We start from the raw sequence: 57,671 nt of genomic DNA on the forward strand, positions 1-57,671 counted from the left end.
GCTATAACCGGGATCTGGCCATTGCGCGTGTCGACAAGGGCGATGTCGATCTCGTGGCCTTTGGTCGGCCCTATATCGCAAATCCCGATCTTGCTGAACGGCTTCAGCGGAATGCGCCGCTGAATGAGCCGGATCAGACAACGTTCTATGGTGGTACGGAAAAAGGCTACACCGACTATCCGTTCCTGAACGAAACACAAGCCGCCTAGCGGCATCTGGCATCAGGCTGCCTGGTCCGTCGTCCCTATCCACACAAAGGCAGCCTGAAAGACGGCCGGTGCGGTTTCCTCTCCCGCACCGGCCGTTTTTGCAATATTGCAGTGCTGGCTTTATGTCGATCTGCGCAAGCTGGCAAACGGCGCCTGGAACATGGTGCGCTCGGGCGTCACCTTGGTGGTCCTGTCATGCATGATCGTGCGGTTGCGCCCCTGACGCTTGGCATCGTAGAGGCATTTGTCGGCTCCCTCCACGGCAAGATCAAAGGGGGTCGCAGCCGGGCAAATCACGACACCGGCGCTGATCGTGGCCTCCACCCGTTTGTCGGAGGCCGTTGCACTTTCAACCAAGAGCCTTTGCGAGATCCGGTGGGAGAGTGCACCGGCCGTGTCCTCGGTCGTGTTTGGCAGGAAGATCGCAAACTCCTCTCCGCCAATGCGTCCGGAAAGGCCGGTGGCTGGAACAGCCTCGCGGCAGATCAGGCCGAGCAGGCGCAAGATGGCGTCGCCCATGGCATGTCCGAATGTGTCATTGACCTTTTTGAAGTGATCAATGTCCAGCAGAACAACAGCATATTGTTTGATTTCGGCGCGTGGATTGGTGAGCGCTTTTTCGACCGCCTCATAAAAGGCTCTGCGGTTTGGCAGCCCGGTCAGCATGTCTTCCATAGCCTGTTCATGGAAGCGGTTCTGGATCCGCTCAATGCACATGGCCGCGATGGCCATCGTGCTGACCACGATCGTCATCAGGATCAGGACAAGGTAGACCGTCGTGACCGTCCCGCCGAATGCCTCCATGAAGTTGGTGTATCGGACAAACGCGTGGTGATTGATAAACAGAAGGAATGCGAACGCCTCAAAGGCGAAGGCGCCGGCCATGACCCGGGCGGTGACCAAGCGCTCTGAGTTGAAGCGGTAACACATCCAAATGACAAACAGCGCCGCGATCGCATGCGAGCCGTTCATGTAGAAAACCCGGTAGTGAACCCCCTCTTGAAAAAAGCTGGTTTGGCACAGGGCAGTCCACACAATGGACAGCCCGAGGGGAACCCAGAAAAACGTGCGTTTGTTGAAGAACACTGAAACGGCGATTGGTCTGAGCCAGACGCCCCACAAGATCAGAATGTTGGAAACAACGATGCTCAGTTCATTCGGAATGGTTCCACGCATGCCGGTGAGTAGAGTGCCTACTGCGATGAACAACATGCCGAATGCCCATAACAGACAGCTCCAGCCGATCTCTCGTGTCCGGTGACGCAGCGAAAACATGAAGAAAATGAGCACAAACGCCCCTGCAAAGGCGGCAATTGTAATGCTGGTATAAAGCGTGGGCGTGTCGAGCTGCATTGGCCGTACATCTTTGGAGGTCGCGAACGCGCGGACATTATCAATAACCGCGTAAACACTTCATTATGAAGCTCGTGCAAATTACCATTGTCTATTATCACCTAAAGAAAAAAACACCGCAACCTTTGGGTAGGGCAAATAAAAATACACCTCGATAATTAAATCGTACCGAAGCGTACGGCTTTTCGCCGAACCGGTCTTTTCATTTGTTCTGAAACCTGCCAAACGGATTTCTGAAACAACATGGTACGGAAAATCCCGTGCGGCGCGGACTGCTTTGTCAGTCCGGGACAAAACAACCGAGGGAGTTTGAAAAATGCCCCCCTATCGTTCCAGAACCTCCACCCATGGCCGCAACATGGCAGGTGCGCGCGGCCTTTGGCGCGCCACCGGCATGACCGACGACGATTTCGGCAAGCCGATCATCGCGATCTCCAACTCCTTCACCCAGTTCGTGCCCGGCCATGTCCACCTGAAGGATCTCGGCCAGCTTGTCGCTAGGGAAGTGGAAAAGGCGGGCGGTGTTGCCAAGGAGTTCAACACCATCGCGGTGGATGACGGCATCGCCATGGGTCATGACGGCATGCTCTATTCGCTGCCCTCGCGCGAGGTGATTTCGGACGCGGTCGAATACATGGTCAACGGCCACTGCGCCGATGCGCTGGTGTGCATTTCCAACTGCGACAAGATCACCCCGGGCATGCTGAACGCCGCCATGCGGCTGAACATTCCGGTCGTGTTCGTCTCCGGCGGGCCCATGGAAGCGGGCAAGGTCGTTCTGGAAAACGGCGTTGCCAAGTCCGTCGATCTGGTCGATGCGATGGTCGCGGCGGCTGACGATTCCATGTCTGACGCAGACGTTCTGGAAATGGAACAGAACGCCTGTCCGACCTGTGGCTCGTGCTCGGGCATGTTCACCGCCAACTCCATGAACTGCCTGACCGAGGCGCTGGGCCTGTCCCTACCGGGCAACGGCTCAACGCTGGCAACGCATAAAGACCGTGAGCGGCTCTTTATTGAGGCCGGGCATCTGATCGTGGATCTGGCCAAGCGCTATTATGAGCAGGGCGATGACAGTGTGCTGCCGCGCAACATCGCCAGTTTCAAGGCGTTTGAAAATGCCATGAGCCTCGACATTTCCATGGGCGGGTCGACCAACACGATCCTGCACCTTCTGGCCGCGTCCTATGAAGGCGAGATCGGCTTCACCATGGACGATATCGACCGGTTGTCGAAACAGGTCCCCGTGCTGTGCAAGGTCGCGCCGGCGGTTGAAAACATTCACATGGAAGACGTGCACCGGGCCGGCGGCATCATGGGCATTTTGGGTGAACTCGACCGGGCAGGGCTGCTCCATTCCGATATTCCGACGGTGCATGCGCCGACCATGAAGGATGCGCTGGCCCGCTGGGACATCGCCCAGACTTCCTCCGAAAGTGTGCACCAGTTCTACAAGGCGGCCCCCGGCGGCGTGCGCACCACCCAGGCCTTCTCCCAGGAGCGCCGCTGGGACGACCTCGACATCGACCGGGAAGCCGGGGTGATCCGCAACGCCGAGCATGCCTATTCCAAGGACGGCGGTCTGGCGGTGCTTTACGGCAACATTGCCGAAGATGGCTGCGTGGTGAAGACCGCGGGTGTCGACGACAGCATCCTGAAGTTCACGGGACCTGCCCGGATCTTCGAGAGCCAGGATTCGGCCGTGTCCGCGATCCTGACCAACAAGGTGAAAGCCGGCGATGTGGTGCTGATCCGCTACGAGGGACCGCGCGGCGGCCCGGGCATGCAGGAAATGCTCTATCCGACCAGCTACCTGAAGTCCAAGGGGCTCGGCAAGGACTGCGCGCTGATCACTGACGGGCGGTTTTCAGGCGGCACCTCTGGACTGTCCATCGGCCACATGTCGCCGGAGGCTGCAGAAGGCGGAGCAATCGCGCTGGTGGAGGAGGGCGACACGATCGTCATCGACATCCCAAACCGTATCCTGAAAGTGGATCTTTCCGACGACGAGCTGGCCAAGCGCCGTGCGGCGATGGAGGCCAAGGGCGCAGAAGCCTGGAAACCTTTGGAAAAGCGCACCCGCAAGGTCTCCAAGGCGCTCAAGGCCTATGCGCGCATGACCACCTCTGCCTCGAAAGGCGCGGTCCGCGAGCTGGACTGAGCTTTCGGTCGAATGACGTCAGTTTAAAGCGGGCCTTCGGGCCCGTTTTTCATTGCGAACTGTGCGCGGCCAGCCAGGCGCTTGGCGGAAGGCCTTTCAGCCGAAGGAATTCCCGGTTGAAATTGGACTTTGTGTTGAAGCCACTGGCGTAGATCGCGTGGGTCACCGGCGTGCCCGCCTGCATCAGTTCGCAGGCGTGCTCGATGCGGTGCCGGTTGATGTAGCGCGGAAGGTTTTCACCGGTCGCCCGGTTGATGCTGGCTGAAAGGGTCTTTTCCGGAACGCTAAGCTGGCGGGACAGCTTGCGCAGCGTCAGATCCGGATCGAGATAGATCTTTGATGTGCGCATGTGGTCTTTGATCCGGTGCATAAGATCCGGGTGTGCCGCAGTGTGCGAAGCGCGGGCTGCCGCCGCCGGGACCGGGTCTTGCGGCAGGGGGCGGCTGACGGTTTCGGACAAGCTTAGCAGACCGACCATCAGCAGGAAGGCAACCGAATAGAGCGAGACGAGCAGGGGGCCGATGCCTTGAGGGCCGTAGGTCACCGCAACGCTGATGATGAGATCGAAAGCAGCCGAGGCCATCATCGCGGCCGCCACGCAGCGCCACAAGAACAGCGCCCGCTCGCTGCCTTCCAGCCGGACGAGCGGCAAATTTTCAGCCCCGTTCCGGGCTTTGAAGAGGATCGCGGTGCCGTAGCCGGCAAACAGCAGCATCAACATGCCGTCCAGAAACAGCGGTGGAAGCCATAGGCAGGCGGCAACCGACGCCGGGGCCAGAAGATGAGCGGCGTCCGGGACCACGCGCAGGGGCCTCACAGAGGTTGCAAGGAACGTCAGATACGCAAAGACGGCAAGCATTGAGGCGGTGACCGGCTGCAACGGTCCAAAAATACGCAGACCATAGTGTTGGTTCAGGGCGATCACCGCGCTTTGGACGGCACACATCGCAACAAATGCGATGACCATCCTGGACGTTTCGCCCAGGACGGCGGCACGGATTGCAAGATAGGCAAGAACAGCGGCGGTAAAGACCGGAACGGGCAGGGCAATCATTCAAAAATCAATAGGCTCGGGGGCTTTGACGGCGGGAGGGTGAAACGGGCAAGAGCTTCGCAAGCTTGTCCGATATCGGGTTTGAGGACGTCCTGAAACCGGATTTAGGACGCGGCAGCCCGCAAGATCAAGCAGCTTGCGACCCGTGATCCATCCACGGGAGTTTCAAGACCATGATTTTTCAAGATGCCGTTCCGACCGCAGCCCTGCGGGCCGTCAAAGGGGCGTGCATAGCCCCGATACTCGCCTGCACTTTGGTCACGTCTGCCTTTGGGGCCGACTTGGCCGGCTATGACCGGTTCGACTTCAAGGCGGATCACCGGGCCGGGCTCGTTCAGGCATCGCTCTGGTATCCTGCCGGTACATCAACCTATGCGGCTCCGGTCGGTGACGGCCCTGTCTTTCAACCGGCCCGCGCCCTGATCGGTGCGGCTATTAAGCCGGGCCATTATCCGCTTGTCGTGCTGTCCCACGGCTCCGGCGGCAACATGGACGGACTGGGCTGGCTGTCCTCCGAGTTGGCCAAGGACGGTGCCATGGTGCTGGCGGTCAATCATCCAGGCAGCACCTCCGGCGACAGTTCGCCCCGCCGCTCTGCCCGGTTTGCGGAGCGGGTGTGGGATTTGTCAGCCGCTTTGGACCACGTTCTGGCAACTCCTGATTTTGTGCAGCATGTCGACCGGGACCGGATCTATGCGCTCGGGTTCTCGCTTGGTGGGACAACGGTTCTTCAAGGCATGGGGCTTGAGTTCCGGGCAAAACGCCTCGGTGATTACTGTGCTGAAAATGCCGAGGCCCCCGGTTGTGATTTTTACGGCAGCGGCGGCGTCGACTTTCGAAAGGCCGACTTTGACCTGACCGACGGCAACTACCGGGATACCCGGTACGCCGGAACCATTGCCGTCGATCCGGGGTTTCCCTTCGGCTTTACGGAGGAGAGCATCGCCTCGATGGACAAGCCGGCACTTTTGATCAATCTGGGCTCTCAGGAGACCATTTGGTGGGCCGTGAATGTCGGGGACAAGGGGGCGCGGCTTGCGGAGAAGCTGCCCAATGCCGAGTTCGTCGAGATCAGTCCCGCAACCCATTTTTCGTTTCTTGCCGAATGCAAGGAGGCCGGACCGCAGATCTTGCGCGCGGAGCAGGATGATCCGGTCTGTGACGAGCCGCAGGGTGTCGATCGTGTCGATGTGCATCGCCGGGCCGTTGATGCCGTCAGCCGTTTTTTGGCACAAGCAGCGCCATGATCAAGCTGTTGTGCAGCGTCTCTTGAACAGCATGTGGCGTCGTGAGCGCCACATGCCGGCATCTTCTGTGCCCCTGCATGCTGTTGGCCGAACCATTGAGCCAAGCTGCACCGGATACTTGCCTATCTTCCGCAGAGGAGTGGTTTCTCCATGGGCTTTTTCCGCCAGAATTATCTTCCTCTGTCCAATAAGACTGTAGCTGCTGATGCTGCGTGACTGCGGATGCGACGAGGTGCAAGGCTATCTCCTCGGACATCCCATGCCGATCGATGGGCTGTGCCGCAAGCTCAAGCCGGATATCCGGCAAATCCTCTCCGGCCAGGACGGGCTTGGCAGTGACGGGGCCTGGCCGCCAGCCGTTTCGGAAGCCTCATCAGCCTAGTATTTGAACCGGGCAAACCCGAAAAGGCTTGCCGATTGGCACCCGGGGACCACATAACCGGCTAAAAGATCACTGCAATTTCTCCAGTCCGGATTTTTTCATGGATTCGCTTACTCAGTTTGTCCTTGGCGCTGCGGTCTCGACAGCCTGCCTCGGTCCCAAAATCGGTGCCCGCAAGGCGGCTGTTCTCGGCGGCCTGCTTGGCACGCTGCCGGATCTCGATGTGTTCTTGCCGTTTGACGACCCGGTCGACTCGTTTGTCTACCACAGGGGCTGGACGCACTCGGTGTTCGTGCACGCACTGGCGGCGCCGGTGATAGGCGAGGGGCTGATGCGCCTTTTCAAAGGGCTTCGGGACCAGCGCTGGCTCACCTATGGCGCGGTTTATCTGGTGCTTGCGACCCACGCAATGATCGATGCCATGACGGTCTACGGCACGCGGATATTCTGGCCCTTTTATCCAGACCCGGTCGGTGTCGGATCTGTGTTCATCATTGACCCGCTCTACACGCTGCCGCTTCTTTGTGCGGTCATTTGGGCTTTGTGCACCAAGACGTTTTCCGCACGGCTCAAGAAAGTGCTCACCGTCGCCTTGGTGTTTTCCACGAGCTACATGGGCGCAAGCGTGCTGGTCCAGCGGTATGTAGAGGGCCAGGCGCGATCCTATTTTGCCGAGGCGGGATCTGACCCGGACAAGGTGTTCGCGATTGCGGCGCCGTTCAACATTCTGGTCTGGAAGGTTATAGGTCTTGAGGACGACAGCTACCGCAACTTTTACTATTCGCTTTTAGGGGGCAACGAGCCGCCGGAGATCTATGCGCACGCCCGCAATCCCGAACTTGTGACGTGTTTGCGCGAGACGCCGGCCTACCGGAAGCTGGATTGGTTCAGCCGCGGCTACAACCGTGTTGAGCTCATCGACGGCAAGATCGTTCTGTCGGATCTGCGTATGGGCCTGACGCCCGGCTATGCCTTCCGCTTCGTGATCGGCGAGACCGATGAATTCGGCATCAAACCGGTTCCGCCTCAGCGCGACCTGTCGTTGCGGCGGGCTGATCCGGAAGACCTTGCCTGGCTCGGCGACCGGTTGCTGGGCATCGCGTCGGTGCGCGCTGCAGAAGCACAAACCGGGAGCTCGGAGGGGCTAAGCGGCGGGCTCGCCTGTTCACTCAGCGCTCGGACGGCGCCTCAGTAGGGAATACCGGTCTTTCTGTAGAGGAAATGCAGCAACCAGGCCGGCCCGATCAAAAGAAACTGGATATCCTTAAAAAAGGACGGCTTTTTGCCCTCGATCTTGTGACCGATGAACTGGCCGATCCAGGCCAGCACGAACACGCCGAGCGCGGTTTGCCAAAGGGGCAATGGCAGACTGTAGGCGGCGTTTAGAGCCGAACAGATCACGCCGATCACCACCATGCCGAAGGCCAGCGGCACGGACAGGGTCAGGTAATAGACAGCCGCAAGCGCGATCACGATCGTTGACCAGTTGACATAAGGGTAGGCCTCGAAAGCGGCCGGTATTGGCACGCTCCACAGCAATGCCGTCACCGTCCAGACGATGACCGGCACACAGATCCAGTGAATGAATTTGTTGATCGCGTTTTGGTGGCTCTCGCCGTATTCATCGAGCAGCACATCGATCCTGCGTGCCCGTGCTCCGTGCGTTGTCTGCGTTGACATTGTTTCCTCCCATGACGTTAAGGGTAGGAAATCGAATATTGATCACATGTTCAAGTCAAAACAATCAGGAATTGCGCAAAATTGCTTGCGTCCGGTCTCTGCTATTGACCGCCAAGCGGCCGCATGTAAGGCGGCCGCTGTGGCTGGGGGTCAGTTCAAACGCGCTTTGATCTCGTCGCCGGTCATGGCAATGACGATCAGATCCGGCTTGATTTTCATGGCTCCGGCAGGCACGTCGATGGTTTTTGCGCCAAACCCCAACACCCCGCCAAATTCGGCGGTGATGCTGGACACCCGGCCGTTTTCATCGGTGTGAACTTCACGCACCTTGCCCACCGTCTCGCCATTCAGGGACACAACCGTTTGGCCTTCCAGCGCTTCGGCGGACACGGTTGCATTTGCCGCCGGATCGGATGCTCCAGGCAGTGTCGATGGAGATGCGTCCACCCCTTTGCGTTCCAAAGGCATCGTGCTGGTTTCGCTTGGAGCAGCCGGGGCAAGTGGATCGCCCTGTAACGGTGTGCTTTGGGCGTCGATCGGCTGGGTTTGGACAGCAACCGGTTGATCCGCCCCTGGGGCAGCCTCAGAGGCGCCGGCGATGGAAGTGACGCTCAAAGCGCCTGCAAGCGTTGCTGCAAACAGTGCGGATGACGATTTCAATGAAGCATTCATGGCTTGGTCTCCTTCAGTTTCAGCAGGTCCGGCAGACGGAACCCGCTTCGACACGCAGGAGAGGAGGATGGGAATGTGGCTCCGCAATGGTTGCTTTAGGGCATTTTCATCGCGCTTGCCACATTCACCAAAAGGGTCCGGAATGTCCGCAAGACTTGCAAATTCATGACGCTGTGTCGTCACAATCCGTGCAGGTTTGCGTCAGGCGTAATCGTTCGGCGTTGCTCCGAGAAACCAGCCGGCAGTTTCAAAAAGTGGAACGAACTCGGCCGGAACCCAAAGCCGGTCCTCCGGATTCGGGATCTGGAAATAGGTTTGCGGATGATACAGAACGCGGTCGTCGCCAGACAGATCGATCACCCAGCGACTCGGCGGCGTGTGGCGCGCCAGATAACGCAGCTCAAACGCTTCGAACAGCAACAGGCTGCCCGGGTTGAAGATACCCAGTTCGGCATCTCTCGCAGCTTTCACCACTTGGCGGGCGGTTCTCAGCTTCGGCGCGCGCGACAGAATCGATTGCGGCGATCCGGCGTCAAACGCTGCATCTACCGGTGAACCTTTGGCGCGGAACGGATCGACATTCGGGAAAATGAAATACGGGGAGGCAAGACCGGAGGCCAGCAGCTGTTCATTGTAACTCGGCTTGCGGTCCGCCGGAGCAACACCTGCCTGATCGAGATGCAGGTAACACAGCAAGCGGCCGTAAAAATCCAGCGCATCATAGGCGAAGGCCGTGAAGAACCGGAAGGCATCCCGGTCATCGCCCTGAGCGGTCAGATCCGACTGGATGAGATCCTCCAGCTTGTCTTCCGCTGCTTCGGCAAGCTCATGATGATTGACCGCGCCGTTGGGGCTGGCTTTGGTGTCGATATAGTCGCACAGCGCATTGCTAAACCCCAGCCGTCCACCGAATTTTTCAGCAAACGGTGTTGCCAGAAGCTCTTGGAAAATCGGGTCATCGGATTTTTTAAAGTCGCCGCTGACCGGGTCCATGAAACTAATTTCCGGTGTGTCGATCCCTAGAAACCGGACCGGAAAATTGGTGTTGGAAGCCACGTTGATCGTGTCGCCGTCATGCACCAGCTGCTTCACACTGCCCCGGGTTTCTCCGTAGAACCCGAGCTGGAAGGAGCCAGCCAAAAATCCGTTGCCGCCTGATGTTCGCCAAATTGTCTTCGCCATAGTGGCCTCCCGCGCTTCAAGTGTCGTCATAGACTGGCAGCAATAACGCGCGGGAATGTGACGCTAGGTGCAATTTTTGGCTGCATTGTCTGGGGATGATTAAATATGTGCAATTACACAAGCCAGATCCTGCAAGCGTTTACGGAACAGCGCTTGCGCGTGTTGAGGACAACCAGCATGGTGTTTGAAGCGCCATGAGCGGCGGGAAAGCAAGATCGAAGGAGAAAACAATGAAAAAGACATGGCTTTCGGTGCCGGTGACTGCCGCAATTCTCGGAGGGGTTTTTGCTCTTTTTTCTTCCTCCCTCGCGAAGGACCCCGATGATGTACCTTATATAGATGACCGCAGCACGCCGGAGGCGTTGATCCAGAGCTATTACAACGCCATCACACGCCGGTCCTATGCGCAGGCCTACAGCTATTTCCACCATCCGGACAAACCGTTTGCCGACTGGCAAAAAGGATACGAGGACACGCTGTCGGTTGAGGTGTTGACCGGGTCGACCGAGCCGGATCCGGGTGCCGGACAGATATACTGGGCACTGCCGGTGGCGATCCAGTCGACCACCAAGGACGGCAAGGTCACGGTTTATGCCGGGTGTTACACGATCCATCTGACCAACCCGGGCATGGACGTTGCTCCGCCCTTCCAGCCGATGCAGATCGAGAGCGGCTCCTTGAGCGTGTCGGACAAGGCCTTCGAGGACGCAGTGCCCAAAGCCTGCAGCCGGTAAACACTGCGGCTACAGGGTCTTTTTAAAGAAGACCGTCTCGGAAACCGGGGTGTCGTAATAAGCCGGGATTTCATAAAATCCATGGCGTTTGTAGAGCCCGATTGCCGGGCGCATGGCGGGCAGGGTGTCCAGCACCATGGCGCTGTAGCCGAGCGCCTGCCCTTCACCAATTACCGCCTCGACCAATGCACCGCCCAGGCCGTGGCCGCGCCCTTCCGGGGCAACGTAAAGCCGTTTCATCTCACACCAGCCCTCTTCGCCGAAGGGCCTGAGCGCGACACAGCCGCAGGGCGGGTTTTCACCGGCGCCGGCAAGAAACAGTTCGCCTGATGGCGGGGCGTATTTGCCGGGCAGACCGGCCAGCTCTTCCTCAAAACCTTGATAGGCAAGATCGATGTTGAGCCAGTCTGCATAGGCGCGGAACAAGCTCCGGATGGCCGACAGGTCTTGAGCGGAGCGGGCCTTGTATAGTGTGACGGTCTGGGCGGCAGGCATCGCGGCTCCGTATGCAACCGGGAAATTGGCAGATGGGCTGTTCCGGGGAGCCTACTTCAGGGCTTCCAACTGTTCCATCATCAATTGCCGGGTTTTCTCAAGCGCCTTCATGGGCCGCAGCATGACCTTGAACTCGGTAATCTGTCCGGCCTCGTTGAACCGCATCATGTCGACACCGTTGACGTAGATGCCATCCAGCTCGGTCTCGAACTCCAGCACGGCGTCTCGGCCTTGTTCGACAATCCGGCGGTAGGAGAATTTGCCCTCTTTCAGCAGCACCTTGTAGGCGCTGTAGAGATACATGAAGGTCAGTTGCTTGCCGGTTTGAGGTGCATGAATGACGGGACTGTAAAACACGCAATCCTCAGCAATCAGCTTGTTCAGGATCGTCCCGATATCCGCGCCGTGCAGCCCGCTGAGCCACAGCTGCAGTTCCTCCGAAAAGCCGGAATAGTCTTGCGTTTCCAACTGTGCGTCCATTTTGTCCTCCCTTGAAACAAAAAGCTGCAGAAGACTATCCTGCAGCTTTTGGTTCGTAAACGGTGTCCTAGGAGCATGCCCGACGGTTTGGTGAACGCATCAGGCGGTCTCCGGCACAACCTTTGCCGCCACAAGTTTGGTCACCACATTTTCGATGATCTTGTGGCCTGCCTCCTGATCCAGCGACATGATGGATTCTGGATGAAACTGGACAGCGGCAATCGCTTCCCTCTCATGTTCGATCGCCATGACCACGCCGTCTTCGGTCTGGGCCGTTACGCGGAAATCGGCCGGGAGGGTTTCACGCTTTGCGTAAAGCGAATGGTAGCGCCCGACAATGACCGGCGCTTCCAGCCCGTCAAACAACAGCGAATTGCCGGAAATCGACACGGGTGAGGGTTTGCCGTGAACCGGTACGTCCAATTGGCCCAGTTCTGCCCCAAAGCTCTCCGAAATGGCCTGAAGGCCGAGGCAAACGCCGAAGATCGGCAGGGCCCGGGCCCGCGCGCGGCCAATCGTGGCCGCACAATCAAAATCCTGCGGGTTGCCCGGGCCGGGAGACAGCACCACCAAATCCGGCGCGACATCGTGGAACACGTGGTCTGCAACGGGTGTGCGGTATGTCACAACCTCCGCACCGGTCTGGCGGAAATAGTTGGCCAGGGTGTGCACGAAGCTGTCTTCATGGTCGACCAGCAGGATCTTCAAGCCCTTGCCGGGCTTGTCGGCCCTGGCAGTGTCGGCGGCTTTCGTGGCAAGGCCAGCCTCGCGCACGGCGGCGCGCATGGCCTCGGCTTTCAGTTCTGTCTCCGCCTCTTCGTCTTCCGGGATGCTGTCATACAGCAGCGTTGCGCCAGCGCGGATCTGGGCAACACCGTCCTTGATGCGCACGGTGCGCAAGGTGAGGCCGGTGTTCATGTCGCCGTTGAACAAAACTGCGCCGATCGCACCGCCGTACCAGGCGCGGGGTGATTTTTCGTTCTGTTCAATGAATTCCATGGCCCAGCGTTTCGGCGCACCGGTCACCGTGACCGCCCAAGTGTGGGAGAGAAATGCGTCCAGCGCATCCATGTCTTCGCGCAAAACTCCTTCCACATGATCGACGGTGTGGATCAGACGGGAATACATCTCGATCTGCCGGCGCCCGATCACCTTGACCGACCCCGGCACGCAGACGCGGCTTTTGTCGTTGCGGTCGACATCCGAGCACATGGTCAGCTCTGCTTCGTCTTTTTCCGAATTCAGCAGCTTACGGATCTGCGCCTCGTCCTCGATCGCGTTCTTGCCGCGGCGGATCGTTCCGGAAATCGGGCAGGTTTCCACCCGCCGTCCGCCGGTCACGCGGACATACATTTCCGGAGACGCGCCGACGAGATATTCGGCATTTCCGAGATTGAAGAAAAAGGAATAGGGCGCCGGGTTAATCTGTTGCAGGCGGCGTGAAACGGCCGAGGGCGGATTGGCGCAGGTCTCGTAGAACATCTGGCCTGGAACCGTCTCGAAAAGGTCGCCGCGCCGGAAATAGTCCTTGGCCTTGTCAACCAGGCGGGCGTATTCGCCCGGTTCATGGTCACCGTGGCCCGGGTCTTCATTTGCCGGATGATAGGGTTTTTTCTCGCCCTCGCGCGGCATGTCGTTGGTGGTCTTGCCATCGACGACAAAGTCATATTCCAGCACATAGGCCCGCTTGCCGTGGTGGTCGACGATCAGGATCTCGTCGGGCAGAAACAGAACGATGTCGCGTTGGTCGGCGGGGCGCTCAAGTTTGAGATCAATCGGTTCGAACTGGAACGCGATGTCATAGCCGAACGCGCCATACAGCCCGAGATGCTCATCGTCGCAGGCAAACAGGTCCTTGAGCGCGCGGACGATGGAAAAGGTGGAGGGCTGGCGGGAGCGCTCTTCTTCCTGAAACGTGCGGTGCGGTTTGCGGACGGTGAGGGTGATCTGGTCGGCAGAGCCTGAGAATGTCTCGACGTCCTCGTGGTCTTTTAGGGCGCGCTTGACTGCAGGGATCAGCAATCTGCCGCGATCATTGAGGGCACGGATCTCGACCCGGCGGTCGGCGGCCTCCATCACCAGCGGTGGATTGACCAGCGCCATGTCCCAGCGGGTGTAGCGTCCCGGATATTCATAGGATGAGGACAGAACCGCCCCACGTTCGCTGTCCAGCCGGTCGATCCAGTCGGACGTTCCGGCTTCATAATCTGACGGGCGGGAGGTGCGCTGGATGGTGATCCCGCTGGTGGTCTGAAAGGTCTGGTCTGCCACTGCCGGCATGTGTCTGGTCCGTCTCGTTTTACCTGGCCGTTCGGCCCGTTGGGCGGCTTCTCAAACACCAAGGCCGCCTGCGGGTGTCCGCGGCGGCCTTTGGTTGTTCAGATCCTGAAACAGAACATCGAGGTTCGTGGCCGCCTTTTCAAGCGTCCCGCCACCGCTTTGCCGTTGTCATGATCGTGTTCATGAAAAAACGCATAGCCGGTTTAATGGGGCTGCGCAACACGGGATTGCAGCTTGCAGGTGGCATGGCGCTGCAAATTGGATTAAGCAGGCGCAGATTCGATCTGTCTTCGGTCTGTCATTGACCTGCGGCATGAATTGCCGGCAGGCAGGCCTCAAGGCATGCCGCAGGAGTTTTCCTTGGAACACTATGACCTTATCGTAATCGGCAGTGGCCCGGCAGGGCGGCGTGCTGCGATCCAGGCGGCAAAGTTCGGCCGCAGCGTTCTGGTGGTTGAAAAGGGACGCCGCGTCGGCGGCGTGTCGGTTCACACCGGCACGATCCCGTCAAAAACCCTGCGCGAAACGGTGCTGAACCTGACGGGCTGGCGCGAGCGCGGGTTCTATGGGCGGTCCTACCGTGTAAAACAGGACATTTGCGCCGAGGATCTCCGGGCCAGGCTGCACATCACCTTGAATCACGAAATCGAGGTTCTGGAAAACCAGTTCGCCCGCAACAAGGTCACCACCATGCGCGGCGAAGCGCGGTTCGTGGACACGCACAAGATCGAGGTGATCGGCGAAAGCGGCGAAATTCATCATTTCAGCGCCGGTCGATTTCTGATCGCCGTCGGCACCAAACCGTTCCGCCCGGACTACGTGCCGTTTGACGGCCGGTACATTCTGGACAGTGACGAAATTCTCGAAATCGCCGAGTTGCCCCGGGCCATCACCGTCATCGGCGCCGGTGTGATCGGGGTTGAATACGCCTCGATCTTTTCCGCACTCGATTGCCATGTCACGCTGGTGGAGCCACGCAACTCCATGCTTGATTTCATCGACAGCGAGCTGGTGGCGGATTTCACCCACCAGCTGCGGGACCGCGGCATTGCCTTGCGGTTCGGCTCCAAGGTCGAAAGGATCGAAAAGCACGGCCCTGGCCAATGCGAGGTGCTCCTGGAGGGCGGGCGCAGGGTGCGCTCCGATGTCATCCTGTTTGCTGCCGGACGCATGGGCTCGACCACGGCGCTCAATCTGGATGCCTGCAATCTGGAGACCGATCACCGCGGCCGTTTGAAAGTCGATCCGATGACCTTCCAGACCTCCGTGCCGCATATTTATGCGGCCGGCGATGTCATCGGCTTTCCAAGCCTTGCCTCCACTTCGATGGAGCAGGGGCGCATCGCCGCCTGTCAGGCGCTTGGGGAAACGGCCTATGATCCGCCCGAGTACTTTCCCTATGGCATTTACGCCGTGCCGGAGATTTCAACCGTTGGCATGACCGAAGAAGAGGTGAAGGACCGCGGCATTCCCTATGAATGCGGCGTGGCACGGTTCCGGGAGACGTCCCGCGGGCACATCATGGGACTGGAAACCGGTCTTCTGAAGATGATTTTTTCGCTGAAAACCCGTCGGCTGCTTGGATGTCATATTGTGGGAGAAGGGGCGACGGAGCTGGTGCATATCGGCCAGGCGGTTCTGAACCTCAAAGGAACGCTTGAATACTTCGTCGAGAACACTTTCAATTATCCAACTCTTGCCGAAGCCTACAAGATCGCAGCGCTCGACGCCTGGAACCGCATGCCGCCTTTGGAGCGGTAAGGGGTATGATCGGCGCATGTGTGCAAAGCCTTCAACTTGGCTGACCGTGGGAAATCTTGACCATTTGAACAAAAATATACTGGACCCTGCAAAGTTTGCGAATGGCGGAGTATCGGTGTCCTTGATACGCCTTTCGGGAAGACAAGCTGCAAGACAGGGTTCAGCTGCATATGAATTTTGGAATGCCAATAGGGGCGATGATCGCTGCTATGCTCACGATTGCCCCGTTTGGAGCGGAGGTTGAGGCCCGCGATTTGGTGTTCGCAGCCGATGAGTGGTGCCCGGTAAACTGCGAACCCGGCTCGGAAAATCCCGGCTATATGGTCGAAATCACCCGCGCTGTGTTTGAGCCGCTTGGATATACGGTCACCTATGAGACCATCAACTGGTCGCGCGCATTGCTCTACGCCCGTCAGGGCCGGTATGACGGTGTGTTTGCCGGAACACCGGACGAGGCACCCGGGTTCGTGTTTCCTGAAGAACCGCAGGGGCGGTACATCATTGGCCTGTTCGCGCGGGCCGGTGATCCCTGGACGTATGAGGGGGCGCAGTCACTTTCCGGCAAAGTCGTCGGCATGGTCCAGGATTACAGTTACGGTGCGGAAATCGAATCCCAGATCGAAGAGCATGCGATCAAATCATACTCCGGCGGCGACACGCCTGTCAGGCTCAATATCCGCAAGCTCATGGCCGGCAGAATTGATCTTGTCGTCGAAGACGTCAATTCGTTCCGGGCAACTGCGCAGCAGCTTGGTGTCGAACAGGACACGAAACTGGAAGAGACCTTCTTGGAGGATGATCTCTTTCTGGCGCTGTCTCCGGCAAAGGAAGATTCACGCGAACTGGCGGATCACCTGGATGCGGGCATCCGGAGACTGCGCGACAGTGGCGAACTGGACCGTATCATGCGCAAATACGGTCTGCGGGATTGGAACGCTGCAGTTCAGTAGCAGACAAGGAAAATCCCACGACCTCCGGCGCCGTTTTTTGATGCAGCCGCGTTCATGAAGTGCTCCGCGCCCGGTGTCAAACAAACGCGCGGCACTACCGAGCTGCTTGCCAGTCTTCTAGGCCGTATTTTGAAAGAATGGCGTGCAGCTCTCCAGTCTCGCGCAGGCGTTCAAGGCCGGTGTCCAGCGCGCGCGAGACGGGCAGAGTCCTTGCTGTGAGGCGAGAAGGCAATGAAGATATCCTCGCGCGAGAACACATGCGCAAGCCTGAAGTGGTCGGCAACTCCAAGACTGGCAGTGGCATGGCGGAAAATTCCGACGTCCTCGACCACAATGTCAAGCCGGCCCGCCTGAAGCTTGCGGATGTTGATGTTCAACGGGTGATCTCCGCCGGCATATGACGGGATGGCAAGGGTGGAGATCAGTCCTTGCAGATCTTCACCATAGGCATAGTCCAGAATAAGACCGATATGGCGGCCTTTGAGAGACTGTGGCCCATCAAACTGCCAGTTTGAATTGCGCCTGACAAACAGTCCAACCTGGGTTTCGCCCTGCGGGTTTTCCGGAAAAACGAAGTCTGGGGCATCTTCCCGAAGAGCACCTAAGACGGCGTCAAATTCACCGGTCCGGGCGTATAACAGCGCGCGGGCCCAATTGATTGTCTGATAGTTCACCGTATAGCCGAGTGGTTCGAAGATCCGCTGAGCAATTTCGACCATGTAACCGGGGCGCGACGACCCCGGTTCGCAGTTTGCCGGGCACCACCTGTCTGCCGCCAGCGGCAGCTGCCGTTCTTGCGACCAAACCTGAGCTGGGCTGCATACCGTCAGCATAACCAGCCAAAAAGGTAATGCGGTTCATGGGGGCATGCGTCGAGCGATGATCCGTGCACATAGGCCGCCATCCGGGTGATGGTTGCATCCGGATGGGTTTTTTGACAAGTCCCGGCTCTGCTCGTCAGAGCGACAGAATATCTACGAGCCCTGATCCCAGTCCTTGAGGCCGTATTTGCCGAGGATTTCGTTTAGCTTTCCGCTTGCGCGCAGCTCGGCCATGCCTGCGTCCAGTTGTGCTGCGAGTTCTTTTGAGTGGTCCTTCGCGGGCGACAGCGCGATGTAAATCGGGCCGCTGTCGTCAGTGTGCACAAGACGCACCTTGTCACCGGCACCAAGTTCGTTGGCGGCGTACATGAACACGCTGGCATCTTCTAAAACGACGTCGAGGCGGCCCGCCAGAAGCTTCTTGATATTGGTCGTCAGCGGATCAGCGCCGCCGGAATACTCAGGCTTTGCATGCGCATCAATGTTGGCCTGGATCTCGTCGCCATAGGCATAGTCTCTGATCAGGCCAATGGTCTTGCCGGACAGATCCTCCGGCTTTTAATAGGTCCAGTCGTCGTCAGCCCGCACGAAATAGGCGTTGCCGGACACGGGCTGTGCCAGTTCCGGGAACACGAAGTCTTCCGCGTCCCCTCGCGTTGCCCCGAAGACCGCATCGTATTTACCTTCACGTGTCTCAACCAGCGCGCGCGACCAGTTGACGGTCTCATAGGTCACAGTGTGGCCGAGCGGTTCGAAGACTTCGCGGGCGATCTCAACCATGACCCCCGGCCGGTCGCTGCCGGGTTCGCAGTTGAAGGGACACCACGGATCTGCCGCGATGACGATATCGGCGGCCTGGGATGGTGTGGCCGCTGCCATGAACCCCGCCATCACCGCAGCGCAGGCAACAGAATTCAGTTTGAACAATTGCATTGGTACGCTCCTGAATCTCGGTCCGGATAGGAGACGGGTGTTCCGTTACGGAAGAGTGAAGCGGTGCAGAAGGCCGGCGCCGGAAGCGGAGTTATGGACGCCAAAGCCCTTGAAACAGCGGATTAGCCTTAACGGTTTCTGTACAATTTGCGGGATTTTCGCCTTCTGGCGCAGCGGTGTCTCATGTTTCGCGCCATGCGGGTGGTTCCGGTAGGCGGGATTGAGCCGCTGCGGGCCTGTGACCCAATGACCTGGAAAACAAAACCAGAAACTGCTTTGAAAAAGAATTGGTCTCTGCCGGCCCGTCGTTTTTCGGGCCGGCAGGGCGAATACGGATTTTCCTGAATCCTGATCACTCCTCGAGACCGTCGAGCTGTTTGTTGATGGCTTGGGTGATCTTGTCGAAGGTGTCCTCCACACTGTCGGAAGCGGTAATTTTAACGCCCAACTTGTTCAAGAATGACTGCGGAATGCGTTTCAGGCATGCGGCGGCCTGCGGATTGTCGTCGTTCAGACAATCTGCTGGCGTTTCCCAGTCTAGGTCCGGCATCGCCTGATGCAGTGTTTCCTTGAGCGCTTTGGCGTGCAGGCTAGGGTCGTTCTTCAGCGAGCCCTGCATGCTGTTGAGAGCATCAAGCTTGCGCGCCATTTTCCTGTCTGCAAGCTCCGAATTTTTCAGAGGCTTGTTTGACCGGAGGGTGAAGTCGTCCAATGACCTATACCTGAGTTTTGTCATTGCGTTTTGAACGGTACGCCCGTTTTCGGTATCGGCGTATTTCATGTGGATCGTCCCGCACTGCCGCCGCGCGCCGTTGTTGACGTCATCTTGGACATGAACTGTGATCGATGTCGCCGGAACGCTTCCGTTGTTCAGGTTTGAGGCGACCGTCGTGCTGTTATGCGTGTCCGTCACAAATCGTGGGTTCTGCAAGTTCTGCACACGCTTGTCCTGGTTCACATTTCTAAGGTTGAAACGGGATCCGTGGCTGAGAGACGGATATTCACGGGTCGTTGGGATATGACCGGTCGCATCATAGATTGTGACGTTATCGGCTTTTAAATTAATACAATGATCGAGGCCGGAATACCTCCTTTCAATTGAATTTTTCAGGTAGTAAGGGATATTCTCGAAAGTCTTTCCCTGATTTTGACCAATAGTGTAGGCATTTTCGTCTCCGTGACCGGAATAGGTTGCGTAGGGGAGTTGCCGCAAACCCGATTTTAGGCGGTTGGACACGGTATTCATGTCTTGCGCAACGAGGCGCGCGCTTTCCTGATGAAGAGAGTAACGCAGCGTCCGCTTCGGATCGTTGTAGACTTCGTCCAAAAACCCATGCATTCGTGAAATCAGGTTTTCCTGTGCCCGATGAAGTTTTCCAAGATTGTGCTTTGGCATGTTCTTGGCCATGTTTGCGCACTTGTCATATTCGGCTTCGGCCAGCGACTGCAGAGAGTCGTTCAAACCACGGTCAAGGTTCCCCCGGTCATTTATGAGTTGCTTGAACTCGCCGAGCGTTGCCTTGATTTGCAAGTCATTCCAATCGCTCCGAAACTGTTTTTTCTTTTTATTTATCAGACTAATCTTGGATTCACTTACGGACTTCGCCTTCTGCGCGTTGTCGTTGTTTAGTTTCTGACGGGATTTGGAAGAAGCCTTTTTGTTTACATTTTGCTTGCGGTGTTTAAATACGTTCGAAGCCAGCTGGTCAAAAAGGCGCGTTTTTGTTTCTGCGCGATGCAGATTTTCTTCGGCTTTCCAAGACTCGATTTCGTTTCTTGCGTTGACCGAGAGGAACTTTAACAAAATTTCTTTTGCATTTTCAGAATTGGTGAAGTGTGTTTGGTCTTTCATGTTTGTTTTTATGGCGCAGTAATGCGAGACCATTGACTCAAAATGCCGGTGCCGCGGATCATTATTCTTTAGAGCAAACTTTTTCTCAACCAGCCGGAGTGCGAGCGATTTCGGATCTCCGTTCGTCTTCTTACACAAATCCACCGCTTTTTCGCAAAGCTGGTTTACCTGATCGACATCGTGCTGGTTGAGAGTCTGAATGCTATCAATCCGGCCACAAAGAACCTCGATTTTTTTAGCGTGATCAATATTTGACTGCACCTGTGCAAGGTATTTGTTGTAGCTTTTAAGCTGTAGGTCCTGATGTTTGTTTGCTTTATTTTGTGCTACTTTATTGAAGTCAAACTCAGAACTATCATTGGCTTTTTTGCATTTGGATAAAATTTGCTTTGAACTATTGCGTTCCCGGTAAAACTCTTGATAGTCATATGTTGAAATCAGTTGTCTTTGAGCGTCAAGAAGGCGCGCATCCAATTGTTCGACGTCTTTGGACAAATTATCGATGACATCCGCGTGCTTTTTTGCGCCGTTTTGAGAATTAATCAACTTGGCCTTTTCAAGGTGAATGGTTTTGCTTTCAAAGTCCTTGATGAGTCGGACGTCAACGTTCTGATGACTCATATCCTGACTGAATGCGCAGGCCTTGTCCAAAATGCGCTCAGTGTTGCTTGCATACTGTTCTGCAACAACCAATTGAAACTTTTGATTTGCGATTTCGTCGATAAGTTTAGTTCTCTGTTTTTCAATTGTTTTGATTTCTAATTTGAGCTTCGCTTTGTATTCATGCAGCGGCAAACCTTTGGAATCGAATAGGGGCGTTCGAGACGCGGCTGCGTTATTGTTGACGCTGTCCAGACGCGCCTGGAGGTCCAGGCTCATTTGATCCGGCGGGGGAGTGAAGCTCGTCAGACTTCTCTGTGGTTTAACAGGTTTTGGAGTTGTACTTTGATGTCCAAGAAGTCTTTTTTGTTTGGAAATATTTGAATTATTTGTTGGATATGAGCGAGCAAGAGATCTCTCTGTTTTACGCATTGCCGAAAATCTGCCGCCAAAACCCATTTTGCTTGTAAAAGACATGAATATTCCCATAATTGAATGTGATATTACTTATTCTAGTGCTATATTGGGTCTGCATCAATTTATATGAATATAAATGTGAGCGTATTTCTTGTTTTTTACTAAGAGAGGTGTGCGAGTATCCGATAATCCGGGAGGACTGCCAGACATGGCTGCCTGCCGGGAAGACAGCGAGAACACGCGGCTTGGTGTTCAGGGAAGACCCGAACAGGCGTCGGTCCCCGAAATGATAACAAAACAGGTCGAGGCGTACTGGTTTTCATCCTGGCGCGAAAGCATGGGGAACGTGGATCGTTTTCCAATCCTTGGCGGGCGGAGGAAGACACAGTTGATCAAACCCGACGGTCAGAGAGCTGCCTCTACTCCCTGCCGCGCGCTTGACCGGGCGAAATGCCCGCTCCGCACGCCGTTCCCAAGCGTGTTTTGCGGTGCCCGATGGTATAGGTTCCGTTGGGGGGGGCGAAGCTCTGGACCTTATAGGGATAGCGGCGGTCACCTTGAAAGGGCCGGGTTTACGGACGCTTCCAAGGTGAGTGCCATTTTTGCATCAAAACGCTCGCCGCCTTACCTATCCAGTCAAACGTCAAGCCCGTCGAGTTGTTTGTTGATGGCTTGGGTGATCTTGTCGAAGGTGTCCTCAACCGTGTCAGAGCCGCCGACCTTTACGCCCAACTTGTCGAAAAACTGTTTTGGAATTCGGCTGAGGCACTCTGCAGCCTGCGGGTTGTCGTTTTTCAAGGTGTTGGCCGGTTGATCCCAATTCAGCTCTGGCAAAGCACCTTGCAAGGTTTCCTTAAGCGCTTTGGCGTGCAGAGCAGCGTTTCCTTCCAAAGTGCCTTTCGTCCGGTCCAAGGCCGCAAATTTTCGATCAATACGTCGTACCGCGAGCTCGTCCTTGTTCAATTTATCAACCTGAGTGTTGTTCAGTTGATCGATTGACCGGTATCCGAGCGTCTTCATGTGACGTTTGACAGTGTGCCCGTTCTGGGTCTCCTGATATCTCATATGCACCGTTCCGCAAATGCCGCCCCGGGCCCTGTTGTCGGCGTCCTCGACGTGGACCGTGATGGATGTTGCCGGTACGGTTTCGTTCTTCACCCTGGACGAGACGGTCGTGCTGTTGTGTGTGTCCGTATAGAAGTGGACGTCGCGCAGATTGTTCATGGGTGCGTCATTGTCGGCGCGCAAGTTGAATCGCGCGCCATGGCTCAATTCGGGGTATAGATGTTGTGGAGGGATATTGTCCCGCGCGTCGTAGATTGTTACCTGTCTTTTCGGTTGTATTTCATGCCGGTTGCCGGAGTACTTGGCTTCGATCTCGGTTTTCAGGTAGGCAGGCGCATCGTAGGTTTTTCCCTGGGTCTGTCCGATTGTATACGCGCGTTCGTTGCCGTGACCGGTATCCGTGGCATAGGGGAGATGCCGGAAGCCCGCGTTCAAGCGGTTTGAGACGTTGTTCATGTCCTGCTTGACCAAACGGCTGCACTCTTGATGCAGCGCGTAGCGCTTGGTTCGTTTCGGGTTGCTGTAGATTTGATCCAGGCACTCCGTCATGCGGGTGATCAGGTACCTTTGAGTTTTTGCCCGCGAGACGGGATTACGCGGTAAATTATTGGCAATGTTTTTGCACTTTTGCAGTTCGGCTTCTGCAAGTGCTTGAACAGATTCGTTCAGCAGGTGGTCCAGATCCCCCTTGGACTTTACCAGGGACTCAAGTTCCCTGAATACGGACGCGAGTTGTTTGTCGTTCCAGGTCCTCTGGAACTCCGTCTTCGACGGCTTTTTGTCGGTTTCGTTGTTGTTCGCGGCGATCCGGGACTTTGTAGATTTGGACGGAGTCTCGTTTTTTTGGATCTCTGACTGCTTGAAATCGTCCTCTGTAATGTCAACAGGGACAGTGTTGTCCGCGCGGTGTTTGAAGTGGCTTTCGTCAAGTTGCTCGAAGATTGCGGCTTCATCATTTGCTGCAGCAAGCCGCTGTTCCGCTTTCCAAATCTCGAGATCTGATTGCGCGTATTTCTGGCCAAGAAGGAGTACAACGTTTTCCTGGCATAATTTCGTGTTTTGCTGGCTTGTCGTGTCTTTGATCAGGGCTTGTGCGGCCATGAAGTCGTCAACCATTCCGTTGACGATGTTCCGTGCAGCCGGATTGTCCTCCAAGTGCAGTTCCTTAACGGCAAGATTGGCGGCAAGCAGGCTTGGTTCCCGGACATGCGTGCTCAGGTTCGAGACGAAATGACAATTGGCCCGAACGACCTCCATATAGGTTTGGGCTGGGTTGGGGTCCATGTGGTCGTCAACCATATCGTTGACGATGTTCCGCGCCGCCGGGTTGTTCTCCAGGTGCAGGTCCTTGACCGCGAGGTTTGCGGCAAGCAGGTTCGGCCGCCCGACCGGCGTGCCCAAATGCGTGACGAAATGACAATTGGCCCGCACGACTTCGAAGTCGTTTTGGGAAAACTGCCGATCCAGACCGAGCTGGTTCAACCGGTCAATGGAGCGCTGGATTCGGTGTTCCCGCGCAATCGGACCCAACCGTTCGGCTGACTGCTGAAGGCGTTGTTCCAGTTCGGCGGTCTTGCGAACGTTTTTGAGGTGGAAGTTGTGCCATGCGACAGCATTTTTTTGCTGTTTGTTCGCCTGTTTTTCACTTTCGAAGTCCCCCTTTGATTCTGCCTTCAGGAGGCCATGCTTGCATTGAAGCACGTGTTTTTGACTTGCTTTTCTCGCATCCCGAAATTCGTTGAGGCTGTAAGTTGAAACCAGCTGTTGTGTCTTGGAGACGATTTGTTCGTTTAAGCGTTCCACTTCTCTGTTCAGGCTCTCAACGTTATGAGCGTGGGTCGCGACTTTTTTGGACCAATCGTGCTTTTGGTTCTCTTGCGTGTGCACCGCTTTTTTATCGAAGTCCTCGACAAGCGCCGGACTGATATTCTGGTTCTTCAGATCCTGGCTGAGGCCACGTGATGCCTCAAGGGTACGGTCAATGTTGCTGACCACCTGCTGAGCCTTGAAGAGCTCGAACTTGTGGTTCTCCAGTATCCTTGTGCATTTTTTTCTCTGATCCTTGAGATTTCGGATGTCCTGCTGCAGCCCGTATTTGAACTTGTCGAGATCGGCGATGTTCTCGGGGTTGAAGACCTGTTTGGGCGCTAGGACACTATTCTGGCCGGGTGCTTGATGAAGGACCAGAGGCCGGTTCGCATTGTTGCTAAACGGGTCGAGCGGCAGATTTGAATCGAGGATGGCCTGCAGCGGATCATGCGGCTGAGATGGCATTGGAGACGTCGAAGGCGCATTGGTTCGCACATAGTTCAAATGAGAACGCGAACCGTGGCCGAATTTTTGGTGTGCCGCCAATTTTGATTTCTTCCCGGGAAAGGACGCTTTGGCGTTTTCCTCAAATTTTTCGATAGTAATTTGTTTTTTCTGAGAAATCAGGTTTGTTTTCGTAAATGACATAGTGAAATCCGCGTTTTGTGAAAGTAATTCCTCCAAAATTTTGTATTTTGAACAGCATTTAATCAATTTATATCTATATAATCAGAGCGCAGCGCCTTTTGTTGGAAGCTGTGGCCCCAACAAAGAACGCTGGTAATCGAAAGCGCGAGTTTGATACTCTGGAATATTTCTGGAAATAGAAATTTTTCTACGGACTGCACGGATACAGCTTACGGTGTCGCGATTCAACTAACACGCATATGTGGGCCAAGCCTGGGACACCCAGATTAAGCTGACATGGTATCGGAATTGCAAAATACTGCCGGTGGCCGCGTAACGCGGATGAATTCCTCAAAACAGGCAAAAGTGAGCGACGGCCTCACTCACCGGGTTCCTTCACCGAGCGGATCAATTTGCCGAGCAGGTCCGACAACTGGAGCTGTTCTTCCTTGGTCAATCCGCTCACCGCCTCGTGCTGCGTTTTTATGTAGTCCGGCAGCATCCCCTTGATGAGATCAAGCGCTTTCGGTGTCAGGCACACCATCAGAGCCCGCCGGTCTTCAGGATGCGCGCAGCGCTCAATCAGTTTGTACTTTTCAAGCTTGTCGAGGCGGGCCGTCATGCCGCCCGAACTGGTCATGGTCGAGCGGTACAGCTCGGTCGGTGTCAGCTTGTAAGGGGCACCGGACCGCACCAGCGTCGCCAGGACATCGAACTCTCCCGGTTTGAGACCAAGAGCAGCAAACGCCGGGGCCAGAAACTTGGTCAAGATCAGCGGTCCTGCTTCGCCCAGACGGCCAAGCATCACCATCGGATCAAGGTCCAGCGGCTCAAGGCCCAGATTTGGAAACTCGCGCTCCCACTGGGCCTTGGCGCGGGCGGCGCGGTCTTCGAACAGGAGGGCAGGGCTGTCGGTGAAAGGATTGCTCATGTTTAAAGGTCCGGTTCGGTCCCTGGCGGGCGGCGTCTCCTCGCGCATCATCAGAGAAAACGGTTGATTGTCAATGCTTTAAGAAATTCGACGCAAAGTATCTTGATAATAAGATACTTTGCGTCGATATATATGCTCACGGCGCCGGGGCTGTGCCTGCCCGGAGTGTTGATTTTCAATCAGGAAGAGAGCCATGTCCGCACAACAATTTTCGCCGACCGCCGCGCCGGCGCCAAGCCTTTCAGCCATCAATCCGCCAGATGCCCCGCGCGGGGTGCTCACCCTTCTGGCAAGCGTTGGAACCATGCTGGCGGTCTCCGCAATACTGGCCAAAGCAGCCCCCGGTGCGGGTTGGCAGCCGGTGCCGTTTTTAATGTGGTCGCTTCTCGGCGCTGCACTGCTTCAATTCGCTCTGATGGGTGTCAAGCGGTCGCGCAGTTCAAAGGTTCAGCCGGATCAGCCGCAGCGTGCAGCGGGCACCATGCCGGGCATCTGGGACGGCAAGCTACTGATGTATCTCGTGATTTCGGGGGGCTTGTTTGCCGCGCCCAATGCCATTGCCTTCACCGCGGCCCAGCATGTCGGTGCCGGCTTTATTGCGTTGTGCTTTGCCTTTCCGCTGGTTCTGACCTACGGGTTGTCGCTGGCGTTCGGATTGGAACGGCTGGATCAGCGCAGGGCTTTGGGCGTAACGCTTGGGCTCCTGGGTGGTGTGATCCTGGCTTTGGGGGGCAGAACCATGGGAGCCGCTGCCGGATTTTGGGCGATCGCCGCTCTGTCAGTCCCTATCGTTATAGCGGCCGCCAACATCTACCGGAGCCTGAGATGGCCAAAGGGAGCCAATCCGCTGCTGTTGAGCGCAGGGATGATGGCAACCGGTTTCGTCATGCTTTTTGGATTTTCATTTGCCGCAGGCAGCGCTCTTGCGCCCGAGACATGGTCACGCGCGGCGTTTATGGTGCTGTTGGCGCAGACCCTGGTCTTTGCCGTGCAGTATGTTCTTTATTTTGAGCTGCAAAAGCGGGCGGGGCCGGTTTATCTCAGCCAGATCGGGTCCGTCGGCGCCGGGACCGGGCTTGTTCTAGCCTTCCTGGTGTTTGGAGAGGTGCCAACACTGCCGCAACTGGCCTCTGTTGCGCTCGTCGGAGTGGGCATTGTGTTTGTCAGCCGGAAGCGGCACGTCTCATGAAACACCGGGTTTCAGCAAAGCCAGCAATTGCCGGGGGGCGTGGCGGAGGCCGTTTCGCCGCCCGCTGAAATCCAGCTGGCAATGCCTTTTTCGACATTCGCGATGTTCGTGAACCCGGCATTCCCAGCAAGGTATTCCGACAGCACAGCACTGCGGTTGCCGGTCTGGCAGATGATCACGAGCTCGTCGGACGGGCCGGAGACGATCTTTTGAAGCTCAGATCCGAAGTCCGGATTGACGTTGCCTTCACTGTCGAAAAACGTCACCAGATGGCTTCCGGGGATCACCCCGGTCGCCTGCCACTCATCGGGTCTGCGAATGTCGATCACCGGCGTGCCCTCGGCCATCTTCGCTTTCAGCTCTTCAGTACCGATATCGCCGAATTTCTTGCCTTGGACGTCCAGCAGTTCGATCTCGAATTTCAAGGTCGCATTCGGCGGTATCACGCCGCCGGCACCACGCGCGCCGTAGCCGAGTTCCGGCGGGATGATAAGCTCGCGCTTGCCGCCGACCTGCATGCCTTCAACGCCCTGTTCCCACCCCGGAATGACCCGGCGCTCGCCAAGCGTGAAGGAAAACGGGGTGCCACGATCAAGCGACGAATCGAACTTTGTGCCGTCCATCAGCCAGCCAGTGTAATGGACAGTCACGGTTTCCCCGACATCGGCGGTCTCGCCGCTGCCTTTTTCAAGGTCCTTGATCTGCAACTCCTGCGCAAGAGCAGGCAAGACGAACAACATGGCCGCGGCAAAGGCGGCGAACCGGCGCAACATGAGCATCTCCTTCACATTCGTTTCCCGCGGAACAGGCCCGTCAATGACGGCGAAGTCAAGGCAAAGGGATGTGAGCGGATAGTGAAGTGCTATCGTGGCCGGCCGGACCCGCGGCCAGCTCAGTCCGCGTCCTTCAAGCTTCTCGCGGTCATGTCCAAAAGTGTCTGCAGGTCGGCGACTTCGCACAAATTTGCGGACTTGAAGGCCTTGAACCACTCGCTGGCATACTCGGTGTGTTCGGTTTCCGGATACCAGGGGCCACCGTCTGTGTAATGAATGGCCTGCGGCTGTTCGACGCCGGTCGTGTAGCCGGCCAGATAGTTCCAGCTTGCCGGGACTTCGCCGATCAGATCGTCATTGTCGAGCCATTTGAACTGGTGCAGCTGCAGACCGGTTGCCGAATTGACATATTCGGGCGTCAGAGCCTGGCATTTTGCGTTGTTGAACAACATCACGCTGGACCAGTTCTTTTTCTCGTAGCGGGTCTGTTTTTCGCCGAGAAACTTTGTGTCGGAGGTCGGGTTGTGGTCATGCTTGACGCACATCACCGCATACCTGTCGTCGCGCAGTGCCCAGAGTTTTGCGATGTCGTCGAGAAAGACGATGTCATTGTCCATGAAAATGGACCAGCCGGTAAAACCGGACAGGTAAGGCGTCAGGAAACGTGAAAACGAGAATTCCGTTGACTGGTTTGGATCCGTATCGCGCCAGAAGACATCTTTCAGATTGCGAAGGTTTAGAGGCAGGACACTGACGGGCAGGCTGCTGTGCTCGGTGATCGAATGCGCAAGTGTGGATGAAGCCACGTGGATTCGGCGATCATATCCAACAAATACCCGGACTACGCTGTCGTGCATGAACTCTCTCTTTCGCTTGTTTGTGTTCTTGCGCACCTTGCCTAGTGAGCCTGTGCGGCCCGATCAAGGAAATTGCGCAAAAAACGGTCGCTTTGTTCCAATTGATCCTGCGTCCAGACGAGCCCGTCCAACTCTGAATCCGTAAGCGGCGTGTTATGAACCTCTTTGATTGCCCGGAGCATGGACACCAATTCGTCCGGTTTTTTAACCGCATAGGCTGCTGAGCGCGCGTCAGGGGAGGGCGGGTCGAAACACGCCGGAAAATGGGTGTAATGCCGGCGCCAGGTGTTCAGGAAAACCGGGATCCGATTGTTCAACGCCTCTTGGAGGGTTGCGGAATTGTTGCCGACCAGAAGATCCATGGTCTCGAAATAGGCACTGAGCGGGGTGTCGGTGTCGATAAGGACCCGTCCCTCGAACCGTGGTTCCTTGAAAAGGGCACTTAGCCGTTCCAGGGGCACTCCGGTCTTCTTAGCCTTCATCTTTATGACCAACCGCATGTCGGGGATCTGGGCAAGGGCCTCGGCAAACGCAATGATGCCGCGCAAGAACTCTCCCGGCAATTCAGTGACCCAGGGAATATGCTCTTCGACAATTCGGAAATTGCCCGCCATGACGATTTCAAACGGCGCGCTTTCGTCGGACCGGCGTTGATACAACCTCCCTACAGTAATGGCATGGACGGCTGGAGCGTTCTCCAGCACTTGGGGCGCAAGAGGCGCAGTCAGCGGACTTTTGCAGAACAGGTCGGACATGCCTGGAGCATTGACCCTGCCGTGGCGCGCCCAAAACGCAGCACCGAGACTTGAGATCCGCATTGTCTGCGCCGTGTCTGTTCCATGGTTGATCATGACCGTGGCAACGCCCTTTTGAGTCAGATCGCGCTGCGCCCGGATGACAGAGGGCTGAATCAGATGATCGAGCACCAGGGCGTTGGGAGCGACACATTTTGCAAGCTGTTCTCCAGCGGCGCCGTCTTTCAGAAGGCGCGGCAAATAGCGAGTAACGGTCTCGCTCAAAATCTCATCAAGCGTCTCGTCATCGACAAGTGGGGCCGGCAGGACCGGGCACGCCTCTCCGATCCGTTCAAACGATGTCCTGAAAATCCGGATCGGTTGTTTCGCGTCCGCTTTTCCACGCGTGTTGACGAGCGCACGAAGGCCACGTCTCAACGTGGCCAGCATATTGTGGCCCGGATGTCCGCTCGACAAGATCGCAGCCCGGTGCTTACCTGCCGCGATCTGCTGACTTACTCTTGATGTGAATGGTGTCGGACGGTCAAGCTGGAGGACTTTGGGCCGGTTGCCAACCGCTTTCAGGATCAGGCGATTGAGAAGAAGCGCCAGCCGGGCATTGAGTTTGCTATGGTCCTGTTCCGGCAAAAGCGCATCGAAACCGGCAGCACATGACGGCGCCAGGTGCTTCAATGCTGCTTCGATCGTCTCGCACGAAACCCATGTTCCAGGCGTGAAGACCGTGAATTGGCCGGCTGGAGCGTTTTTAAGCGCGCTGCGCACCAACAGCAGCGACGGAAGCATGTTGAACACAAACATCCGCACGCTTTCGGTATCCGCAGGGTGCCAGTGTGCCCGCAAGAGCCGTTGCTCCATTTGCTGCAGCATCCTTGTGGCGGTGATCAGGTTCCGCGCGTGGGTGAAGCTGCTGCAAAGATCCTCCACATCAATCGTGGCATGACCGCGTGATTTCAAGAACTCCGAGCCATCCGGAGAAAAACACAGTGCCGCACTGTCTGAAGGCCCCTGTTCAAGCACTCGCTCTGCGTCGGCAAGACTGGTTACGATGGTCAGGCTGGATGGCATGCGTGGGACTTCCATAAGACGGGCTGCGCAGGAGGCTGTTTGCAGAGACCCGCTAACTGCCATCCGGCGCTGCGCTGCGCAAGATCGGGAGGGGGCCTGCCCGATCTTCGAACACGGCTTTCCGGCTGTGCTCAGATCGTCTGTTGACAGGCACCTTTGCCGCTCACTAGAGGTGACCGGGTCTTTTCTGCTGTCCTGTTGCACGCGTCGCACGTTTTGTGCGGGGGGCGCACAACCTCACGCCGAACGGGTGCCATGGCTGTTACCGAATACAAAATAGAAACACTGGACACCTGCCCAAATTGCGGCGCGGCAAACCCTTCGGCCTGGACCTCGAGCGCCGACATATTGCTCCGCAATGACGATTTTGAATTCGCCTATTCGAAGTGCCGGTCTTGCAATATCTACTTTCAGCAGACCCGGCCCACCGAAGAGACGATCGGTCACTTTTACCGCGGCGATTATGGACCCTACTCGCGCGCCGAGAAGTCAAAACCGCCATTTTCAAAGCTGCACAAGCGCCTGTTGAAACTGTCTCGGATGCTGACTGGAGAAACCGCTGCGGCGAAGTCAATCAAGTCGATTTTTTCCCATCACCTGGGAGCGCCTGACAGCACTTTGTTCGACTTCGGGTGCGGTGCCGGGAAACTTCTGGACGATCAGAAACACAAATTTGGTTGCCAGACGATCGGCATGGATTTTAACGAGAGCCTCGTTGAAGCGGCCGGAAAGCGCGGCCATCGGGCATACCCGGCTTCTGTCGAGGGCTGGACGAACATTGCCGACGACAGTGTTGATCTGATCGTCATGAACCATGTTCTGGAGCATTTATACCGCCCCCGGGACGTGTTTCTTCAAATGTTTCGCGTTCTGAAGACAAATGGCGCGCTCTTGATATCGACACCCAACCCGGCTGGATTTTCGGCACAAACCTATTTGTCGGATTGGTTTGCGCTGGACAGTCCGCGCCACATTATGCTGTACCCGCCCGCCACCGCCGAGGCGTTGTTGGCGGACTGCGGATTTCAAGACATCCGCGTGATTGCATTGCCTGTGACAAAAGACATCGTGCGCAGCAAAGCCCGGCGCGAGGGACGGGCCTCGCCTTGGCCGCTAAACGCGGATGGCATTCAGGCCATAAAGACGGCGTTTCTCGCCCGCCGGGAAGCTGCGGCCGGAAGGTTTGATCAATTTACGTTGCTGGCGCATAAACCGGCCGGCGAACGCAAGAACCCTTGAGTGTGCGGCGCATGAACATCCTCTGGAAAGTCGGCGTTTTGAGCATGCGGGTGGCCAGTGTGCGCCTGCGGACGCTTTTGCCTGCGCTGTCTTTGGCGCGGAGCGGCTTTAAGGTCACCGTCAGTGACCGGTCTGAAAATGAAGATGCGCTGCACAACATCGATGCTCTGATCATCAACAAGAGCTTCCGGGACGAAGACATTGGTCTTGCCCGTGCCGCAAGGCAGCGCGGCATCCCGGTCGTCTATGATTTGTGCGACTATGTTTATGCTCTTGACTACGGTGATGGCAGCGGCCGGGAGGGGGGGCAGGTGACGGACATGCTGCAGCACTGCAGCGCGTTCGTGACCACTGGTCCGGCGCTGGGTGAAGCGATTGTGGCTGCCAGCGGATTTGACGGCCAAGTGTATTACATCCCGGACAGCGAAGAGCCGAAATCCGATGTTGAAACTCTGACAGCATATTGGATCGAACCTGGGGCCTCGACAGCTGTCGCGGGGCTCACATTCTCGTCCGCCGCTCTGTTGACCCCGGAAAAGCACATATTCCCGAAAAGCGATCTGCGCCTTGCCGCCGATGCCATCTTCAAACGCGATGGCTGGCTGCGTCCTGATCGCAAAACCGTTTTCTGGTTCGGCACACCCGGCAAGGCCGGCAGCAACACCGGTCTTTATGCGTTGCGGATGGTCAAGGATGCGGTTGAAAAAGTCGGGCGGGATATTCCCCTGCAAATGCTGGTGGTGTCGAGCAGCCGCAAACTGTTTCGGGACTATTCAAGAGACTACGCGGTGCCTTGCGTTTTCCGGCCCTGGACACTGATGTCGATGTACGATCACTTCGCGCGGGCTGATGTCACGGTAATCCCGAACCCGAAGGATTCATTTTCCATTGTTAAATCCGCCAATCGGGCAATTTTCTCGCTGTCATGCGAAACGCCGGTAATCGCTGATCCAGTGCCCTCGCTCGACGAGTTTGCCGGATGCACCCAACAGGACGGCTGGGAGCGCGGCCTGCGGGCCTATCTGTCGGACCCGCAAAAGGCTGCGTCTGATGTGGCGGAAGCAAAACGGATCATCGCCGGTTCCTATTCGCTCAATGCCATCCGTGACCGGTGGATCGAAGCATTGGAAACGGTCGCAAAGTAGCCGGATGAGCGTCAGCCCGGATTGGAAGGCCGCCTGATTAGTCGTTCCACAGCCAGGCGGCACCACGTACGCCGGAAGAATCGCCGTGCTTGGCCTTGCGGATTGGCACTTCGTAGGCGTCGGAGAAGATGTAGGGCGCCATGGCGGCCGGCAGATCGTCGTACAGCTCGTCGACATTGGACATGCCGCCGCCCAGCACGAACACATCCGGATCCATCAGATTGGCTGACATGGCAAGCGCCCGGCCGAGGCGGCTGACATAGGCTTCATAATGGGCCGTGGCAACGGTGTCTCCCGCGCGCTTGAGCGCCATGATCTCCGGCCCCTTTACCGATTGCCCCGTGGCGTTGTTGTATTCGGTCTGGAAGCCGGTGCCCGAGCACCAGTAGTCGATGCAGCCGCGGTGGCCGATCCAGCAGTCAGGGCCGGGGAATTCGTCGTCTTTCAGCCAGGGAACGGGAATCGCGCCCCATTCGCCGCCGATGCCGTTGGCGCCGCGGTGGGCCTTGCCGTCAATGGCAATTCCGGAGCCGCTCCCGGTACCGATGATGATCGCATGAACGTAATGCGCGCCCGCAGCTGCGCCATCGGTCGCCTCGGACACGGCAAGGCAATTGGCATCGTTTTGGATCCGCACCGGACGGGCGAGCCGTTCCTCCAGATCCTTGTCCAGCGGCTGGCCGTTCATCCAGGTCGAGTTGGCGTTTTTTACCAGCCCCGTTGCCGGGGAAATCGAGCCGGGGATGCCGAAGCCAACGGTGCCCGTCTGGCCGGTTTCCTGCTCCGCAGCCGCCACAAGTCCGGCAACCGCCTCGATACAGCCGGCATAATCGTCGCGCGGGGTTGCGACGCGTTTGCGGAAAATCTCGTGCCCGGCGTCGTCAAGCGCAATGATTTCGATCTTGGTTCCGCCCCAGTCAATGCCCAGTCGCATGGTTTATCCCAGTCTTGTCGGCAATTCGAAGGAGGCGCCGGCCGCCTCATCCTGCTCGAACGCCTGTTTTCCATAGTTTTTGAATTTTCGAAGAATTTCGCGCATCTCGGTCACGTCCAGAATCACTGGATCACCCACGCTCAGTGCGCTCATATACTGGTCCGCAAGGTCTTCAACGCCTTCTGCGACTGCCAGCGCCTTTTTCAGGTTCGGGCCGCAGGCGATCTGGCCGTGATTGGCCAAAAGGCAGGCAGACCGGTCGCCCATCGCCGCCAGCATGGCCTTCGACAAGGCCGCCGTGCCGAAGGTCGCATAGTCCGCACAGTCGATCCGGTCTCCGCCGGCAAGCGCGACCATGTAGTGAAAGGCCGGAATGCCGCGCCTGAGGCACGACAGGGCGGTTGCGCGCGGGCTGTGGCAATGCACCACTGCGCCCGCAGCGGGATGGGCGCGGTAAATGTCCAGATGCATCCGCCACTCGGAAGAGGGCAGCGTGTCGCCATAATATCCGCCCTCAAGATCCATGGCGACGATCAGCTCTTCGGACAGGTTTTCATAAGGGGTCCCGGACGGAGTTACGAGAAATCCAGCGTCGATGCGCGCACTCACATTGCCCGAGGTGCCCTTGGTGAGACCAAGCACAGGCAAGGTGCGGGCAGTCTCTATGAGTGCACGGCGCAGGTCGGGAGTGTCTTTTTGCGATAAAGCCGGAGCCATCAGAACTTTCCAAACGGGACCGCCACTTTTAAGCCGGGCGGCGGGCTGCTTGCAAGCCATGACATCGCCATGCTTTGACGGGAAAAAACGGGTATGACAGGCGGATGGTGAACATGATCTTCAATCCGGTGCGCAATGCCTGACAAGCGCTCTCCAACGCCCGGCCGCGCCGCGGCGCGATCCGGAAATCGTCTGCGGCGACCCGGCGGGCCGCCACGGGAGCGGAACCTGTGGGGCGAGCCGGACCCGCCGCGCGACCCGGACGTGTGGCGCAAGTCGGCGCTGATCAGCCTGCCGCTGGTGCTGCTTGCGCTGGCGGCTGCCGGATATGGCATCGCAGTGTCGGTCTGGCAGCCCCCGGCCGTACCGGACCCGCCGCGGGCGGCGGACCCGTTGGCCACGCTTGATCCGGGTTTGCGCACCGAGCTGACCCAGCCTACTCCGGTATTGCCGGCCCGCCTGAGACTGACCTTCACAGGTGAACCGCAGGCGCTGTGCGACCAATTGAAAGAACTTGGCCTAGAAAACCGGGGCTGGCAGCGCGCGCCATTTCAGCGCGGCCGCTGGCAATGCGCTTCCGATCTGGTGCAGTTGACGACCCCGAGCGTCGATTTCGGGCCGTCGACCCTGTTCTTTTTGTTGCGGGGGCCGGATGAGACCAGCATCGACTACTTGCGCCTGAAGCTGGTGGTCGAGGATCCGGCACAAAAGCCGATCGGCATCGAGGCTGTCAATCTGGTCATCACCGAGTTGTCGGCGCGGTATGCCTGGGCGGTCCCTGACGCGCTCCTGCAGGCTGTGTCGCAGTTTCAGGCGCTTGAGATGGAAGACCGCGGGGTCCGCTTAAGGGTCGCGCCGGAGGACCCGGAATTGACCGGCGATCCGCTGGCGTCGCAGCGGCTCAACATCGTGCTCGATTTCAGCGAGCCGGAGCTGATCCGGCCCGCAAGCGGGTTTGAAAAGCCGGTGGGCCAGCGCCCCGCGGCTCCCCGGGTGTCACAGCCGTAACCGGCTTAAAACGGGCCGGATTCAAGGCCCTGGACGGTCGGGTAGGGGAATGAACTCTTCTGCATCGCCCGGCACGGTGTCGAAGCGCCCGGTCCGCCAGTCTTCCTTGGCCTGCTCGATCCTCTCCTTGGACGAGGAGACGAAGTTCCACCAGATGTACCGTTTGCCGTCCATCGGTTCGCCGCCGAGAATCACGAAGCGTGCCGGGGCGTTTGACTGGTTCTCGATCACCAGATGATCGCCCGGCTTGAACACCATGAGCTGCGCCGGGTCGAAGTTTTGGCCTGCAATGGTGATCTGACCTGCAATCGTGTAGAGCCCGCGTTCTTCCCAGCCCGCATCCAGCGGCATCTTCGCCCCCGGGTCGAGCGTGACATCGGCATAAAACATGTCTGAGGCGGTTTTCACCGGCGCCTTGTGGCCGAACAGCTCGCCGGCGATCAGCTTTACCGAGGCCCCGCCATCGGCAAATTCCGGCTGCTCATCCGTGCCGTGATGCTGGAAGGAAGGATCGCTTTCTTCCAGATGTTTGGGCAAGGCCACCCAGCTTTGCAGTCCAAACAAAGGGCGTTTGGCGGTGAGCCTTTCGGGGCGTTCGCGCTCGGAATGAACAATGCCCTTGCCCGCACTCATCCAGTTCAAAGCGCCTGGTGCGATTGCGATTTCCGTGCCCAGACTGTCGCGGTGATACATCTCGCCTTCAAACAGGTAGGTCACGGTGGCGAGCCCGATATGCGGATGCGGGCGCACGTCAATGCCGCCACCAACCAGCAGCTCGGCCGGGCCCATCTGGTCGAAAAAGATGAAGGGTCCGACCATGCGTTTCTTGGCGGACGGCAGCGCACGGCGGACCGAAAACCCGCCAAGGTCCGACGTACGCGGCATGATGATGGTCTCAATCGGATCGCAGCTTGCAGCGTCGCCGGGGATCGGGTCAGGGCAGTTCAGCCAGCTCATGGGTCACTCCTCTCCATAAAAGCGCTTGCGTTTGTGCAAACCAGATAGGACCCGATGAGAGCAGATGTCTATTGAACAGTGTGTTTCGGTATTGCGCGCCGAAGCGATACAGGTATAACGCGCAGCCCACCCATGCGGCACTCAAGAGTTTTAGATGAAACGCGTCATGATCACTGGCGGCCCCGGTTCCGGGAAGAGCACCCTCGCGCGCAGGCTGGGTGAGCAAACGGGCTTGCCGGTATTTCACATGGACATGATCCACTGGATGCCCGGCTGGCAGGAGCGCAGCAAGGACGAGAAGGACACGATGACCCGGCAGGTTCACATGCAGGAACGCTGGATCTTCGAGGGCGGGCATTCCAGAACCTACGCCGAACGCATCGCGCGGGCGGACACTTTTGTTTGGCTGGATGTGCCGGTCGGCCTGCGCATGGCGCGGGTATTGCGGCGGTCCGTCCGATACTACGGACAGAATCGGCCGGATCTGCCCGAAGGTTGTCCTGAACGCTTCAATTGGCAGACCCTGCTGTTTTTGAAATTTATTTGGGACACGCGTCATACCGCGCGCGCCAAGCTTCAAGCGGTTCACGACGCACCGCCTGCGCATTTGACCGTCCACCGCCTCACGACGGTGCAGGAGGTGAACACCTTTTTGAAGAACGTTGGCACGAGAGCCGGCTAACTCCAGGGCGTCACCTGCGGACAGGCCGGGAACCGGGAGCTTTTGTTCACCCGAACATGACCCTGTTTTCTGCTACAATCCGGTTCAGGAAGTCCAGCGCCGCGGCGACGGGGCGCAAGGGCCGGGTGCTTTCGTGGCAGACGGTCCAGTAGGCCCGTTCGACCCGGATGTCCGGCAAAACGGGAACCAGATCCGGCTCGGTCCGTGCAATGAAAGTGTGCAGGATGCCGATACCGGCCCCGGCCTTCACGGCTTCAGTTTGGCCGAGGGCCGAAGCTATCTCGAACCGCGCGGGCCAGGCCTTTGCAAAATCCTCGAAGTAGTTGAGGGCGGGTGCGTAGATCAGGTCCTCAACGGCTCCGATCAGCCGGTGATTGCCAAGGTCTTTGTGAGTTTCCGGGACGCCGTTGCGGGACAGGTAGTCCTTTGAGGCGTAAAGCCCCAACGCATAGTCGACCAGTTTGCCGGCGATCAGACGGCCATGGTCAGGCCGTTCGACGGTGATCGCGATATCGGCTTCGCGCCGGGAGAGCGAAAACGAGCGCGGCACCGGCACCAGCTGAACGGTCAGGTCGGGGTGTTGCTCGGCAAGCGCGCCAAGCCTCGGGGCGAGAAAGGCAACACCGAACCCGTCCGGGGCGCCGATCCGCACCGTGCCTGACACGCCGACCTCCGTGTCCGCAAGATCGGCCTCTGCGGCCAGCATGTCCGCCTCGATCTGTTCTGCGCGGGCCAGAAACCGCACGCCTTTTTCGGTCAGCACGGAGCCAGATGTCGACCGGTCGAACAGTTTGGCCGACAGGTCGGTCTCCAGTGCGGTGAGCCGCCGCGCCACGGTGGCATGGTTCAGCCCCAGCCGTTTACCCGCCGCCAGGATCTGACCCGAGCGCGCCACGGCAAGAAAGATGCGGATGTCGTCCCAGTTCACGTTCTTGACTTCAAAAAATGCACAACGGATGCGGATTATTGAGCCTTGTATAGCGCAAAAATGCAAGGCAAAAAAGATCCATGAAACTGGCGTAAAGTGTAGGCCAAGCGGCCTTTTGAAACCGCGCGAGGCTTTTGGGAGAAGCGACCATGGAACAGATCGGACATTTCATCGACGGCAAGCGTGTGGCGGGCACATCCGGCCGCACGGCGGACGTTTTTAATCCGGCCACCGGCGAAGTGCAGGCGCAAGTAGCGCTGGCGAGCCAGGAAGAAATGGACAAGGCTATTGCAAGTGCCGCTGCCGCGCAGCCGGCCTGGGCCGCGACCAACCCGCAGCGCCGCGCCCGCGTGATGATGAAGTTCGTCGATCTTCTGAACCGCGACATGGACAAACTGGCCGAAGCGCTGTCGCGTGAACACGGCAAGACCCTGCCGGATGCCAAGGGGGATGTCATTCGCGGATTGGAAGTGGCCGAGTTCTGCATCGGCGCGCCGCATCTTTTGAAAGGCGAGTTCACCGAAGGCGCAGGTCCGGGCATCGACATGTATTCCATGCGCCAGCCGCTCGGCGTCGTGGCCGGCATCACGCCGTTCAACTTCCCGGCCATGATCCCGATGTGGAAGTTCTGCCCGGCGCTGGCTTGCGGCAATGCCTTTATCCTGAAGCCGTCCGAGCGCGACCCGTCGGTGCCGATCATGCTCGCCGAACTGATGATCGAGGCAGGTCTGCCCGCTGGTCTGCTGCAGGTCGTCAATGGCGACAAGAGCGCCGTTGATGCGATCCTGGACGATGAGACCATCCAGGCGGTCGGTTTCGTCGGTTCCACGCCAATTGCGCAATACGTTTATTCCCGCGCGACCGCGTCCGGAAAACGCGCGCAGTGCTTCGGCGGCGCGAAAAATCACATGATCATCATGCCGGATGCGGACATGGACCAGGCGGCCGATGCGCTCGTTGGTGCTGGATATGGTGCCGCCGGCGAGCGCTGCATGGCGGTCTCCGTTGCGGTTCCGGTTGGCAAGAGCACGGCCGACGCGCTGATCGAAAAGCTGGCACCGAAGGTCGAAGCGCTGAAGATCGGACCGTACACCGCAGGCGATGATGTCGACTTCGGTCCGCTGGTCACCAAGGAAGCGCTGACCCGCGTCAAGGGTCTGGTCGATCAAGGCGTCAAGGAAGGCGCGAACCTGGTGGTCGATGGCCGCGGCTTTTCCATGCAGGGCTATGAGGACGGGTTTTTCATGGGCGGCTGCCTGTTCGACAACGTCACCAAGGACATGGAGATCTACAAGACCGAGATCTTCGGCCCGGTTCTGTCTGTTGTGCGCGCCGACACCTACGAGGAAGCGCTCGACCTGCCGCTCAGCCATGAATACGGCAATGGCACGGCGATCTTCACTCGCGATGGGGATACGGCCCGCGATTTTGCCTCGCGCATCAACATCGGCATGGTTGGGATCAATGTGCCGATCCCGGTGCCGCTCGCCTATCACACCTTTGGCGGTTGGAAGAAGTCCGGCTTTGGCGATCTGAACCAGCACGGCCCGGACGGGTTCAAGTTCTACACCCGCACGAAAACTGTCACCTCCCGCTGGCCGTCCGGCCTGAAGGATGGGGCAGAGTTCTCGATCCCGACCATGAAGTAAGTCTTCTCTGCAAAGGGAGATTTGCAAGTCAAGCACAACTAGGCGGCGCCGGACCTGTTTCGGCGCCGCTTTTATGTCTGCCGGGTGCGATTGTTACAGAAGTTTCACGACGGGGGGGGCTCACAGCCACCTATATGTGCTCTGTCAAACCATGGGAGTGGACAAGCAATGCTGAACAAACAGGCGGTCAAAACCCTTTTTGGAAACTTGGAAACGGGTCACGGAGATGTCTTTTTCGCTGAAGTCCGGGACGATGTCGACTGGACGGTGATGGGCACACATCCGCTTGCCGGACACTACCGCTCCAAGGCGGATTTTCATGCCCACACCTTTGCGCGCCTGGACAAGGTGCTGAAGGAGGGGACGCATCTTGCCGTTGTCGACGTTTTTGTGGACGGAAATGTTGCGATCGTCGAAATGCGCGGCACGTCTACCGCCAACAACGGCAAACCCTTCGACAATCGTTACTGCTGGGTCTTCACGTTCGACACCGACAACAAGATCAAGAAAGTGCGGGCATATCTGGACTCTGCGCTCGTTGCCCAGCTGCTCGCTGAAAACGAGTAATCGGCAGCGCCCGGCCCGCTTGAACATCAACCCATGTGAGATTGGTCAGGCGGGTTCTTTTTTTGGTGCCCACTCCGGATCCGACAGCGGTTCGGCCGCCTGTGTATCCCGTGCTCTGGCCTGCGCCGATTCCGAAGAGCCCTCCGGCGGATAGTCCAGCGTTCCGTCCAGCGCCTTCATCCGGTCCGGCGTCAGGCGCGGGAAAGGAAGGGTCCCTGACCGCCGCCAGGCGGCGACTTCCTCGTCCGCCCGGGCCGAGAGGTCTTCATTGAGCCCGTCGTCCTGCGCCATGTATAGTGTTTGCGAGGGGAAGGCGAACCCGGTGCCGGAGGCCTCAATAATGGCCTTTATCCGAAGGAAAACGTCCTCCCTGATGGCATGAAACTCGTTCCAGTCATTTGTCAGGGCATAAACACGGACGGCGATGTCCAACGAAGAGTCTCCGTAGTTGGAAAACCGCACCCTGATGGTCTCGTTGTCGATCTTCGGGTGGGCATGCAGCATTTCCCGTAAGCGGACCAGCACGAAACGCAGTTGGTCGTCGCTGGTTTCATAGCGTAGGCCGATGGTGGTCTTGATCAGCATCTTGTCGCAGCGGGCCCAATTGATCAGCTCCATATCGACGAATTTCGCGTTCGGCACCGAGACCAGCGCCCGGTCGAGGCCACGGATCTGGGTCGAGCGGATCCCGACATCTTCCACTGTCCCGCTGGTGTCCCCGAAAGTGCAGAAATCGCCGACGCGCACGGGCTTGTCGGTGAACAGGATCAGGCCGCTGATCAGGTTTTCAAGCGTTGGGCGGATCGCAAGCGCAACCGCCAAACCGCCCACGCCAAGGCCGGCCAAAAGCGGCACGATGTCGACGCCGAGACGCTCCAGCCCGAACACGGCAACACCGACGCTCGCAATCACGGCCAAAATGCCGGACAGGAGCCGGATCAGGCTGGTATCGAATCCCCGCCCGGACATGGTCGGCGAGGCGAGGATCGTCGTTCCAACAGCGTTGAACAGCCGCCAGACCGCCCACACATAAAATGCGAGCTCGAGAACTCCGGCCCCGAATAACAAGTAGCTTAGTTCAATGCCGGTGAAGTTGATGTCATTGTCGACAAAGCCCGTTGCCAAGTGAACAAAATAAGCGGCCAGCAGCGGCGCTGTGATGGCGACCCAGGATGTGATCAGGCCCGGGAACCGGAGGGCCGCGCCATCGACAATCTTGAACACCACCCAGCATGCCGCCGCCAGGACAATGAGGGTCAGAACCAGACCCAGCCACTGCCACAGGGTCTGGCCGGACACCAGCACGCTGAGAAACCCAGGCAGCCTTTCAACGATCTCGCCGAGCACATGCGTGCTGGGAACAAGATAGCCAGGGGTGGAGATGTAAAACTCATAAAAGCCGGGCGTTGCATTGGACGAGCGGAAATCGGCAAGTGTGAGCGTGCTATCCGTCCGATAGGGCAGATCCTTGAGCGCGTCATAGCTTTCAAGCAAGATCTCGACCGAGGCGCTGTCGAACAGAAAGTTCCCGGCATTGGGGCCGGATTGCAGGCGTTCGATCTCGATCCGGGTGCCGGGAAGCCGCCAACGGTAAGCCTGCTCCGGTGCCAGGCCGGAAAGATCGGCTGCGTCAGGGATTGCATCCAGCCGCGGTAGGGGCATGCGGTCGAGGATTTCTTTCAGCAAGAGTGCAGATTCGGTGCCGGTGTCCCGGCGCAGAACGTCCGGGATTTCCGACAGGTCGAACACGGATGTTGCCTGCAGAAGGTGATCGTCGGCGTCCATTTGCAATTCGCGCGCTTTTTGCAGGCTGATTGCCGGGGGCACGGCATCAAGGGCGGCCTCCGCGCGCGTTGCAATTGCGTAGGCCGCATTCATGTTGAACATGAAGGCTTCCAGCGTGTCGCGCGGACTGGTGGTGCGCACGCCGCGCAGCCGGTTTGCGATCAGATCCTCGGTTATGCCGTGAATGTCCGGTTTGAGACTGTATTCCTGATAGGCATCTTGCGCTCCGTCCAGCCTCGGCAATTCGCGGGAGCGGCGGTAATCGAGCTCCAGTTCTTCGATTGTGATCGGATCGAATTTGAAGTCCCCGGCATCCCGTCCCGCCTCGATCCTCGTCATCCGCAGGTCTGTGCCAGGCACTGTCCACGATGTCAGGCCTGTGGCCGCAACATCGGCCTGGTTCGGTATGGTGTCAAACGGCGGCAAGACGGTTCTGGCCAGGATCTCGCGGGCCAGAAGCAGCCGCTCGATCTGCTCAGACGTGGAAGAGGCATAAGGCGTGTCTTCGAAATTGAAGCTTTCGACGGCCGCCCGTAGATACAGTTTTTGTTCACGAATGGGCGCTTTGACACGCCAGAGTGCGATTAAGGCGTCCGTGTTGCGCAGGAAACTCTGCAGGGAGTCGCGGGGGCTGGCATTTTGGGCAGGCTGCAAAGGTGACGGCGGCTGGCTGGTCTGCAACGGCTGCGCCAATACCTGAATTGTGCTTGCCAAGACAAGCAAAACGCTGACGATGACCCACGCACGTGTTGCCAGAGTTGCAAGATGAAGCACACGCTGACTGTTAGACTTGCCGTTTTCAGGCATGCCCGCTCTCCCTGACTAAAACTATCCCTTCGGAAGGTTTAGACGCAGGAGCGTTAAAATCGTGTTGCGGATTCAATCAGAAGGAGAAAAATCAAGATTTTTCTCAAAAATTCTCCTTCTGATTGTTTTTGACCGTCAGGCCGCTTTGCGCGCGGTCATGACCGTTCGGTCGGGCGTGTAGTGCCCCATGGTGATCAAACCGTCGATTTCGGCCATGATCGCCTTGAACCCGGGATCGTGAACCACACGTTTTGCGGCTGCTTTGGCACAGGACAGGTCGCGCCATGACACGATATCCGCGAATGTTCCGCTTCCCTCGGCATCTTCATATGCGGTCCAGCTCAAGAAACCGTCATAGTGTTTGACGCAATCCTGGGCGGCGCGGCGGGCCTTGCAAGCATCTTCAGGGTTTTTCACTTTGAAAACCACCAGTTCAAGGCAGTGTCCGCTCATGTCCATCTCCATATCTTAGAACGCGATGATCCCTTTATGCCAAAGGCCTGCTGCCAGCTTGCTGTCAGGAGTGATGTCTGTGCGGATCGGAGCTGAAGGCAAAAAAAAAAGCCGGTGGGCCGGCTTTAAGTTGTTAGCGGGTATGAAGGTGCAAAACGCACCAGCCTTGTCTGAAACATATGCGCCGGCGGATTGCCGAACTTTGAAAATAGCCCCAAGGACATCGTAAAAAATTGCTTGGTTGTATATGATCATGATGAGCACGTTCCTGTAGCAATTTCACCCCTCTATCTTCAGGGGATGTGCACTGCAGCTCAAAAAAGTCGCCGCATTTGAACAGGGGTGCCCGTTTGTGAGCAGAGGCTCTGCGGCCAACGCGCATTGGACTGCGGTCATACGTTGCACACAAATCGGCCAGCTTAATCTGGCAAACACGGCCCGAACCGGATAAACGGAATTAGCAAAGCACCTAAGTGTGCCAGGGAAAAGAGACAGTGCGGATTGCCCGGCGGGTCATCGCGGCCGGCAGGCACCGGGGGAGACGGATCAAGTTGGTTGAGTTGACCGCCGACGATCGTGGTCAAGGGGCTCTTGAGGGGGCGGCGGAAGAAGCGCGGACACGCAAGCCGGCGCCAGCGGATCTTCTGCTGGGCAACGAGCGTGCCGCCCTGTCGCGCGCCGGGCTCCTGCTGTGCCTGTCCGATTTGTTATGGATCGGCCAGGCCGCGCTTCTGGCCTTTTGCGCAGCCTCCATGCTCTCCGCCTTCATGGCCGAAGACACCGCCGTCCTGCCACTGCTGTTTCTCGCGGCTAGTGCGTTCGCTTTTGTCCTCATCGGAGGTGCGCGCGCTTTATGTCAACATAAGGCCGGACAGATGGCCCGCAGGGTCGCTGCCACGGTCAAGATACGCAAGCGCGGCGAGTTTTTGGCATCCATCGCCCGGGTTTCGCCGGCGTCCGGCATGCCGGGCAGCGGACAGATGGCCGCTTATCTGAGCGAACAGATTGATGCACTCGGTCCCTATCTCACGCATTTCATGCCGCAGCAGCAACGGTTGAAGATCGTTCCGCTTGCCATAGTGCTAACCGTCCTGCCGATCAGCTGGCTGGCATCGCTCATTTTGATGGTTACCGGACCGGTCATCCCTCTGTTCATGGCCTTGGTGGGCATGCGCGCAAAGGCGGCCAGCGAGGCGCAGCAGGAAGAACTGGCGCGCATGAGCGGTATGCTGCTCGACCGGCTGCGCGGTCTGGTCACGCTGCGTCTCTTCGGGGCTCTCAGCAACACGGAACGCGACATAGAAACAGCCGGGGAGCGGTTCCGGAACGGGACCATGAATGTCCTGAAAATCGCGTTTTTGTCTTCCACGGTGCTGGAGCTGTTCAGTGCACTTGGGATTGCATTTGTTGCGGTCTATGTCGGTTTTTCGCTGCTGGGCGATCTGTCTGCCGGAACGTGGTGGGGGGCGCTTAGCTTCGGGCCAGGCCTGTTCATATTGTTGTTGGCACCTGAATTTTTTGCACCCTTAAGGGCCTATGCCGCCGCCTATCACGACCGGGCCGCCGGACTGGCAGCGCTTAGCAAGCTCGACGCGCTTGACCGGTCCTTGACGGAAATGGCCGCTGTAAACCGCTCGGACACAGCCGTTCGAGGCACGGACCCGGCCGCAGTTCAACGGCCCGGTCTTGCGCAGACAGCTCCGGTATTGCGTCAGGCGCCACTGATTGACATCTCGCGGCTGCAAGTCGGCGCGCAATCGGCCCGGCGTCTGGCCTCGGTCACATTCACTGCCCGAGCCGGCGAGGCGGTTATTTTGCGCGGCCGCAGCGGATCCGGCAAAACCACGCTGATCGACTGCCTCTTGGGGTTTGTTGATGCCGATGGGGGGCATATCCTGATCAACGGGTTTCCACTCAGCGATTTCGACCCTGCGGGCTGGCGCCGGTCCGTTGCCTGGATCGGACAAAGCCCTGCGCTTTTCCATGGCAGCATCAGGTCCAACCTTGAGCTGGCCAACGAGACTGCAAGCGGCGCGGATCTGGAAAACGCACTTGCCCTTGCAGGTGCCTCCGGGTTTGTCAGCCGATTGCCCAAGGGCTTGAACACGGTCATCGGAGAAGAAGGCTTCGGTTTGTCGGTCGGCGAAGGCCGCCGGCTCGCCCTCGCACGCGCCGCCTTGCGCACAGATGCGCCCGTCTTGCTTGCCGACGAGCCGACCGCAGGGCTGGATGACGACACGGCGCAGGATGTTATTGCCGGGCTTGAGCGGCTGGCTGAGGGGCGCACCGTTTTGCTGGCAACCCACGACCCTCGAGTCTTGCGGTTGTCCTGGCGGCAGATCGAATTGACGGCTGGCGCCCGGGAGGCATCGGCATGAGCGCTATAGGTCAGATCATTGCCCGCCAGCGCCATTTCAATCCGGTCGCGTTCTGGGCCGGGATTGCGGTGGCGTTTGTGCCTGCGCTTGCGGGTTTGGCGCTCCTGGGCGTTGCCGGATGGTTCATCACGGCCTGCGCCATTGCCGGTTTGACAGCCGTGTTCTTGAATGTGTTCGTCCCAAGCGCGCTTATCCGGGGGCTTGCGATTGCCCGAACGGCCGGGCGGTATGGCGAGCGGATGGTTACCCATGATGCCACATTCCGGTTTTTGGCGTTCCTGAGAACCGGAATTTTCAAGGGCCATGCAAATGCTGCGCTTCAGGGCGCGCGCAAACTCCGGAGCGGCGCCAGTCTTAATCGGCTGACCTCTGATGTTGCCTTGCTCGACGCGGTCTATTTGCGGCTCGCCGTCCCCACGGTGGTTGCTCTTGGCGTCGGTTTGCTGGTTTGCCTCTGGTTCGCCTATTTGGACTGGCGGCTTCTGGCGGGGCTTGGCTTGTTTGCGGCAGCCGTCATCTCGATGGTGGTCCGGTTGAAGGGGCGGAACGCAGCGGCCGCCCGCAGGCTGGAAGCTGGCCACGAGGCCTTGCGCGTGCGCAGCGTTGATCTGGTCGCCGGACGCCGGGATCTGGCGGTCTATGGTGGTCTGGACAAGGCGGCCGGCAAAGTCATGGTGGCCAATGATGCGCTGATCCGTGCAGAATCAGAGATCGATAACAGCGCCGGGTCTTTTACGGCGGCCACCTTTCTTGCAGGGCAGGTCTATCTTGCTGTCATGCTCACGCTGACCGGACTGCTTGTTTTTGACGGTGGTTTGCCGATGGGCGCAGGTGTTGCGGTGCTTCTGGTCTCGATTGCTTTACCGGAACTCGTTTCCGCACTGGTTCCCGGCCTGTCGGCCTTGCCGCGCACTCAAAGGGCTGCTGCGCGCGCCGAGGCGAACCTGCAGGCCGCCGAAACTGGAAACATGGACGTAAACGCGGTCGCACAGTCGGTTCCGTCCGCCGCTTTCGATGGCGGTAACACCGCTGTTCTCGCATTTGATCAGGTCTCATTTGCCTATCCCGGGGCGGGGCGCAGCGTTCTGGAGGCGTTCGACATGTCACTTGCGCCGGGAGAATGCGTCGCGCTTGTCGGCCGCAGCGGTTGCGGCAAGTCGACGGTCTCGGCGCTTGCCGCAGGGCTTGCCGCGCCGGTATCAGGTGCCATCCGGCTCAATGGCGCGCCTGTTGGCGAAGCCGGTGAAGAACGGCTGCGCAAGCAGGTCACCGTGCTCACGCAAAAACCATATCTTTTTCATGATACCGTTGCCGCGAACCTGCGGATCGCCAATCCGGACGCGTCGGAGGCCGACATGTGGGAGGCTTTGGAACGCGCCGCGCTGGCGGACCGGATTGGCCGGTCGCCGGCAGGGCTCGAAACGGTCTTGGGAGAAGGCGGCCTCGGTCTGTCCGGCGGTGAGCAGCGCCGCCTTGGCCTTGCACGGGCCTACCTGACCCGGCCTGTGCTGTGGATCCTCGATGAAATGACCGAGGGCCTGGACAACGAGACGGCCAATGACGTGCTCGACAGGTTTTTTTCATTCAAGGGGGATGCCGCGGTCTTGATGATCGCGCACAAACCGCAGGAAGTGGCCCGCGCCGACCGGCAAGTTCGGCTGGCTGACATGTTTTAGGGTCAGTTCGGGCTGATAAATTTTCTCTCCAACGACACAAGTCCTGCGTCTTTTTGGCCAATTCAATCACGTAGTTGCACGTACGTCGCCGTTCGCGTCAGGTGATAAGATCGAGCCCCACCGCATAAATTGCGGACGATCTTCGCCGGACGGACCCTGAGGGGCGGGGCCTGCCGGCCAAATGAAGGTGCACACATGGAACTCGATGTTGTTGGCCTGTCACGGCTCCAATTCGCCATGACCGCGCTGTATCATTTTCTCTTCGTGCCTTTGACAATCGGTCTGTCCATCCTGCTTGCCACGATGGAAACCGTTTATGTCATGACCGGCCGTGAGATTTGGAAGCGGATGGTCAAATTCTGGGGCACGTTGTTCGGGATCAATTTTGTCCTTGGTGTCGCGACGGGGCTCACCATGGAATTCCAGTTCGGCATGAACTGGGCCTATTTCAGTCAATATGTCGGCGATGTGTTTGGCGCACCGCTTGCCATTGAGGGCCTGATGGCCTTCTTCCTAGAGGCGACCTTTGTCGGCCTGTTTTTCTTCGGCTGGGACAAGCTTACGAAACGCCAGCATTTGGCCGCGACCTGGGCTGTGGCCTTTGGAACGAATTTCTCAGCGCTGTGGATCTTGATAGCCAATGGCTGGATGCAGCATCCGGTCGGGGCAATGTTCAATCCCGATACCATGCGCATGGAGGTGACCAGTTTCTTCGAGGTGCTGTTCAACCCGGTTGCCCAGGCCAAGTTCGTCCATACAGTGTCGGCGGGCTATGTTACCGCTTCCATGTTCGTGATTGGGGTGTCGGCCTGGTACATGCTCAAGGGATGGCATATTGCGATTGCCAAACGCTCGATCGCTGTTGCGTCGGCGTTTGGTTTCGCCTCAGCGCTGTCCGTGGTCGTTCTGGGCGACGAAAGCGGCTACGAAGCGAACCTGAACCAGAAAATGAAACTCGCGACCATCGAGGCCATGTGGGAAACCGAACCTGCGCCGGCCGCGTTCAATGTGGTGGCGCTTCCGGATCAGGCCAAGCGTGAAAACCTGTTTGCCATCGAGGTTCCCTACGTGATGGGCCTGATTGCAACCCGGTCGCTGACTGAGGAAATCCCCGGCATCAACGAACTGGTGGAGGAGTCTAAGGACCGGATTCGCCAGGGGGCGATTGCCTGGGATGCGCTGCAGAAAATCCGCGACAATCCGAAGGATGTCGACCCTGCGGTCCGCGATACGTTCGTTCAGAACCAGCATACGCTCGGTTACGCCTATCTGCTGTTGTCGTTCACGGATGATCCGTTGAACGCGACCAACGAGCAGATTGATGCGGCGGCATGGTCGGCGGTGCCGGAGGTCTGGCCGATGTTCTACGCCTTCCGGATCATGGTCGCATGCGGCATGTTCTTCATCCTGTTCACGGCGGTGTTCTTCTACTACTCGTCCTCGGCCAAGCTTGACCGGCTGGCCAAGGACCGCCGCTGGATCCTGCATATCGCCGTTTGGTCGATCCCGCTTCCGTGGATCGCCAGCGAAATGGGGTGGTTCGTTGCCGAGTATGGCCGCCAGCCATGGATCATCGAGGGGATGTTGCCGACATCGGCGGCCGCGTCAAACCTGTCGGTGACCGAGGTGCTTCTAACGCTCGCCGGGTTCATCGCGCTGTATTCGACGCTGCTGGTGATCGAGATCACCTTGATGCTCAAAAACATTCGAAAGGGGCCGGATGACGGCCGCACTGAAAGCCATGAGCCGGCGCGCCCGGTGTCCACAGGCGCCATGCCGGCACCAGCGGAGTAAGCAGGATGATCCTTTACGAACTCATCGACTATTCGACGCTGAAAATGATCTGGTGGCTGCTTCTGGGCGTGCTTCTGATCGGTTTTGCGGTCACGGACGGTTTCGATATGGGGGTAGGCGCTTTGCTCCCCTTTGTCGGCGAAACCGACGTGGAACGCCGGGTGGCCATCAACACAATCGGTGCCACCTGGGAAGGCAATCAGGTCTGGTTCATTCTGGGTGGCGGAGCGATCTTCGCCGCCTGGCCGCCGCTGTATGCCATCAGCTTTTCCGGATTCTACCTTGCCATGTTTGTGGTGCTGGCGGCGATGATCCTGAGGCCTGTTGCCTTCAAATACCGGTCAAAACGTCCCGATCCGGAATGGCGTAACCGGTGGGACTGGGCGCTGTTTACCGGCTCGTTTGTTCCCGCGCTCGTGTTCGGTGTCGCGGTCGGCAATGTGCTGCTTGGCGTTCCCTTCACGCTCGATCCTGATTTGCGCATGACCTATGAGGGATCGTTCTTCGGCCTGTTCTCGCCGTTTTCGCTTTTGTGCGGGTTGTTGTCGGTGTGCATGCTGGTGATGCATGGCGGCGCCTGGCTTGGTATGCGCGCGGGAGGCGTTGTTGCAGAGCGCGGCCGCCGCTACGGTTCGTTCGCTGCAATAGGCGCCATCGTTTTGTTCGGTCTTGGCGGTTTTCTGATTGCGAACGGTTTTGTGGATGGTCAGCGCATCACATCCGACATAGACCCGAATATGCCGGCAAATCCGTTGTGGAAGACAGCTGTGATCGAAGACGGCGCATGGATGGCGAACTATGCCGCGCATCCCATTTTGTGGCTGGCACCTGCGCTCGGGTTTTTGGGGGCGTTCGGCGCGCTTGTTGGTTTGCAGACGCGCTACGAGAAACTGACCTTTCTCTGTTCCAAACTGTCGGTATTCGGCATCATCTCGACGGTGGGTGTCTCAATGTTCCCGTTCCTGCTGCCAAGCTCGGTTCAGCCGGATGCAAGCCTGACAGTCTGGGATTCGGCTTCCAGCCACGCAACTCTGTTCAACATGCTGGTCGCGACCATCATCTTCCTGCCGATCATCCTTGTGTACACCGCCTGGGTTTACAAGGTGCTTTGGGGCAAGGTGGATGAGAAGACCATCGAACGCGATAATGAAACGGCCTACTGAGGAGATCGGCTGATGTGGTACTTTGCTTGGATCCTTGGCATGCCGCTTGCGTGCTGTCTGGCCATCTTGAACGCCATGTGGCTGGAGATGCGCGAGGATGAGAACAACCGGCTTGCCGAGAACCGCCGGGGCGCGCCGCAGTCATAAAGACACTGGAAAGACCATTCGAAACGCCGGGCAGAAAGAGCCCGGCGTTTTTTTGTTGTGGAGCGGCTTCAGACAGGCATATGGCACCGGCCTTGGGAGTTTTGCATAAGTATCGATAATCCCATTAAGACGCCAATAACCGTAAACCCACAAACCGCCTGAAATTTGACCTATTGGACAAAAAATAATCTGTCGCTGCGTCAGTCTGTCATTAAACTGCAATCCGGCGCACAGAAAAGTGCGCCCGCGGACAGAAAGTCTGCCTGTGCACCATGAGGTTTCAAAATGAAATACGGAATTCTCGCAAGCGTCTGCCTTGGCGCTTCCCTCGCGATGGCGTTTACGATCGCTGCAAACGCTCAGACAAGCGGCGCGATCGTCTTCAATGGCATGAAAAATGACGGCGCTTTCAACGAGCTGGGTTTTGACGGCTCGAAGCGCGCCAAGGACGAGCTGGGGGTGACCATTCGCGAGCGCGTTGCCGACAATGAAGCGGAAACCACCGAGGCGCTGCGCGTTTTCGCAAAGAACGGTGTCGAGCATCTGCTGACACTCGGTTTTGCAAATACCGAGGCGGTCAAGACCGTTGCTGCTGAGTATCCCGACGCGAAATTCACCATCATCGACGGTTACATTCCCGATATGCCGAATGTCCGGTCTGTCTTGTTTGCAGAGCACCAGAGCGGCTTTATCGCCGGCTATGCTGCAGGCCTGAAGTCCAAGACCGGTAAGGTTGGAGCCATTGGTGGCGTCGACATTCCGCCGGTTCGTAAATTCATGTGCGGCTTTGCTGCAGGTGCAGCCCACGCCAATCCGGACATCACCGTTGTTGCCGATTATGTTTCCGATACGCCAGCTGGCTTCCGCGACCTTGAGGGCGGCATGAAGCTGGCCGAGGGGATGACCGCAGACTCCGTTGACGTAATCTTTGCGCCGGCCGGCCGCGCTGCCGAAGGGGCTGCAAAGGCTGCCGAAAAAGCGGGTGCATACGCGATCATGGTCGATGCCAACCAGAACGGCTTCATTCCCGGTACGGTCTTGACGACTGCCCTTAAGCGGGTTGACGAAGCTGCCTTTGCGACTTGGAAAGCTGCACAGGACGGCACCTGGGAGCCGGGCGTCTTCACCATGACCGCGGCCGAAAACGGTGTCGACTGGGCCGTTGACGAGCATAACAAGTCGGCGGTTTCGGACATCGAAGCTCAGGTTAATGCAGTGAAGGCCGCTTTGGCTTCTGGCGAGATCACTGTCGCCCCCGCCGCAGGCGTTGACGGCTGCGCCGAAGTGCTCTGATTTCATACCGAAAATTGGACGGCTTAACCCCGGCTGAATTCAGCCGGGGTTTTTTATTAGAATTGCATGCGTGTCGCGGCATGTCTGATTCACCCACTGCCAGAATAGGCTTTGCGATGCCGCTGAGTTTTCGCTACGCAGTGCGCTCTTGTTCTGCGCGTGGTTTTGTAATCGCTTAACCGCGCGAGGGTAAACTCGGTTGCGGACCTGGTATGTCTGCAATTTTTACGTTGCTTTGTCTTGGGATCTGCACGTGCAATCCGGCAAGGGGCTGACAAATACGGAGGCTGCATGACGCGGCTCTTGATCACTTTGTTTCTGATCGTCTGCTCGTCGGGCGCTGCAAAACCTGCCGCACAAAGCGATGTGGCCGGGGCGATTGTCTACACGACTATGAAGAACGACGGTGCCTTCAATGAATTGGCGAGCGCGGGAACCCGCCGCGCCACCTCCGATTTGGGCCTTGATATCAAAGAATGGGTCAGTGCCGATACCGCGGAAACCGAAAAGGTGCTGCGCCTTTTTGCCGAGCAGGGCGCAAAACACATCCTGACCATGGGATTTGAGAACGCAGGCGCTGTGCGGGCGGCCGCGACCGCTTTTCCGGATGTGAAGTTCACGATCATTGATGGCTACATCGCGGATATGCCGAATGTCCGGTCTATTCTCTTTGCGGAGGATGAGGGCGGATTTCTGGTTGGCTATGTGGCCGGCCTCAAAACGGAGACCGGAACCGTTGGCACGCTTGGCGCGCTTGATATTCCGCCGGTCCGGCGTTTCATGTGCGGGTTCGCCGCTGGCGTTCACCACGCCAATCCGGAGGCGGTTATCCTGTCCGGTTTTGTCGGCGATGATGTCGCCGCGTTCCGCAATCTGCGCGGCGGCCGGAAAATGGCCGCTAAGATGTATCAGAACGGCGCCGACATTGTGTTTGCGCCTGCCGGTTTTGCCGCCGAAGGCGCAGCTCTTGCAGCCACCGATGCCCGCAAGAAGGTGATCATGGTCGATTCAAATCAAAATGCTCTTGCACCTGGAACCGTTTTGACGAGTGCCGTCAAACGAATTGACGAAGCTGTTTATGCGACTTGGAAGGCTGTTGCGCAGAACACTTGGTCCAGCGGGATTGTCACCATGACGACCGACGATAACGGTGTTGATTGGGCGGTCGACAGCAACAACTGGACGCTTGTTGAAGACATCGTTCCGAAAGTTGACGAGGTCAAACTCGGTCTGGCTCTCGAAAAAATCGAGATCACTGTTCCAGACAGCGTCGACGGGTGCGCGGACGTTCTTTAGGCCGGGCGCGCCCAAAAGAAGAAAGCCCCGGACATCCGGGGCTTTTGGTAATCAGCCCGTCTGGCGATCAGGCTGCGGCTGTTTTTGGTGTGCGCAGGTTTTCCAGAACGTTCTGAGGCGCAGACGCCCCATAAGGATCCGTATCGCAATTGTCGGAAAAGCCGTCCTCTTCGAACCACATCTCAACGGTACCGTCGTTGATCACCGCGGCGTAGCGCCAGGAGCGCATGCCGAAGCCAAGGTTGTCCTTTGCCACCAGCATGCCCATTTTCCGCGTGAACTCACCCGAACCGTCCGGGATCACTTTCACGTTCTTGACGCCCTGAGACTTTGCCCAGGCGTTCATGACAAACGCATCATTGACCGAGATGCAGTAAATGTCGTCGATGCCTTCAGCCTGGAAGTCCGCGAAAAGCTTCTCAAAATCGGGCAGCTGGTAGGTCGAGCATGTCGGCGTGAACGCGCCCGGCAGTGAAAACAGGACGACACGCTTGCCTTTGAAATAGTCATCGCTTGTCTTGTCTTCCCAACGGAACGGGTTTGGGCCTTCGATGGCTTCGTCATGGACGCGCGTGCGGAATGTAACGTTTGGAACCTTTTTGCCGAACATCAGAAACTCCTGAAAAAACTGTGGTTGGCGAACAGGTTGCGGGTAGTGGCGATGCGCAATCACCTGGGAGGAGGCGTCGCGCCCCGATCTCTGCGCACCCTGTCAAATTTACCGGTCCCGGGTAGACGATACGCTGCATTGCGGCAAGTGGTGTCCGCAGGAATCCACTGATGAAACCATGTCCCGGGCCGCCTTCCGCACAGTGAATAATCGGTGGAGTTTTTGTTTTTCGGACGGAAATTGCGTGTTCGCGCGTAGACAGCGCTTCGTTGAAAAACTAATGCATGCATTAATTTTGTCACTGGCAAGTATACGAAGAGTTCTTTTTGGTGGGTCGCGCGGCGAGACAATATCGGGCGCAAGTCTCACGTAGATGATTGTCTGCGATAACTAATTTTCTAAGGGGGTAAGGGATGTATCAGATCAAGGAGGGTCTGGGCTTCCAGTTGTCTTATGCAGCCAGATTGATCGAACGGCGTTTCGAGGAGGTCTTGTCGCCACATAAATTGACACGTTTGATGTGGTGCACCCTTGTCATGGTGGACCACTATGCGATCACGAAACCGTCTGATATGGCAGATTATCTCGGTGTAGACCGGACGGCGATCTCCCGCGTTCTACGGTCGCTTGAAAAAGCCGGGCTGATCGACCGTGTGAAGAGCGAAGATGACGGCCGGGGACGGGATGTGTTTGTAACTGGGGAAGCGCGGGCAAAGCTGGCCGCGCTGATGCCGCACGCCGGCGAGACCGCCCGGCATTTTTCATCGAAATTGTCCGAGGCGGAGGAGCAGGAGCTGAAGCGGCTTCTTGCCAAGCTCTCAAGCGGTGAAGCTCGGGAAACCTCCGGAATTTAAGCCGCACATCTACCGGGTGGGCCTGTGCCATTGTCAGCAGCCGACCGTTTCTCCCAGCGTTGTTTTGCCTTATCGTTGCCGGGGCGGGAGGAAGTCCATGACATGGTTTAAAGCATCTAGGTTCGCCGGGTTTTTGACACTGGCATACTTGGCGGTTTCGCCGCCCCCCACGGCCAGGGCGTTTCCTGTTGCGCAAGAGACCCTACGGTCTGTGGTGTCTGTCCTGCCTGTTTGGCCTGGCCGGCCACAGGGGGGGCGTGGTGCGCCCCTGGGGTCCTCTCCGGAAGGGTCGGGCGTGGTGGTGGCAAAGGGCGGATTGATTGCCACCGCGTATCACGTGGTTGAGCCTGCTGAGCGGATTGATATCCGGCTTTCCGACGGACGGATCGTGCCGGCGGCTCTGGTCGGATTTGATGCGGCCAGCGATCTGGCGCTGTTGAAGGCCGATATTGATCTGCCTGTTTTCAAAACCGGTGCTGTACCGGCACCGGGGTCTCCGGTGTGCTCAATTGGCAATGCGTATGGTCTGGGCGTGTCGGTAGCTTGCGGCGTCGTTTCTGCCTATCCGGTCACAAATGCGGGCTTCAACGAGGTCGAGGATTTTATTCAGACCGACGCGGCCGCCAATCCGGGCAGTTCCGGCGGCGCGCTGGTCGACCGGGATGGCAAACTCGTCGGGATGATGTCGGCCATCTTCGCGGCCTCGGGCGGGACCAATATTGGCGTGAACTTTGCAGTTTCGGCGGAGCTTCTGGTGCGCGTGGTGACAAACCTGGCGCAGGATGGGGCGGTTGCCTATCAGGATCCGGGCTGGCAGCTGGACGTGCTGCCGGCCGCGCTGCAGAGGCACGTGTCCGGCGTTCTGGTGGCCGCAGTCGAAGCCGGGGGAGCGGCAGCGCGAAGCGGCGTGCAATCCCGTGACATTCTTCGCCGCATTGGCGGGCGTGCGGTTCAAAAGCCACGCGATGCCGTCGCCGCACTTGCGCTTGCAAACCCCGGGCAGATGATCACAGTTACTCTGATGCGGAACGGCGGTGAGATCACACTCAAATTGCCGCTCGCGGGCAGTTCCGTCAGCCGGGCTGCAGGAAACCGCGATGCCACATGCCCCTACACGCCGCGGCTCTGCGCCATGCGGCAGGCCGTTTTCCCGGTTGCAGCGTACGATCCGCTCGCCAGCGCGACCCGCATCGGCCCGGATTTACTGGTGACCAACCGACACGTGGTGGCCGATGAAAGCACCGCACGTGTCTTCACGCCCGAGGGGCCGGTGGAGGCCGTTGTCATTCCCAGTTCTTATGGCGGCGACCTTGCCCTGTTGCGGGCCGGGGGGCTTCCCGAAGGCGGCGCGTTTTTCGATCTTAAAGGATCGCCGGCCACAGCGGGGCCGCTTCATGTCATTGGCGCAGATCCGGCGCGCCGGGAGGTTAGGGTCTTCCCCGGTGGACTTCAAACGCTCGGGCCGTCGCCCGAGGCGCTGTATGGCCGTTTGCAGGTCACAAGTTTCATGCAACCCGGTGTGAGTGGCGGCGCTCTCGTCGGCCAGGACGGACGGCTGGCTGGGATCGCGGTTGGAGGCGGAGAGGGCCGGTTTGAGGCAATTCCGGCCGAGGATGTGCAGGCATTGCTGGAGGGGCGCCAGGATGTAGACGCTGACAAAACGCAGCAGCGTTTGGGTCAGGCGCTCCGGTCTTGCGCGGACCGGGTCGGAGCTCCCGGGGTGCCCGGCGAGGCCGCTGAAACCCGATTGGCAGACACATGTGCAAGGGCGCAGAACCTTGGTCTCATGATAGAATCCGGGCAGGTCCTCGGGCGGCTTGGAGCCTATGATAAGGCGATCTCACTGCACCAACAGGCCGTCGAACAGGCACCCAACTCGTTAAATGCAAGACTCTCCCTCTTGGTCTCGCTGCAACTGGCCGGACGGTTTGAAGCCATGCTCCCGCATGCACGGTTTCTTTTGGAGCATGCAGAGCCTGAGGCCGACCTGGTTCGGCGTATATTGCAGGCAGCTGTCTGGGGAGGTGACCGCAGTCTTGCCGAAAGAGTCGTCGCGCTCATGGAAGAGAACAATATGAGGGCGGCTGCATCGGCGCGCCGCTTTTTGGAAAACCCGCCGCCGGCGCCACCATCCCGCCATCCTTGATGGGTTGGAAGGGCAGGCTTAAAGGCAGGCAAGCCGACGATCTCTTGGCATTTTGAAAGGTGCCGCCGAAAAACGGCCATTTACACATCAAGCCCGGCGGAAAGAACCCGCCGGGCTTGATCTGCTCCCCTCCAAACGACACTCCCGCCTGGCTCTGGGTGATGGGTTTCCGAAAGTTTGCACAGTAACATTCCGGTGAATCAACGTTGACTGAAGTTGCGGCCGGGATCAAGCCGCCCGGGCACGATCCGCTCAGCCGGGAGGGTTGTTCTCTTTGAACGGCCGTTCGGACAGGTTGTATTAATAATTATCGATAATAAATTTTTCGCAGGGATCCCGCTTATCTGCTCTTTTTTAAGCCGATACAGCCGCAAATTGGTCTGCAATTTTCACCACAGCCCAATAATTGCGCTCTGCAAGCGCATGCACCAGCTCACGTAAGAGTGATCAATCGGGCCGTGCACTGATTGCACGTGTTCGTCCTGTTTGCACATTATCAACAGGCTGCCAGGTCCGGACAACTCATTGCCGGAACAGAAAGCGGGTGTTCTGGCGTCTTGGTTGGCGTCACCACGGCCTGGTCGCCAGGCGACAGGTCTCTCGCTGCCTGCATGCAAGGAGTGGTCGAATCGGTGTATTCTGTCGAATACAATTACATTCCTAGTTATTTAATGTATTCATTGTTCTGGGGGCGCTTTTTGACTGTGATGCGCGATACTTGGTCATACGCCGTTTTTTCGAATTACATCGAGTAGTTTTTAAAGTGATGACTTAAAGGAAATCTAAGGTTGTATGTGTTTTGATGTACTCTGAACTGAACAATTTCAAGTCGTGTAGTGCTAAGTGGTTATACGGGGTTGAATACAACTGTTGACTGGTGTGTGTGATAGTATCACGCACCCATTGCGATCTTGGATTTATTACTGCAACCGTGTAATTTGATATTTCGATAAGTGTCGAAATAAACTAAGTGGTTGGTTCAATTGAGTTAAGTCCGTTATATTAACGCTTTATTATTTGTGAAAGTGTCGTTATACTGTCGCATGTGGTCGATGGGGCCACGTGCACAGTAACTTTTACGGCGCCTTTGGCGCCGTTTTTTTTGGCCG

The 57,671-nt window shown here is 57.9% G+C and carries 48 protein-coding genes (1 of these 48 only partly in view); 24 read left to right on the top strand and 24 right to left on the bottom strand.

Annotated elements, in window-relative coordinates; translation table 11 throughout:
- Positions 1-209 carry the 3' end of an alkene reductase gene (locus tag JM93_RS08075; RefSeq protein ID WP_145342101.1) on the top strand. Its footprint begins 895 nt before the window's first position, so only the last 209 of its 1,104 coding nucleotides appear in the window; its start codon lies off the left edge, out of view; its stop codon occupies positions 207-209.
- A gap of 120 nt (positions 210-329) precedes the next feature.
- Here JM93_RS08075 and JM93_RS08080 read toward each other — a convergent pair whose 3' ends face one another.
- Positions 330-1,562, bottom strand: coding sequence for a GGDEF domain-containing protein (locus tag JM93_RS08080; protein ID WP_145342103.1), 1,233 nt, complete (start codon positions 1,560-1,562; stop codon positions 330-332).
- A gap of 316 nt (positions 1,563-1,878) precedes the next feature.
- On the opposite strand from JM93_RS08080, the gene ilvD reads away from it, so the two are divergent.
- On the top strand, positions 1,879-3,723 hold the full coding sequence (ilvD, locus tag JM93_RS08085) for a dihydroxy-acid dehydratase (protein WP_145342105.1): 1,845 nt from the start codon (positions 1,879-1,881) through the stop codon (positions 3,721-3,723).
- Between the two features lie 49 nt (positions 3,724-3,772).
- Here the strand turns inward: ilvD and JM93_RS08090 are convergent, their stop codons facing one another.
- The gene (locus JM93_RS08090) at positions 3,773-4,777 is read right to left on the bottom strand and encodes an AraC family transcriptional regulator (RefSeq protein WP_145342108.1); all 1,005 of its coding nucleotides are present in this window, start codon (positions 4,775-4,777) and stop codon (positions 3,773-3,775) included.
- Positions 4,778-4,950: 173 nt separating this feature from the next.
- Here JM93_RS08090 and JM93_RS08095 point away from each other — a divergent pair, with 173 nt between their 5' ends.
- The 3 genes from JM93_RS08095 to JM93_RS08100 all read left to right on the top strand — a co-directional run bounded on the left by JM93_RS08095 (position 4,951) and on the right by JM93_RS08100 (position 7,601).
- Positions 4,951-6,024: an alpha/beta hydrolase family protein gene (locus tag JM93_RS08095; protein ID WP_145342110.1), complete on the top strand. Its 1,074-nt coding sequence runs from the start codon at positions 4,951-4,953 to the stop codon at positions 6,022-6,024.
- 232 nt (positions 6,025-6,256) lie between these two features.
- Positions 6,257-6,406, top strand: a complete 150-nt coding sequence (locus tag JM93_RS21700) for a hypothetical protein (protein WP_155213836.1) — start codon at positions 6,257-6,259, stop codon at positions 6,404-6,406.
- 100 nt (positions 6,407-6,506) lie between these two features.
- Positions 6,507-7,601 (top strand): metal-dependent hydrolase, encoded by a 1,095-nt coding sequence (locus tag JM93_RS08100; RefSeq protein ID WP_145342112.1) that lies wholly within the window; start codon positions 6,507-6,509, stop codon positions 7,599-7,601.
- Here JM93_RS08100 and JM93_RS08105 read toward each other — a convergent pair.
- The 3 genes from JM93_RS08105 to JM93_RS08115 form a co-directional block, all read right to left on the bottom strand.
- Positions 7,595-8,086, bottom strand: coding sequence for an Mpo1 family 2-hydroxy fatty acid dioxygenase (locus tag JM93_RS08105; RefSeq protein WP_145342114.1), 492 nt, complete (start codon positions 8,084-8,086; stop codon positions 7,595-7,597). The genes JM93_RS08100 and JM93_RS08105 overlap by 7 nt on opposite strands.
- Before the next feature lie 150 nt (positions 8,087-8,236).
- Positions 8,237-8,758: a PRC-barrel domain-containing protein gene (locus tag JM93_RS08110; protein WP_145342116.1), complete on the bottom strand. Its 522-nt coding sequence runs from the start codon at positions 8,756-8,758 to the stop codon at positions 8,237-8,239.
- 201 nt (positions 8,759-8,959) lie between these two features.
- The gene (locus JM93_RS08115; RefSeq protein WP_145342118.1) at positions 8,960-9,940 is read right to left on the bottom strand and encodes a thermonuclease family protein; all 981 of its coding nucleotides are present in this window, start codon (positions 9,938-9,940) and stop codon (positions 8,960-8,962) included.
- Positions 9,941-10,170: 230 nt separating this feature from the next.
- Here JM93_RS08115 and JM93_RS08120 point away from each other — a divergent pair, with 230 nt between their 5' ends.
- Positions 10,171-10,674: a hypothetical protein gene (locus tag JM93_RS08120; RefSeq protein WP_145342120.1), complete on the top strand. Its 504-nt coding sequence runs from the start codon at positions 10,171-10,173 to the stop codon at positions 10,672-10,674.
- A gap of 9 nt (positions 10,675-10,683) precedes the next feature.
- On the opposite strand, the gene JM93_RS08125 is transcribed toward JM93_RS08120, so the two are convergent.
- The 3 genes from JM93_RS08125 to JM93_RS08135 all read right to left on the bottom strand — a co-directional run bounded on the left by JM93_RS08125 (position 10,684) and on the right by JM93_RS08135 (position 13,929).
- Positions 10,684-11,169 (bottom strand): GNAT family N-acetyltransferase, encoded by a 486-nt coding sequence (locus JM93_RS08125; RefSeq protein ID WP_145342122.1) that lies wholly within the window; start codon positions 11,167-11,169, stop codon positions 10,684-10,686.
- Positions 11,170-11,220: 51 nt separating this feature from the next.
- Positions 11,221-11,649 (bottom strand): nuclear transport factor 2-like protein, encoded by a 429-nt coding sequence (locus JM93_RS08130; protein ID WP_145342124.1) that lies wholly within the window; start codon positions 11,647-11,649, stop codon positions 11,221-11,223.
- A 99-nt stretch (positions 11,650-11,748) separates the two neighbouring features.
- A complete protein-coding gene (locus JM93_RS08135) occupies positions 11,749-13,929 on the bottom strand; it encodes an anthranilate synthase component I (protein WP_145342125.1) in 2,181 nt (726 codons plus the stop codon).
- A gap of 360 nt (positions 13,930-14,289) precedes the next feature.
- Between JM93_RS08135 and sthA the strand changes: the two genes are divergently transcribed.
- Together sthA and JM93_RS08145 are read left to right on the top strand one after the other, a co-directional pair.
- A complete protein-coding gene (gene sthA, locus JM93_RS08140) occupies positions 14,290-15,690 on the top strand; it encodes a Si-specific NAD(P)(+) transhydrogenase (protein WP_145342128.1) in 1,401 nt (466 codons plus the stop codon).
- 182 nt (positions 15,691-15,872) lie between these two features.
- Positions 15,873-16,640 (top strand): substrate-binding periplasmic protein, encoded by a 768-nt coding sequence (locus tag JM93_RS08145; RefSeq protein WP_170230585.1) that lies wholly within the window; start codon positions 15,873-15,875, stop codon positions 16,638-16,640.
- A 170-nt stretch (positions 16,641-16,810) separates the two neighbouring features.
- Here the strand turns inward: JM93_RS08145 and JM93_RS08150 are convergent, their stop codons facing one another.
- The 6 genes from JM93_RS08150 to JM93_RS08175 form a co-directional block, all read right to left on the bottom strand.
- A complete protein-coding gene (locus tag JM93_RS08150) occupies positions 16,811-17,359 on the bottom strand; it encodes a substrate-binding periplasmic protein (RefSeq protein ID WP_170230587.1) in 549 nt (182 codons plus the stop codon).
- Positions 17,360-17,614: 255 nt separating this feature from the next.
- The gene (locus JM93_RS22385) at positions 17,615-17,830 is read right to left on the bottom strand and encodes a type 2 periplasmic-binding domain-containing protein (protein ID WP_155197477.1); all 216 of its coding nucleotides are present in this window, start codon (positions 17,828-17,830) and stop codon (positions 17,615-17,617) included.
- A gap of 189 nt (positions 17,831-18,019) precedes the next feature.
- Positions 18,020-18,394 (bottom strand): transporter substrate-binding domain-containing protein, encoded by a 375-nt coding sequence (locus tag JM93_RS22390; protein WP_145342136.1) that lies wholly within the window; start codon positions 18,392-18,394, stop codon positions 18,020-18,022.
- Between the two features lie 352 nt (positions 18,395-18,746).
- The gene (locus JM93_RS08165) at positions 18,747-21,323 is read right to left on the bottom strand and encodes a hypothetical protein (protein WP_145342138.1); all 2,577 of its coding nucleotides are present in this window, start codon (positions 21,321-21,323) and stop codon (positions 18,747-18,749) included.
- Between the two features lie 576 nt (positions 21,324-21,899).
- Positions 21,900-24,785, bottom strand: coding sequence for a hypothetical protein (locus tag JM93_RS08170; RefSeq protein WP_208995030.1), 2,886 nt, complete (start codon positions 24,783-24,785; stop codon positions 21,900-21,902).
- 358 nt (positions 24,786-25,143) lie between these two features.
- Positions 25,144-25,695: a MarR family winged helix-turn-helix transcriptional regulator gene (locus JM93_RS08175; RefSeq protein WP_145342142.1), complete on the bottom strand. Its 552-nt coding sequence runs from the start codon at positions 25,693-25,695 to the stop codon at positions 25,144-25,146.
- 193 nt (positions 25,696-25,888) lie between these two features.
- Here JM93_RS08175 and JM93_RS08180 point away from each other — a divergent pair, with 193 nt between their 5' ends.
- Positions 25,889-26,884, top strand: coding sequence for a DMT family transporter (locus JM93_RS08180; RefSeq protein ID WP_145342144.1), 996 nt, complete (start codon positions 25,889-25,891; stop codon positions 26,882-26,884).
- Between the two features lie 11 nt (positions 26,885-26,895).
- Here the strand turns inward: JM93_RS08180 and JM93_RS22335 are convergent, their stop codons facing one another.
- The 3 genes from JM93_RS22335 to JM93_RS08195 form a co-directional block, all read right to left on the bottom strand.
- Positions 26,896-27,657, bottom strand: coding sequence for an FKBP-type peptidyl-prolyl cis-trans isomerase (locus JM93_RS22335; protein ID WP_145342145.1), 762 nt, complete (start codon positions 27,655-27,657; stop codon positions 26,896-26,898).
- Positions 27,658-27,776: 119 nt separating this feature from the next.
- The gene (locus JM93_RS08190; protein WP_145342147.1) at positions 27,777-28,514 is read right to left on the bottom strand and encodes a glycosyltransferase family protein; all 738 of its coding nucleotides are present in this window, start codon (positions 28,512-28,514) and stop codon (positions 27,777-27,779) included.
- A 41-nt stretch (positions 28,515-28,555) separates the two neighbouring features.
- A complete protein-coding gene (locus JM93_RS08195) occupies positions 28,556-30,334 on the bottom strand; it encodes a hypothetical protein (RefSeq protein WP_145342149.1) in 1,779 nt (592 codons plus the stop codon).
- A 255-nt stretch (positions 30,335-30,589) separates the two neighbouring features.
- On the opposite strand from JM93_RS08195, the gene JM93_RS08200 reads away from it, so the two are divergent.
- Together JM93_RS08200 and JM93_RS08205 are read left to right on the top strand one after the other, a co-directional pair.
- The gene (locus tag JM93_RS08200; RefSeq protein WP_145342151.1) at positions 30,590-31,573 is read left to right on the top strand and encodes a class I SAM-dependent methyltransferase; all 984 of its coding nucleotides are present in this window, start codon (positions 30,590-30,592) and stop codon (positions 31,571-31,573) included.
- Positions 31,574-31,584: 11 nt separating this feature from the next.
- The gene (locus tag JM93_RS08205; RefSeq protein WP_145342153.1) at positions 31,585-32,718 is read left to right on the top strand and encodes a glycosyltransferase family protein; all 1,134 of its coding nucleotides are present in this window, start codon (positions 31,585-31,587) and stop codon (positions 32,716-32,718) included.
- A 37-nt stretch (positions 32,719-32,755) separates the two neighbouring features.
- Here the strand turns inward: JM93_RS08205 and mak are convergent, their stop codons facing one another.
- Both mak and JM93_RS08215 read right to left on the bottom strand, forming a co-directional pair.
- Positions 32,756-33,652 carry a fructokinase gene (mak, locus tag JM93_RS08210; protein WP_145342155.1) on the bottom strand — a complete coding sequence of 299 codons (897 nt, stop codon included), beginning with the start codon at positions 33,650-33,652 and terminating at the stop codon, positions 32,756-32,758.
- Between the two features lie 3 nt (positions 33,653-33,655).
- Entirely contained in the window at positions 33,656-34,369 is a 714-nt protein-coding gene (locus JM93_RS08215) for a class II aldolase/adducin family protein (RefSeq protein ID WP_145342157.1), read from the bottom strand.
- Between the two features lie 264 nt (positions 34,370-34,633).
- Here JM93_RS08215 and JM93_RS08220 point away from each other — a divergent pair, with 264 nt between their 5' ends.
- Positions 34,634-35,377: a DUF6030 family protein gene (locus tag JM93_RS08220; RefSeq protein WP_145342159.1), complete on the top strand. Its 744-nt coding sequence runs from the start codon at positions 34,634-34,636 to the stop codon at positions 35,375-35,377.
- A gap of 21 nt (positions 35,378-35,398) precedes the next feature.
- Here the strand turns inward: JM93_RS08220 and JM93_RS08225 are convergent, their stop codons facing one another.
- Positions 35,399-36,334 (bottom strand): pirin family protein, encoded by a 936-nt coding sequence (locus tag JM93_RS08225; protein ID WP_145342161.1) that lies wholly within the window; start codon positions 36,332-36,334, stop codon positions 35,399-35,401.
- 154 nt (positions 36,335-36,488) lie between these two features.
- Here JM93_RS08225 and JM93_RS08230 point away from each other — a divergent pair, with 154 nt between their 5' ends.
- Complete coding sequence (locus JM93_RS08230; RefSeq protein WP_145342163.1) at positions 36,489-37,016, top strand: AAA family ATPase; 528 nt, start codon at positions 36,489-36,491, stop codon at positions 37,014-37,016.
- A 46-nt stretch (positions 37,017-37,062) separates the two neighbouring features.
- Here JM93_RS08230 and JM93_RS08235 read toward each other — a convergent pair whose 3' ends face one another.
- The gene (locus JM93_RS08235; RefSeq protein ID WP_145342165.1) at positions 37,063-37,944 is read right to left on the bottom strand and encodes a LysR family transcriptional regulator; all 882 of its coding nucleotides are present in this window, start codon (positions 37,942-37,944) and stop codon (positions 37,063-37,065) included.
- 149 nt (positions 37,945-38,093) lie between these two features.
- Between JM93_RS08235 and JM93_RS08240 the strand changes: the two genes are divergently transcribed.
- Positions 38,094-39,593, top strand: coding sequence for a CoA-acylating methylmalonate-semialdehyde dehydrogenase (locus JM93_RS08240; protein WP_145342167.1), 1,500 nt, complete (start codon positions 38,094-38,096; stop codon positions 39,591-39,593).
- Positions 39,594-39,761: 168 nt separating this feature from the next.
- Complete coding sequence (locus JM93_RS08245; RefSeq protein ID WP_145342169.1) at positions 39,762-40,160, top strand: nuclear transport factor 2 family protein; 399 nt, start codon at positions 39,762-39,764, stop codon at positions 40,158-40,160.
- Between the two features lie 45 nt (positions 40,161-40,205).
- Here the strand turns inward: JM93_RS08245 and JM93_RS08250 are convergent, their stop codons facing one another.
- Positions 40,206-42,752 carry a mechanosensitive ion channel family protein gene (locus tag JM93_RS08250; RefSeq protein WP_145342171.1) on the bottom strand — a complete coding sequence of 849 codons (2,547 nt, stop codon included), beginning with the start codon at positions 42,750-42,752 and terminating at the stop codon, positions 40,206-40,208.
- 135 nt (positions 42,753-42,887) lie between these two features.
- The gene (locus tag JM93_RS08255; protein ID WP_145342173.1) at positions 42,888-43,205 is read right to left on the bottom strand and encodes a hypothetical protein; all 318 of its coding nucleotides are present in this window, start codon (positions 43,203-43,205) and stop codon (positions 42,888-42,890) included.
- A 551-nt stretch (positions 43,206-43,756) separates the two neighbouring features.
- Here JM93_RS08255 and cydD point away from each other — a divergent pair.
- The 7 genes from cydD to JM93_RS08290 all read left to right on the top strand — a co-directional run bounded on the left by cydD (position 43,757) and on the right by JM93_RS08290 (position 52,952).
- On the top strand, positions 43,757-45,583 hold the full coding sequence (gene cydD / locus JM93_RS08260) for a thiol reductant ABC exporter subunit CydD (protein ID WP_155197482.1): 1,827 nt from the start codon (positions 43,757-43,759) through the stop codon (positions 45,581-45,583).
- On the top strand, positions 45,580-47,259 hold the full coding sequence (gene cydC, locus JM93_RS08265; RefSeq protein WP_145342177.1) for a thiol reductant ABC exporter subunit CydC: 1,680 nt from the start codon (positions 45,580-45,582) through the stop codon (positions 47,257-47,259). The genes cydD and cydC overlap by 4 nt, the downstream gene beginning before the upstream one ends.
- Before the next feature lie 195 nt (positions 47,260-47,454).
- Positions 47,455-49,053 carry a cytochrome ubiquinol oxidase subunit I gene (locus JM93_RS08270; protein WP_145342179.1) on the top strand — a complete coding sequence of 533 codons (1,599 nt, stop codon included), beginning with the start codon at positions 47,455-47,457 and terminating at the stop codon, positions 49,051-49,053.
- A gap of 5 nt (positions 49,054-49,058) precedes the next feature.
- Positions 49,059-50,216, top strand: a complete 1,158-nt coding sequence (gene cydB, locus JM93_RS08275; RefSeq protein ID WP_145342181.1) for a cytochrome d ubiquinol oxidase subunit II — start codon at positions 49,059-49,061, stop codon at positions 50,214-50,216.
- A 12-nt stretch (positions 50,217-50,228) separates the two neighbouring features.
- Positions 50,229-50,363, top strand: coding sequence for a cytochrome bd-I oxidase subunit CydX (cydX, locus tag JM93_RS08280; protein ID WP_145342183.1), 135 nt, complete (start codon positions 50,229-50,231; stop codon positions 50,361-50,363).
- A 285-nt stretch (positions 50,364-50,648) separates the two neighbouring features.
- Complete coding sequence (locus JM93_RS08285; protein ID WP_145342185.1) at positions 50,649-51,656, top strand: BMP family lipoprotein; 1,008 nt, start codon at positions 50,649-50,651, stop codon at positions 51,654-51,656.
- Positions 51,657-51,947: 291 nt separating this feature from the next.
- Complete coding sequence (locus JM93_RS08290; RefSeq protein ID WP_145342187.1) at positions 51,948-52,952, top strand: BMP family ABC transporter substrate-binding protein; 1,005 nt, start codon at positions 51,948-51,950, stop codon at positions 52,950-52,952.
- Between the two features lie 67 nt (positions 52,953-53,019).
- Here JM93_RS08290 and JM93_RS08295 read toward each other — a convergent pair whose 3' ends face one another.
- Positions 53,020-53,562, bottom strand: coding sequence for a peroxiredoxin (locus tag JM93_RS08295; RefSeq protein WP_145342190.1), 543 nt, complete (start codon positions 53,560-53,562; stop codon positions 53,020-53,022).
- Positions 53,563-53,975: 413 nt separating this feature from the next.
- Between JM93_RS08295 and JM93_RS08300 the strand changes: the two genes are divergently transcribed.
- Together JM93_RS08300 and JM93_RS08305 are read left to right on the top strand one after the other, a co-directional pair.
- Positions 53,976-54,416 (top strand): MarR family winged helix-turn-helix transcriptional regulator, encoded by a 441-nt coding sequence (locus JM93_RS08300; RefSeq protein WP_145342192.1) that lies wholly within the window; start codon positions 53,976-53,978, stop codon positions 54,414-54,416.
- Positions 54,417-54,513: 97 nt separating this feature from the next.
- The gene (locus tag JM93_RS08305; protein ID WP_145342194.1) at positions 54,514-56,562 is read left to right on the top strand and encodes a serine protease; all 2,049 of its coding nucleotides are present in this window, start codon (positions 54,514-54,516) and stop codon (positions 56,560-56,562) included.
- Positions 56,563-57,671 lie beyond the last annotated feature (1,109 nt).

It is taken from the genome of Roseibium hamelinense (assembly GCF_007830545.1).
GTDB classification, from domain to species: Bacteria; Pseudomonadota; Alphaproteobacteria; order Rhizobiales; family Stappiaceae; genus Roseibium; species Roseibium hamelinense.

What these genes read in the sequence shown, in the direction of transcription:
- JM93_RS08080 (WP_145342103.1), bottom strand. Translation starts at nt 1,562, where the DNA reads ATGCAGCTCGACACGCCCACGCTTTATACCAGCATTACAATTGCCGCC.
- ilvD (WP_145342105.1), top strand. Translation starts at nt 1,879, where the DNA reads ATGCCCCCCTATCGTTCCAGAACCTCCACCCATGGCCGCAACATGGCA.
- JM93_RS08090 (WP_145342108.1), bottom strand. Translation starts at nt 4,777, where the DNA reads ATGATTGCCCTGCCCGTTCCGGTCTTTACCGCCGCTGTTCTTGCCTAT.
- JM93_RS08095 (WP_145342110.1), top strand. Translation starts at nt 4,951, where the DNA reads ATGATTTTTCAAGATGCCGTTCCGACCGCAGCCCTGCGGGCCGTCAAA.
- JM93_RS08100 (WP_145342112.1), top strand. Translation starts at nt 6,507, where the DNA reads ATGGATTCGCTTACTCAGTTTGTCCTTGGCGCTGCGGTCTCGACAGCC.
- JM93_RS08105 (WP_145342114.1), bottom strand. Translation starts at nt 8,086, where the DNA reads ATGTCAACGCAGACAACGCACGGAGCACGGGCACGCAGGATCGATGTG.
- JM93_RS08110 (WP_145342116.1), bottom strand. Translation starts at nt 8,758, where the DNA reads ATGAATGCTTCATTGAAATCGTCATCCGCACTGTTTGCAGCAACGCTT.
- JM93_RS08115 (WP_145342118.1), bottom strand. Translation starts at nt 9,940, where the DNA reads ATGGCGAAGACAATTTGGCGAACATCAGGCGGCAACGGATTTTTGGCT.
- JM93_RS08120 (WP_145342120.1), top strand. Translation starts at nt 10,171, where the DNA reads ATGAAAAAGACATGGCTTTCGGTGCCGGTGACTGCCGCAATTCTCGGA.
- JM93_RS08125 (WP_145342122.1), bottom strand. Translation starts at nt 11,169, where the DNA reads ATGCCTGCCGCCCAGACCGTCACACTATACAAGGCCCGCTCCGCTCAA.
- JM93_RS08130 (WP_145342124.1), bottom strand. Translation starts at nt 11,649, where the DNA reads ATGGACGCACAGTTGGAAACGCAAGACTATTCCGGCTTTTCGGAGGAA.
- JM93_RS08135 (WP_145342125.1), bottom strand. Translation starts at nt 13,929, where the DNA reads ATGCCGGCAGTGGCAGACCAGACCTTTCAGACCACCAGCGGGATCACC.
- JM93_RS08145 (WP_170230585.1), top strand. Translation starts at nt 15,873, where the DNA reads ATGCCAATAGGGGCGATGATCGCTGCTATGCTCACGATTGCCCCGTTT.
- JM93_RS08150 (WP_170230587.1), bottom strand. Translation starts at nt 17,359, where the DNA reads ATGGTCGAAATTGCTCAGCGGATCTTCGAACCACTCGGCTATACGGTG.
- JM93_RS22385 (WP_155197477.1), bottom strand. Translation starts at nt 17,830, where the DNA reads ATGTACGCCGCCAACGAACTTGGTGCCGGTGACAAGGTGCGTCTTGTG.
- JM93_RS22390 (WP_145342136.1), bottom strand. Translation starts at nt 18,394, where the DNA reads ATGCAATTGTTCAAACTGAATTCTGTTGCCTGCGCTGCGGTGATGGCG.
- JM93_RS08165 (WP_145342138.1), bottom strand. Translation starts at nt 21,323, where the DNA reads ATGTCTTTTACAAGCAAAATGGGTTTTGGCGGCAGATTTTCGGCAATG.
- JM93_RS08170 (WP_208995030.1), bottom strand. Translation starts at nt 24,785, where the DNA reads ATGTCATTTACGAAAACAAACCTGATTTCTCAGAAAAAACAAATTACT.
- JM93_RS08175 (WP_145342142.1), bottom strand. Translation starts at nt 25,695, where the DNA reads ATGAGCAATCCTTTCACCGACAGCCCTGCCCTCCTGTTCGAAGACCGC.
- JM93_RS08180 (WP_145342144.1), top strand. Translation starts at nt 25,889, where the DNA reads ATGTCCGCACAACAATTTTCGCCGACCGCCGCGCCGGCGCCAAGCCTT.
- JM93_RS22335 (WP_145342145.1), bottom strand. Translation starts at nt 27,657, where the DNA reads ATGTTGCGCCGGTTCGCCGCCTTTGCCGCGGCCATGTTGTTCGTCTTG.
- JM93_RS08190 (WP_145342147.1), bottom strand. Translation starts at nt 28,514, where the DNA reads ATGCACGACAGCGTAGTCCGGGTATTTGTTGGATATGATCGCCGAATC.
- JM93_RS08195 (WP_145342149.1), bottom strand. Translation starts at nt 30,334, where the DNA reads ATGCCATCCAGCCTGACCATCGTAACCAGTCTTGCCGACGCAGAGCGA.
- JM93_RS08200 (WP_145342151.1), top strand. Translation starts at nt 30,590, where the DNA reads ATGGCTGTTACCGAATACAAAATAGAAACACTGGACACCTGCCCAAAT.
- JM93_RS08205 (WP_145342153.1), top strand. Translation starts at nt 31,585, where the DNA reads ATGAACATCCTCTGGAAAGTCGGCGTTTTGAGCATGCGGGTGGCCAGT.
- mak (WP_145342155.1), bottom strand. Translation starts at nt 33,652, where the DNA reads ATGCGACTGGGCATTGACTGGGGCGGAACCAAGATCGAAATCATTGCG.
- JM93_RS08215 (WP_145342157.1), bottom strand. Translation starts at nt 34,369, where the DNA reads ATGGCTCCGGCTTTATCGCAAAAAGACACTCCCGACCTGCGCCGTGCA.
- JM93_RS08225 (WP_145342161.1), bottom strand. Translation starts at nt 36,334, where the DNA reads ATGAGCTGGCTGAACTGCCCTGACCCGATCCCCGGCGACGCTGCAAGC.
- JM93_RS08230 (WP_145342163.1), top strand. Translation starts at nt 36,489, where the DNA reads ATGAAACGCGTCATGATCACTGGCGGCCCCGGTTCCGGGAAGAGCACC.
- JM93_RS08240 (WP_145342167.1), top strand. Translation starts at nt 38,094, where the DNA reads ATGGAACAGATCGGACATTTCATCGACGGCAAGCGTGTGGCGGGCACA.
- JM93_RS08245 (WP_145342169.1), top strand. Translation starts at nt 39,762, where the DNA reads ATGCTGAACAAACAGGCGGTCAAAACCCTTTTTGGAAACTTGGAAACG.
- JM93_RS08250 (WP_145342171.1), bottom strand. Translation starts at nt 42,752, where the DNA reads ATGCCTGAAAACGGCAAGTCTAACAGTCAGCGTGTGCTTCATCTTGCA.
- JM93_RS08255 (WP_145342173.1), bottom strand. Translation starts at nt 43,205, where the DNA reads ATGAGCGGACACTGCCTTGAACTGGTGGTTTTCAAAGTGAAAAACCCT.
- cydC (WP_145342177.1), top strand. Translation starts at nt 45,580, where the DNA reads ATGAGCGCTATAGGTCAGATCATTGCCCGCCAGCGCCATTTCAATCCG.
- JM93_RS08270 (WP_145342179.1), top strand. Translation starts at nt 47,455, where the DNA reads ATGGAACTCGATGTTGTTGGCCTGTCACGGCTCCAATTCGCCATGACC.
- cydB (WP_145342181.1), top strand. Translation starts at nt 49,059, where the DNA reads ATGATCCTTTACGAACTCATCGACTATTCGACGCTGAAAATGATCTGG.
- cydX (WP_145342183.1), top strand. Translation starts at nt 50,229, where the DNA reads ATGTGGTACTTTGCTTGGATCCTTGGCATGCCGCTTGCGTGCTGTCTG.
- JM93_RS08285 (WP_145342185.1), top strand. Translation starts at nt 50,649, where the DNA reads ATGAAATACGGAATTCTCGCAAGCGTCTGCCTTGGCGCTTCCCTCGCG.
- JM93_RS08290 (WP_145342187.1), top strand. Translation starts at nt 51,948, where the DNA reads ATGACGCGGCTCTTGATCACTTTGTTTCTGATCGTCTGCTCGTCGGGC.
- JM93_RS08295 (WP_145342190.1), bottom strand. Translation starts at nt 53,562, where the DNA reads ATGTTCGGCAAAAAGGTTCCAAACGTTACATTCCGCACGCGCGTCCAT.
- JM93_RS08300 (WP_145342192.1), top strand. Translation starts at nt 53,976, where the DNA reads ATGTATCAGATCAAGGAGGGTCTGGGCTTCCAGTTGTCTTATGCAGCC.
- JM93_RS08305 (WP_145342194.1), top strand. Translation starts at nt 54,514, where the DNA reads ATGACATGGTTTAAAGCATCTAGGTTCGCCGGGTTTTTGACACTGGCA.